Raw genomic sequence first — 57,671 nt, 5'->3', positions numbered from 1 at the left:
GGTATTGGCCAGCGCGACGGCGATCGCCGCGTCGAGGGCGAAGTTGGCCATCGTCGCGTAAACGAGTGCGGTGAGCCCGGATTCACCGGCGCCGTCGGCCCGTGCGGCGCGCTGGAAGGTGTGGAACCCCTTCTCCGTGAGTTCTATGCTGCGCATCGCCACGACGCGGGTCACCGTCATCTTGCGCGGGACCCGTTGACGTCCGGCGATTTTCGCGTCCTTGGGCCGGGGGCGTTCGGTGGCGGCCGGTGCGGTGTGGCCGGTGTTCGGCGCGTCACCGTTGTCGCGGTGTCCGTCCTGGTCGTCGGCCGGCGAGGGGCGCGGTGGCAGCGCCGGTGGTGGTTCGCCGGACGCCATCCGCCGGGTCACGAATTCGGGCACATCCTGCTCACCGTTGTTCCGGGACAGTGGCGGTAGCGGCCGTGTCGGTGGGTGCGACGACGGGGTGTTGGGCGGCGGATATCGGTCGTAGCCGGGATGCCGCCGGGTATCGGGGGTCTCCTCGCCGTCCCACGGACCGGGTTCGGTACCGGAGGGTTCGCGGGAGGCATTCACATAATGATTCTCTCGCACGCCGTCGACGGGCGGACATCGGCCGGGCTGTGATCCGTTGCGTGTCGTCTCACACCGATCGGCGGGTGCCGCCGCGCGCAAGGGTCACACCGGGACGAATCGGACTTCGAACAGGGTGGGCCAGTACTTCCCGGTGATCAGGAAGTGGTCGGTGCCCGGAAGCTGGGCGATGCCGTTGAGCACATCGGCGCCGGCTCGCTCGGTGGGTCGCAGCAGTCCGCCGGCATCGATATCGGCCAGTACCGCGCCGCTGCCGGGATCGATGCGCAGGATGTGATCGGTCGGCCAGACATTCGCGTAGACGGAACCGTCTGCGGCGCAATCCAGTTCGTTCAATCGGGCATTGTGACGGCTGGTCAGCCGGACCGATCCGGTCGCCGCGAAGGTGTTCGGATCGCGGAAAGTGAGGGTGTCGCTGCCGTTGCTCATCACCACACGGTCACCGCGGGTGCACAGGCCCCACCCCTCACCGTCGTAGGACACCCGGCGGCGTTCGGCCAGGGTCTGCGGATCCCGCGCGAAGGCGATTTCGTTCTTCCAGGTGAGCTGCCACACGGTCGCCCCGGCCCGGGTGACGCCCTCGCCGAAATAGTCGTCGGGCAGCGTGGCGCCGGCGGTCGGCGCGCCGGTGGTCAGATCGGTCGCCCGGACCACGGACCGGCCCTCCATGCCGGTGCTCTCGTAGAGGGTGGTGCCGTCGACCTCCAGTCCCTCGGTGAATGCGCCCCGGTCATGGGCCCGCGTGGTGATCACTTCGACCCGCAGACGGGGGGTGTGGTCGTCGCCGGCACAGGCCGTCGTGGACAGCGTTGCGGACGCCGCGATCAGTACAGTCGCGGCCGCCGCACGGCGTTGGCGTTTCATACGGCAAAATGTAGGACGTGAGCGCAGTGTCTGTTTCGGAGTCCGGTGTGCGACCGATCCTGGCGGAGGCGGTCGACCTGGCCCGCCGTGCGCTCCTGGAGTTGCAGCCCACGGGTGTGGGCGAACATCTGGGCGTCACCGGCGAGGACGAGTGTGCGGCCACCCATCGCTTCGCGGCCACGTTGCCGGGATATCGCGGCTGGCAGTGGGCGGTCGTCGTGGCGGCCGCACCCGACGCGGAGTACGCCACGGTCAGCGAGTCGGCATTGCTGCCCGGCCCCGACGCCTTGGTCGCGCCGGAATTCATCCCGTGGGATCAGCGCGTGCGCCCGGGCGACCTGGGCCCCGGCGATCTGCTCGCTCCGCGCGTCGACGACCCGCGCCTGGTGCCGGGATATCTGCAGACCGGTGATCCGGCCGCCGACGAGGTGTGTGAGGACATCGGTCTCGGCCGCCGCCAGGTGCTCAGCCGTGAGGGCCGGGTCGAGGCCGCCGAGCGCTGGTACTCCGAATTCGGGCCCGAAACCGATATGGCCCGCTCGGCCCCCGGCACCTGTGGGGTCTGTGGCTTCTTCGTCCCACTGGCCGGCGCCATGCGCGCCGCCTTCGGCGTGTGCGCCAATGCGATGGGCGCCGACGGCCGCGTGGTCCACGTGGGCTACGGCTGCGGCGCGCATTCCGATACCGAGATGCCGACCGGTGCCGGTTCCCCGCTGTACGAGGCCTACGACGACGCGGCCTTCGAGGTGATCCCCGCCGCGGAGCTGGCCCCGCGCGCGGCCACCGCCGAATCACGGCCGGCGCGGACCACCGCGTCCGAGGCGCCCGCGAACGCCGATACCGCGCCGGACGCGGACGCGGCCACCGCCGTTGCCCCTCCGGTATCCGAGTCGCCGGATATCTCCGCCGAGGTTCCCGCCGACCCCGAAGCCGGGGCCGCCCCCGTCGAGGACGCGCCGACCACGGACGCCGGGACGGCTCCGGCCGGCGCCGCCGCGGATGCCGATGCCCCCGAACAGAATTCACCGGAGGGTGGTGCCGAGACCGCGCCGGACGAGGGAGCCACCGCCGCCGAATCGGAGGCGCCCCAGCCCGGTTCGGAGCCCACCGCCGAGCGGCCGTCGTACGACGATGCCTGGGCGGTCTCCGCGGTGCGGGTGCGACCGGGTGAGTCCGAGGCGACGGACCACTGACGAACGCGACCGGGGGAGCCGTGGGGGTGACACAGGATCCGTTCGGCACCGCCGAGTTGCGTGCGGGAGTGCTCACCGCGTGGCGGAATTCGCCGACGCGGCTGCGCGAGGACGCGGCCACCGAGGCGGATCTGGTCGGGGCCGGATATCGCGATCGACTGCTCACCGAGCTGGCGCAGAACGCCGCCGACGCCGCGGTCAAGGCGGGCGTCGCGGGGCGGATGTCGGTGCGGCTGAGTGGCCGCGCGCTGCATATCGCCAATACCGGTGCGCCATTGGACCTGTCGGGTGTGCACGCGCTCACCGCGCTGCGGGCGTCGGGTAAATCCGGAACGGCGGTCGGCCGGTTCGGGGTGGGCTTCACCGCGGTGTTGTCCGCTGGTGAGGAGATCGAATTCCGTTCCACCACCGGTTCGTTGCGATTCTCCCGCGCTCAGACGCTGGCCGAGTTGCGCGAGCACGGCATCGACATTCCCGCCGCCGAGGACGGTCCGGGCGTACCGGTGCTGCGCCTGGCGTGGTCGGTCGCCGCCGCGCCGGAAGCGGGTTTCGACAGCGAGATCGTGGTGTGGTTGCGCGAGGACATCGACGCCGAGGCATTGCTCGCGTCGATGCGCGCCGAAACGGTCGATCTGCTCGTGGAACTGCCGGGCCTGCATTCCATCCGGATCGGGGACGACGAATCCTGGCGGTCGGTCGACGATTTCGCCGACGGCCTGCAGCAGATCCGCGTCACCGCCCCCTCCGGTGAGGATCATCGCTGGTGGCAGTACACCACCGGGCGGGCGCGGTGGTTGTTGCCACTGCGCGACGGCCGGGCGGTGGCGGCCGGGCCGGATGTGCTGCGCGCGCCGACTCGCACCGACGAGGAACTGTCGCTGCCGGCGCTGATCATCGCCGATATCGCACTGCAGCCGGACCGGCGGCGCCTGATGCCCGGGGCACGAGTCGCCGAATTGGCGCGGGGCTATGCCGATTTCGCGCGCGCGCTGCCCGTCGCCGACCGTCCGATCCTGGTGCCGTCTCCCGGTTTCGCGCGGAGCGAGGCCGACGCGGTACTGCGCGAGGCGCTGGTGGCGCAGCTGCGGGAGCAGCCCTGGCTGCCCGTCGTCGCCACCTCGACGGAGATCATCGACGGTGTCGCGCCCGACGACGCGGTCGCCGCCCCGGTGCGGGCGAGCGTATTCCTCGGTGTCACCGACGAACTCGCGATTCTGCTGGCGGATGTAGTGGGGCCGCTGGTCGTGGCGGAGCTGTCCGGTCGCGCCACCGCCGACCGGCTGGCCGTCCTGGATGTGCATCGCATCGGCCTGGCCCGGATCGCCGAATTGACCGGCGCGGTCCAGCGGCCGCCGCAGTGGTGGTACTCGCTCTACGACGCCCTGGATCCGTTCGTGACCGATCCGCTCGCCGCCGAGGAGTTGGGTGCGCTGGCGGTGCCGCTGTCGGACGGCCGGGTGGTCACCGGACCCCGCACCGTCGTCTTCGACGATCAGCTCGACGATGCCGTGGCCGTGCCCTGGGCCCGGCTGGTCCATCCGGAAGCCGCGCACGATCTACTCGGCCGTCTCGGCGCCCAGCAGGCCGGCGTGGAGGATCTGCTGAACGATCCGGCACTGCGCGCCGAACTGGATCATCGGCCCGACGACGAGGAGCTGCGGGAGTCGGTGCTGGGCCTGGCGGCGCATCTGCCGCCGGACACCACGCTGCCCACCTGGTTGGGCGCGCTCGAACTCCCCGACGACACCGGGGAACTGCGGCCGGCCGACGAATTGCTGCTCCCGGATGCGCCGCTAGCCGAGGTACTGATCGCCGATTCCCCGTTCGGCACCCTCGAGGCCGAAGTGGCACAGCGTTATCCGGCAGCCGCACTGCGGGCGGTCGGCGTCGGCTGGGGTTTCACGGTGGTCACCGAAACCGATCCGACCGGGCCCGATCACGACCTCGACGACGAGGACCGCTGGTGGCAGGGGTTGCCCGAGGATCCACCGGAGTTCGCCGCGGTGCGGGATCTGGACCTGGTCGACGACGAGGCGTGGCCGCGCGCGCTGCGGTTGCTGCTGTCGGAACCGGCCACCCGCCGTCTGCTGGCCGATCGCGACGGCTACACCACCTGGTGGTTGCGGCGGCACGCGCGGATCGGTGGACGACCGCTCGGCGTGTTCCATTCCGGTTCGGATCCGGTGTTCGCCGGTTTGCTGCCGGAGCTGCCGGGCTTCTCCGTCTCGGAGCTACCGGCGCTGGATACCGTGCTGGCCGATCCGGCCGGCATTACCCCTCCATTGGCGATCGCGCTGCTCGAGGCCCTGGCCGATCCGGCGAAAACCCCGTCGCCGGAAGCTGTTTCGCAGACGCATCGCCGGCTCGCGGCGGCCGTGCCGCATCTGGATCTGGACGAGATCGGGGTGCCGGAGCGCGTCCGCGCACTCTCCGGTGCGGTGATCGACCCGGATCGTGCGCTGGTACTCGACCGTCCGTGGCTGGGTCTGGCACTGCCGCCGGACCGGCTGGTCGCCGGGGATATCGAACATGCCGCTGAGCTGGCGACCCTGCTCGATGTGGCCGCGGCATCGGAGGCCGTGCGGGCCGAGGTGCTCGGTGCGGGCCGACGAACCAGCTGGGTCGACGAACCGCTCGGTGTGCTGTTGCGATTGCAGTTCGGACTGCCGCCGCTGTCCGGAGAACTGGTGCTGCACGATCGGCTCGAGGTGCGGCTGTCCGGTGCCTACGAGGCCACCGCGGCCGTGCCGTGGTGGCGCGACGGCGACACCACACACGTGCAGCGCCAGCCCAGCCCGCGCTGACTACTTCGCGTAGGTGGTGATCATCTCCGACAGGACGTCGAGTTGAGCGCGCACCGCGGCGCTGTCGTCGTCGACCAGCCAGCGCAGGACGACGCCGTCGATGACGTTCAGGGTGAATCGGCTCAGCGTCTGCACCGGAATTCGCCATTCGGTTCCGGTGGCGACCCGGGCGTGCTCCAGCACGTCGGCGACGGTGGAGTCGTTGAAAATGTACTGTTCGCGCGCGATCGCGAGTTTCGCCGGGGTCTGCTCGCTTTCGCGTAATGCGTAGGTGGTGGTTTCGTAGGTGAGCAGTTGCCGATGCGGTGTGGATTCGATGTTCAGCCACAGCAGTTCCAGGCTGGCGCGCACCAGATTTTGAAGGGAGTCTTTTCCGCTTCCGACTTCCTGCCAGACTGTTTCATCGGTCTCGACGGAATCTCGCAATTCCATCGACAGCGCTTTGACCAGTTCGGTCATCAACGCATCTTTGTTCTCGAAACAGTAGTGCACCACACCGAGCGAAACTCCGGCCGCTTGCGCGACATCGCGCGTGGTAACTCCGGCCACGCCCTTTTTCTCGGCCAGGCCGATGGCCGCCTCGATAAGGTGGGCTCGCCGTTCTTCGACGCTCAATCGGGAGGACACGGAAGCGAGTTAAGCCGCAAGGACGCGAACAGTCAATTCGCACACTGTAAAGTCGGCGCGGTCCGCGTGGCGGGTGTTCGGCGCGTCTTCGCCGGGATGTCAGAGCCCTTTCTGGGCGCCTTTGTCGCCGCGGCGCGAACCTCGGCGCTGAATCACGAAAATGCCGTAGCCGAGCAGTCCGACCCCGAGCCCCATGAGGCAGATCGGCCGGGCGTCGGCCCAGCTGTCGTTGCACCAGACCACGACCGTCGCCACCAGCCAGACCAGACTGCCGACGGCCAGTACGGGACGCGGATCGGTCAGCCGCGGCGGAATCTCGGGGACATCGGGTGTCACGGAGCCAACGATAGCGGCGGGAACGGGCGAACGGCACTCGGGCGTCACGTATCGTTTGCCTCTGTGACAACGCCTTCCGATATCCGCGCGCTCGCCGGTGAACTGTCCCTGGCGGTCGTGCGATTGACGCGACATCTGCGTGGCCGCCGCAGCGACGCCCAGATTTCGCTCACTCAACTGTCGGCCCTGGCGACCCTGGCCCGGGACGGGGCGATGACTCCCGGCGTGCTCGCGGCCAAGGAGCGGGTGCAGCCGCCCTCGATGACCCGGGTCATCGCCTCGTTGTCGGATCTGAATCTGGTCAATCGCGACCCGCATCCCACCGACGGCCGCCAGGTCATCGTGTCGCTGTCGGATGCCGGTAAGGCGCTGATCCAGGACGAGAACAGCGCCCGGGAGGCGTGGATGTTCGACCAGCTGTCCGGGCTGAGTCCCGACCAGTTGCGGGTGCTCGACGACGCGGTCACGATCATGAAGCAACTGGTCGCCGACTCAGAATAGGCCGACTCGGAATAGGCCGACGCGGAATAGGCCGACGCGGAGTGGATCCGCTGCTCAGGCCATGAAAGCCCGTTCGCTGGGGACGATCTCGCGGCCGAGCGGCATCAGGGAGACGGGGATCAACTTGAGGTTGGCCCAGCCGAACGGGATGCCGATGATCGAGATGAACAGCGGAATACTGGTGGCCAGATGTCCGATCGCCAGCCAGAACCCCGCGAAGATCACCCAGATGATGTTGCCGATCAGCGACGGCGCGCCCGCATCCGGTTTCTGCACCACTTCGCGCCCGAACGGCCACAGCACGTAGGCGCCGATCCGGAACGAGGCGATTCCGAACGGAATGGTGATGATCAGGATGCAGCAGATGATTCCGGCCAGAAAATAGCCGACCGCCAGCCAGAACCCGGCGAAGACCAGCCAGAGCACATTCAGCACGAACCGGATGAGGGTCACATATTCAGCATGCCAGGGTAGGGGGCCACCCACCAGGTACGGCGACAAGTCGGCTCGCGGTCGTGACCTCGACCCGGATCCGGCGGCGCACCGTCCCGATTCAGAAGAACCAGCCGAGCACCGCTCCCCGTTCGCCGCGGAATGCGTGATCCATCTCCGCCAGCACCCGGGAATCCTTGACCTGCAATCGGTTCGCGGCCGCGAACGTGCGAGCGGAATGGGCGCCGAGATAGAGACTGCCGAGCACGTCGATACCGAGTTCCACATCGGGGGTGCGGATGGTCGCCTCGCATTCGGCCCGGCCGTCGCGGGCCCGCAGGGCGAACGTGCCCCCGGCGTCCCGGAACGGATCGATCACGGAGACAACGATATCCAAGTCGGATCGGTAGTCGCGGGCGGACAGCGCGGCGGGGATGTCCATCGGCCGTGCCCACAGCCCGTCGTGGCGACTGGTTGTGCGGACCAGGCGAGAGTCGGTGAGGAGATAGGGGAGGGGGTCGTCGTCGCTGATGGTGGCCGTGACGGTCCGCACCAGATCCAGGCCCAGCAACGCGCGCCACAGGGCGGCGTGCGCCTCGGGGGTGATCGCGCGCAATTCCACCACCTCGGCCGTCAGGTTCCCCGGCTCGGAGTTGTCGTAGCGGTACAGGGCGTAGCCGTCGGGGTGGGTGAGCGCGAACAGGACGTCCTGGCCGCCGCCGGCGACCAGCTGAATCAGCCACGCCGGATGCGGCCGGGCCTGCGCGCCGGGGACGAGCTGCCGCCAGCGATCGTAGATCGCGGGCACGAGGGGGATCGCGTCATCGAGTGAGATCAGTTCCACCCCGCCGGGATCCGGTGCGGTGGGCAGGAATTCGGCGAACCGCCGATCGATGGTCACCCGGTTCTCCACCACACACGGCCCGTACCCGAAGCGGCCGTAGATGGTGGCAGCGCTGGCGGTGAAGATGGTCAGTGGCAGTCCGGCGACCTCCGTACGTTGATGCAATTCGGTGTACATCGCGCGCAGAATCCCGCGCCGGCGATGGGTGGGAGCCACGGCGACGCCCGCTACGCCGCTGACCTCGACGGCGTGCCCGCCGGGCACGGTCAGCGTCATCGTGGTGTCCCTGGTGTGCCCGACCACGCGATCGCCGTCCACGGCCACGATGGCGCGCTCGACCGGGAACAGCCGCAGCCGCTGCTGGGTGACGACGGGATTCTCCTTGGGCGGAACGCCGAACGCGTTCGACAGCAGCAGCCCGATGGCCGGAACATCCTCTTCGGTCGCGGGCCTCAGCGTTATCCCGGATGCGATCGCCATCTGTCGACCATCGCACGACGGCACCACCACGCGCACCGGGATTTCGCCGCCCGGCCGAGCCGGGCCGAATACCGAGGAGAACGCTCACCCCCGGACATGCGCGAGGCCCGCCTCCTCGGGGAAGGCGGGCCTCGTATCGAGAATCAGCGACCGGCGATATCGTCGTAGTCGCGGGCGCCGTAGCCGGTGTAGATCTGGCGCGGGCGGCCGATCTTCAGCGGCTCGCTGTGCATCTCGCGCCAGTGGGCGATCCAGCCGGGCAGCCGGCCCATCGCGAACAGCACGGTGAACATGCGGGTCGGGAAGCCCATGGCCCGGTAGATCACGCCGGTGTAGAAGTCGACGTTCGGGTACAGGCGGCGATCGACGAAGTAGGAGTCGGTCAGGGCCGCCTCTTCCAGCGCCTTGGCGATATCGAGCAGCGGGTCCTGCACGCCCAGTTTGCCGAGGATCTGGTCGGCGGTCTTCTTGACGATGGTCGCGCGCGGGTCGTAGTTGCGGTAGACGCGGTGGCCGAAGCCCATGAGCTTCACCCCGTCTTCCTTGTTCTTGACCTTGCGGATGAACTCCTTGACCGCGGCGTCGACGGTGCCGCCGTTGATGTTGGCCTTGATGCCGTCCAGCATTTCCAGCACGGCCTGGTTGGCGCCGCCGTGCAGCGGGCCCCACAGCGCGTTGATACCGCCGGATACCGAGGTGAACAGGTTGGCGTCGGAGGAGCCGACCAGGCGCACGGTCGAGGTGGAGCAGTTCTGCTCGTGGTCGGCGTGCAGGATCAGCAGCATGTCCAGCGCGGCGGCGACCTCGGGGTCGACCTCGTAGGGCTCGGCCGGGAAGCCGAAGGTCATCCGCAGGAAGTTCTCCACCAGGCTCAGCGAGTTGTCCGGGTAGAGGAACGGCTGGCCGACCGACTTCTTGTAGGAGTAGGCCGCGATGGTGGGCAGCTTGGCCAGCAGGCGGATGGTGGACAGCTCGACCTGTTCGGGATCGCGCGGGTCCAGCGAATCCTGGTAGTAGGCCGACAGCGCGTTGACCGCCGACGACAGCACCGGCATCGGGTGCGCGTTGCGCGGGAAGCCGTCGAAGAACCGCTTCAGATCCTCGTGCAGCAGAGTGTGCCGGCGGATCCGGTCGGTGAAGTCCTCGAGCTGCGCCTGGGTCGGCAGCTCGCCGTAGATGAGCAGGTAGCTGACCTCGATGAAGGTCGAGCTCGCGGCCAGCTGCTCGATCGGGTAGCCGCGGTAGCGCAGGATGCCCGCTTCACCGTCGATGTAGGTGATCGCGGACTTGGTCGGCGCGGTGTTGGTGAAGCCCGGGTCGTAGGTCACGTATCCGGTGCTGGCCAGCAGCTTGCCCAGGTCGATTCCGTCGTTGCCTTCGACGGCCTGGGCGACGGTCATGGCGTATTCGCCGCCAGGGTAGGAAAGTACCGGCTTGGCGTCGCCGTTGGCGTCCGAAGTGATGTTCTCAGCGGGCACGGAAGGATCCCTCTCAGGCTAGAACCGTAGGCGTCGGCGCGGTCGGCGTCCGGCGCACTTGTCTCAACGCTAGCCGCTCGCCGGCAGCGTCGGTTCGTGAGGGTCGCCATCGGCTACCTCACGGTCACTTGTGTGTGATGTGAGTTCGACAGGCTGTTCGTGCTATTGGCCATCGACGCTCTCATTGGGGTTGTCCGGCCGGAATTTCGGCGTGGACGCGGGGAACTCGGTAGCGGACGAAGGCCGGGAAGATCGCCGCGGCGACCACCACGCCGATCACCACGAGCACCCCGCCGCCGGCGGCGGCCGCCGCGGTACCCATGGCCGCAGCGGTGAAACCGTGGGCAACATCACCGATGCGCGGTCCGCCCGCGACCACCACGGTGAAGACGCCCTGCAGCCGCCCGCGCATATCGTCGGTGGCCACCTGCTGCAGCATGCTGCTGCGCAGGGCCGCGGAGAACATGTCGACCGCGCCGCCGAATGCCAAGAAGGCCAAGGCGATCCACAGTCCGGCATCGACACTCAACCGATGTCCGGTGGCGCCGACCGCGACGCCGAACCCGATCATCGCCACGCCCCAGAGCGCGATGCAGACCACCACGGCCAGGCCCTGGCGTCGCACATGACTGAGCCATCCGGAGAAGACGCCGCCCGCGACCGCACCCGCCGACATCGCGGCGAACAGCAGTCCCAGTGCTACACCGCCGGTGACGGGATCGCCGAAGGTGTCGTGGGCCATCTCGGGGAACAGGGCGCGCGGCATGCCGAACACCATCGCGATGATGTCGACCGCGAACGAGGCCAGCAGGATCGGCTGGGTCGCCAGATAACTGAAACCCTCGATCACCGTGCCCAACCCGGCCCGCCGCACCGAACCGGTCGGGGGGATGGCGGGCAGCCGCCACACCGCCCACAAGGTGGCCAGCAGTGCGATCGAGTCGATCAGATAGAGCGTCGACAGGCCGGTGACCGGAATCAGCGCACCCGCCGCCACCGGACCCGCGATGGCGCCGAACTGCATCACGGTCATGTTCAGCGAGTTGGCGGCGGGGAGTAGTTCGCCGGGCAGCAGGCGCGGGATGATCGCGGCGCGGGTCGGCTGGTTCATCGCGAAGAAAGCCTGCTGTACCGAGAACAGTCCGAGGACCAGCCAGACGTTGCCGACCCCGGCCGCGGCCTGCAACCAGAACAGGACCGAGGTCAACCCCGTGCCGGTGCTGGTGATCAGCAGCAGGGTGCGGCGGTCCATCACATCGGCGACCGCGCCGCCCCACAGGCCGAAGACGATCAGCGGCACCAGGCCGAAGACGCCGGCCAGGCCGACATAGCCGGAGCTGCCCGTGATTTGGTAGATCTGCTGCGGCACGGCGACGACCGAGAGCTGGGCGCCGACGACGGTGACGATATTGGTGACCCAGAGCCGCCGGTAGTCGAGATTACGCAGCGGTGCGACGTCGGCGAGGACCTTCACGACGCGGGACCGGCGAGCGCGGGAGAACCGGCTCGGGGCCGTCTTCGGTCAATCATCCCATGAATATAACCGGTGGTGGCCGGTTCGCGACTCGGGAAATCGGCCGCCGCCCTGGGTGCGGGCGGCTCAGGGTTGCAGGCGTTCGACGCGTGCCGCGGCCGTCGCGGCGGCGCCATCGGGCAGCGTCACGCGGATGCGGTTGTGCAGGCGGCTGCGTCGGCCCTGCCAGAATTCGACCTGTTCCGGACGCAGGATGTAACCACCCCAGTTCGCCGGGACCGGAATCTGCGCCACACCTTCGAAACGCGCGGTGACGTCGGACAACGCTCGATCGAGATCCGCCCGCGAGGCCACCGTCCGGGACTGGTGCGAGGCCCATGCGCCGAGCTGTGAATTCCGCGGGCGCGACCGCCAGTACACGGTCGTCACCTCCGAGGAGACCTGGTCCACCCGGCCCCGCACCGTCACCTGCCGACCGAGTTTCGGCCACGCGAAAGTGGCCGACGCATAGGGCACGGCGTGGAGTTGGTCACCCTTCGCGGAGTCGTAATTCGTGTAGAAAGTCACACCCTCGGCCGACAGTCCCTTGCACAGGACGGTACGTGAGGCCGGGCGCGGACCGCCGTCGGTGAGCTCGACGGTGGCCAGCACCATGGCATTGGGTTCGGTGATACCGGCGCTGGTGGCCAGCTCGATCCAATTGCGCAGCAACGGTTCCCAGCCGTCGGCCAGCCAGCTCTCGCTCAGATCGTCATCGCCGCCGTATTCGGCGCGCATAGCGGCGATATCGAGTTCGGCGCGCGTCGCGGCGTCGAGGTGTTCCGGAAAGACTGAGGAATTCGCGGCCGAAAGACCTGTTTCGCCCCCTGTTGAGCCAGGTGAATTCTGCTCCTCGCGCATGATCCAGACGTTACTCCCCAGTACTGGGGGGATAAGGTTGCAGGTGATCGGCCGGAGTGGCATATGGCCGCGCCGACGCCGTATCGAAGATCCGGCCGAACCGGGAAGGCATCACCCCGGCGGAGCCGGGAGTGCACTACAGCGTGGCCGCCCACAGCCCGTGCGGCCCGATTTGCAAGGAGAGTCACAACATGACTACCAGCGCTGCGGCTCCGACTGGTCCGGCCGTGCCCCCCGATTTCGTCAGTGGCCTGGAAGGCGTGGTGGCATTCACCACCGATATCGCCGAGCCCGACAAGGACGGCGGCGCGCTGCGCTACCGGGGTGTGGACATCGAGGACCTGGTCGGCAACCACGTCACCTTCGGTGATGTGTGGGCGTTGCTGGTCGACGGTCGCTTCGGGCAGGGCCTGCCGCCGGCCGAGCCTTTCCCGCTGCCGGTCCACACCGGCGACGTCCGCGTCGACGTGCAGGCGGGTCTGGCCATGCTCGCCCCGATCTGGGGATACGAGCCGTTACTCGATATCGACGACGCCACCGCTCGCGAGAACCTCGCGCGCGCGTCGGTGATGGCGCTGTCCTATGTCGCCCAGTCCGCGCGCGGCATCTATCAGCCCGCCGTGCCGCAGAAGGAGATCGACGAATCCGCCACCATCACCGAACGCTTCATGCGGCGGTGGAAGGGTGATCCGGATCCGCGCCATACCGAGGCCATCGACGCCTACTGGGTCTCGGCCGCCGAGCACGGAATGAACGCCTCCACCTTCACCGCCCGGGTCATCGCCTCGACCGGTGCGGATGTCGCCGCCAGCCTCTCGGGTGCGATCGGCGCGATGTCCGGTCCGCTGCACGGCGGAGCTCCGGCGCGGGTGCTGCCGATGATCGAAGAGGTCGAGAAGACCGGCGACGCACGCGCTCTGGTGAAGGGCATCCTGGATCGCAAGGAGAAGCTGATGGGCTTCGGGCACCGGGTCTACCGGGCCGAGGACCCGCGCGCTCGTGTCCTGCGGGCTACCGCGAAGCGGCTCGACGCGCCGCGCTACGAGGTGGCCGCCGCGCTCGAGCAGGCCGCGCTGGCCGAACTGCGGGAGCGCCGCCCGGACCGTGCCATCGAGACCAATGTCGAATTCTGGGCCGCGGTGATCCTGGACTTCGCCGAGGTGCCGGCGCACATGATGCCGGCGATGTTCACCTGTGGCCGGACCGCGGGCTGGTGTGCGCACATCCTCGAGCAGAAGCAACTGGGCAAACTGGTGCGCCCCGCCGCCATCTACACCGGTCCGGCACCGCGCACGCCGGAGAGCGTACCGGGCTGGGACACCATCGTCCGGTAGTCGTCTCCGGACGGATTCCGAACGAACTCGGACATCACGGGATTCGAGCGCCTTCGCGGTTCCGGCTGCGGAGGCGCTCGACGCGTCTGTCCCGTAGCATCTGCTCGCGTGGGTGGTGCAGGACTGTCACGGCGTCGCATTTTGATCGCGGGAGCGGCAGTGGCGGCCGGATTCACGGCCTCCGGATGTGCTGTGGCAGAGGGGAAATCGCAGGTTACGATCACCGCGGCGGCCCGGATCTCGACGACGCCGGCGCCGAAGCCGGTGGCGGCCACCGCCGCCCCCGTCACCGCCGCGCTACCGCCGCGGCCCGATCCCGTCGCGGTCGCCGCCCGCTACGCCGGACGGCAGCCCACCGGGTGGGGGATGGATCTGCCCGGCATCATCACCACCGTTCCGGCGCAAGGTAAGCAGATGGCGCTGACCTTCGACGCGTGCGGCGGCCCGAACAACGACGAGATCAATACCGAACTGATGGATTATCTCGTCACCCATCGGATTCCGGCGACCCTGTTCCTGAACAAGCGCTGGATCGATGCCGATCCGGCCCGTGCCGCGCGGCTGGCCGCCGATCCGCTGTTCGAACTGGCCAATCACGGCACCCGGCACTGCCCGCTGTCGGTCACCGGCCACGCGGCCTACGGCATCACCGGCACCCGGTCCCCGCAGGAGGCCGTCGACGAGGTGTGGGGCAACCACGAACGGCTGACCCAGCTGCTGGGGCGTCCGCCGCGGTTCTTCCGCGCGGGCACCGCGCACTACGACGATCTCTCGGTGGCCATCGTGCGGGAGCTGGGGGAGCAGCCGGTCGGTTTCAGTATCAACGGCGATGCCGGTGCCACCTATACGGCCGCGCAGGTTCGCACCGCGATGGCGCAGGCGCAGCCGGGCTCCATCTCGATCGCGCATATGCACCGCCCGAAATCCGGTACCGCCGAGGGGATGTCGGTCGTGCTGCCGGTATTGCGTTCGCGCGGTTACGAATTCGTCAAACTGCCCTGAGCGGGCGTCGCGCTCACGGTTCGGCGGAGGCCTCCCAGTCCACGGCCACCGACTCACCCCGGTCCACCGCGAAGAAGGCGACCTCGAGGTGGCGCCCCAGATCGACCAGTTCGATCGCCGGCAGCGGCACCGCCTGCACGATGCGCACCCGCCAGGGATCCGGTTCGTCCCAGGCACGTAATTCCAGGTCCAGTCGCAGCAGCGGATCGTCGCGTCCGGAGTAGTCCGCGGCGATCGGGGTGGCGGCGAGCACGGTGGCATCGGCACGCCTGCCCGAGGACAGGATCTTGGTGATACTGACCCGGGTCGCCTCGGCGGCGCCCGGCACATACAGCACCACCCGGTCCGGATCGCCCGGATCGATCCGGCACCCGATGACATCGCCCGGCCGCATGAATTCCAGATCGGCGTCGCTCACCCGTTGCCGCACCCGCGTCTCATAGGACGGAAGATCGTCCGGCTGTACTCGCACCCAGATCCGGTAGCAGGGATTCTGCGCACCCGTCGCGGGCACCGCACGAGACAGTCGCACACCCAGCACGGTCGCGGTTCCGCTACGCCCCCGGATCAGCAGCTCGTGCCGTTGACCGATCGAGAGTATGCCCGTACGCAGGATGATTCCGCGGGACTCCAAGAATTTCCACAGGCGGGCGCGAAGTGCCGGCGGCCCGCCCCGGCGCGGCCTGTCCGGCCTCGGTGCGCCGACGCCGAGTTCCGGTGCCGCCACGGCGGCGGGCGCCGCCGTGGCGCCCGGGCCGTCCTGCCCTGCCATGCTCATTGCTCAACGGTAACGGGCAGGTATGCACCGGCACGGCGATACGGACGTATACGCGGGTCCCGGCCGACCCGTCCGGCCCGCTCGGGCAATCCGACCCACCCACGTGCGAGACCCACATCACGCTCTAGGCTTGAGGCCATGACCGCTGCCTTTCCGAGCATTCCCGACGATCTGAAGCCCGCCGACGGACGGTTCGGCTGCGGCCCGTCCAAGGTCCGCCCCGAACAGCTGCGCTCCCTGGTCGAGGTCGGCGCCTCCGTGATGGGCACCAGCCACCGTCAGAAGCCGGTCAAGGATGTCGTGGCGCGCGTACGCGGCGGCCTGCGCGACCTGTTCTCCCTGCCGGACGGCTACGAGGTCGTCCTCGGCAACGGCGGCACCACCGCGTTCTGGGATGCCGCGGCCTTCGGCCTGATCCGGGAGCGGTCGCTGCACCTCACCTACGGTGAGTTCTCCGCCAAGTTCGCGACGGTGGCCAAGAACAACCCGTTCATCGGCGATCCGATCGTGGTCTCCACCGATCCCGGCACCGCGCCCGAACCGGTTTCCGACCCGGCCGCCGACGTGATCGCGTGGGCGCACAACGAGACCTCCACCGGTGTGGCGGTTCCGGTGCAGCGTCCGGCGGGCTCCGAGAACGCCCTGGTCGCCATCGACGCCACCTCCGGCGCGGGCGGTCTGCCGGTGAACATCGCCGATGCCGACGTCTACTACTTCGCGCCGCAGAAGTGCTTCGCCGCCGACGGTGGGCTGTGGATCGCGCTGATGAGCCCCAAGGCGCTCGAGCGCGTCGCCGAGATCAAGGATTCGGGCCGCTACACCCCCGAATTCCTGTCGCTGCCGATCGCGGTCGACAACAGCACCAAGGATCAGACCTACAACACCCCGGCACTGGCCACCCTGTTGTTGTTCGCCGACCAGATCGAGTGGATGAACAACAACGGCGGGCTGGACTGGACCGTCAAGCGCACGCTCGATTCCTCGTCGCGGCTGTATTCGTGGGCCGAGTCCAGCTCCTACGCCACGCCGTTCGTGGCCGATCCGGCGCATCGCTCGCAGGTTGTCGGCACCGTCGACTTCGACCCGTCGGTGGATGCCGCGCAGGTGGCAAAGATTCTGCGCGCCAACGGCATCGTCGATACCGAGCCCTACCGCAAGCTGGGCCGCAACCAGCTGCGCGTGGGTATGTTCCCGGCGATCGACCCCGAGGACATCTCGCAGCTCACTCGCAGCATCGACTGGGTGGTGCAGCAGCTCGGCTGAGCGACGCCGAAAAAAGGTTCGAGAGCCGCGGAATTCCTCCGGGAATTCCGCGGCTCTCGCGTCTACGCTGTTGTGGTGTGCGCCAACCGAACTCATGCTGGAAGTTTGCCGGGACTCGGTGCGGCGCGAACGAGAACACAGCAGATTAGCCGTCTCCGCCATGGCGGCGGTAGATTTCAGTGCCGCGTGTCTGCCACACGAATCTCAGAAGTGCACTACTGTTCCAGAACGTGGGCGGTGTCGCGAGCTGGTTGGTGCTCGGCGCAGCTGTGATCGACGCAGCGATAAGGAGGTAACGGTGCGTGAACTTCGAGTGATCGGATTGACGCCCGATTCCGCGCACATCGTGTGCGTCGATGCCGAGACCGGTCAGAAGTACCGGCTCGCCGCCGACGAGAAGCTGCGTGCCGCCGCGCGTGGAGACCTTGCCCGATTCGGCCAGATCGAGATCGAAACGGAGGCGACCATGCGTCCTCGCGATATCCAGGCCCGTATCCGTGCCGGTGCGTCCGTGGAACAGGTCACCGAAGAGTCCGGTATGCCGGCGAGCCGGGTGGAGCGCTTCGCCTACCCGGTCCTGCTCGAGCGGGCGCGCGCCGCCGAACTGGCGCAGAAGGCGCATCCGGTGCGCAAGGACGGTCCCGCGGTGGAGACGCTGATCGAGGTCGTCTCGGCCGCCTTCGCCGAGCGTGGGCACAATATCGACATCGCCGAGTGGGATGCCTGGAAGGACGAGAAGAACTACTGGGTGGCCCAATTGCAGTGGCAGGCGGGTCGTTCGGTGATCGCCGCACATTGGCGCTACCAGCCCGATGCGCACGGTGGTTCGGTCATGCCGCTCGACGACCCGGCCTCGGATCTGATCGATCCCGACTTCGGGCGGGCCCTGCGCGGACTGGCCACCATCCTGCCGGAACCGGCGCCCGAGCCCGGCCCGGTGGTGGATCCCGCCCCCGCCGCACCTGTGCAGACCTCCGCCTCGGTGGAGACGGCGCAGGCGGGCCTCGAGGAGTACTACGAGCAGCGGGCCGCCGTCGGCGGTACCGCGGTCCCGGTCAGCGCCAAGGGTGCGGTGGCCAACCCCTCGGGTGCCGGCGCCGCGCCGAGCACCCCCGCGGTGCCCGCTGCCGCGGCCCCGCCCGCCCCGGCGGCGCCGACCGAACCCGCGCCACCGGCGGCACCGGCCCCGGCGCCCGAGCCCACTCCTGCTCCGGCCCCCACGCCGGCGGAACCGGAGACGGCCCCGGCCGCCAAGTCCGCATCCGGCGGTGCGGGCGGGAAGGCCGAGCCCAAGCCGGCGGCGCAGAAGTCCGCGCGGGCCAAGCGCGGGAAGGCGCCGATGCCGTCGTGGGAGGACGTACTGCTCGGCGTGCGGAGCTCGGGTCACTGAATTTCCGAGAACGGGGTTCCGATACCGGAATTCGATCGGCGATACACCCTTCGCGGCGGAGACTTCAAGTCTCCGCCGCGAATTCGTTTCCGGCCGAGGTCTCCCGGACAGGCGGAATGGCGTCGAACCGTCGGGAAAGCGGCCTTGACACGCGCGGTGGTGCCCGAAGCGTCACTGTTTCTGCTGTTGGGGGAGTAGATTTTTGCTATGCGCCCGATTCGCCTCGGTGCGCTGTGAGCAGGCCGCGGTAGCGGATGTGGTCCGCTTCCTGCGAGTTGCTCGAAAGTAACCACGCTTACCCGTTCGAGCTCGGGAGGTGTCGCAGGTGCCGTCCACTGCCTCGTCGATCTGGTACGTCGACGACCCCGATCCGGCAGCCGTACTGCGTGCGCACCCCGATCCCGACCCCGAGGCCGCGTTCGCGCTGGCCAAACAGCTCAATCCCGATCACGATGTCGTCCCGGCCGCCTCCGGCTCGCTGAAGGTCTGGGCCGGACCGGATCCCGGCACGATGTACATCGGATGTTTTCCCGGCGTCACCGTGGTCTGCACGGTGCAGGCGGCGCGCAGCCATCCGACGACCCTGCCCGAACTGCTGATTCGGCCCCTCGCGTCCGAACACACCTACCTGGTCGCCTATGACGCGCCGCTGGGCTGGGGTGCGTTCGCGCATTGGGAACGCGGGGAATTCCGGCGCGCCTTCAGCGCCACCCGGGTGCACATCGTCGAGGACGAGGGGCTGCCGCTGGTGTGGGAGCGCTCGTACTGGGCCGGTGATCATCCGGTTCGACTCCGCCCCGGAGATTTCCCCGACCCGCAGATCCTGCCGTTCGACGCGCCCGAATTCGCCGATGCCGCCAATGAACAATGGCTCGGATTCGGTTATCGCGACGCCGCTTCCACGGCCATGGTGCGTCCCGACGAGATCGCCGTCTGCGGCTTCAGCCTCTATCCCACAGGCCAGGCCCCGGATACGGTGCCGCCCGAACTCGCGGTGCCCGCGCCGGCGAGTAAGCGCTGGTTCGGCTGGCTGCGCGGGCGTGACCGAGTGCTGTGACCACCACGAGAGCTAGTGCGCGACAGCGACGACCAGCAGGATCAGCCAGCCGAGGAGAACGCCGGCACCGAGCCCGGCCAGGACCCAGCGGGTCACCGGGGTGTGGCGCCAGCGCCAGGCGGTCGGTGCGGTGCCGGCCGCGGCCACCAGGTTCACCGCCACCGCGAGGGTCCAGTGCACATGCGCCAGCGCGACGCCGAAGGAATACACCCCGGCCGCGGTGAGCGCCGCGACGAAGACGGAGACGGCGATGCCCGCCGCCCACGGGGTCGGTTCGCCGGTAGGACCGTCCGGCCGCGCGGTCGGTTGATTCACGACGTCCGCACCCTCTCGTAGAAGGCCATCGCCGCCGCGGTAGCGACATTCAGCGAATCGGTGCCGGGTGTCATCGGAACCCGGGCGCGAATATCGGTGGCGCGCATGGCCGCCTCGGTCAGGCCCGGGCCCTCCGCGCCGAGCAGCAGAGCTACCCGCTCGCCGGTCATCGCGGTCGCCAGATTCACCGCTTCCGGATTCGGCGTCAGGGCGATGATCCGAAAACCCTGTTCACGCAGGGTGTGCAGTCCATCGGGCCAGGTCGGCAGCGCGGCGAACGGCACTCGCAGCGCATGCCCCATCGACACCCGGACCGCGCGCCGGTACAGGGGGTCGGCGCAGCGGTCGCCGAACAGCACCGCGTCGGCGCCGAGCCCGGCGGCGTTGCGGAAGATGGATCCGATGTTCTCGTGGTCGTTGACACCCTCGAGCACCGCGACCGTACGTGCCGTGGACAGGATCTCCTCCGGCAGTAGTTCCGGTGGCCGGTACGCCGCGGCGAGGACCCCGCGATTGAGGTGGAAACCGACGATCTCGGCCATCACCCGCGCGTCCGCGCGGTAGTACGGGATATCCACACCGGCGAGGTCGGGAGCGAGCTGATCGAATCGCCGACCGACTCCGAGCAGCGCGAACGGCTGGAATCGCGAGCTCAGCATGCGTTGGACGACCACCACGCCCTCGGCGATGACCAGGCCTTTTCCGCCGGGCAGATCAGGGCGGCGATCCGCCGAGTTCAGGTCACGGAAGTCCGCGACGCGCGGGTCGCCGGGGTCGGCGATATCGATCACGTAGGCCACGGCCATCTATCCTGCCTTCTCGACCCGGAACCGGCCGATTCAACTGTCGTTCAGAACACGGTTTGGCCGGCAACGCTATGGTGAACTCTTTATTGGTTTATCAACAGAACGATTTGCCCATCGAAACGGAAGAGGACGCATGACCAAGCCGGAAGTCGAGTTCCAGGAAGGCCCCGCGCCCGCCACGCTGGTTATCAAGGATCTGGTCGAGGGTGAGGGAGCCGAGGCGGCGCCCGGTGGCACCGTCGAGGTGCACTACGTGGGTGTCGAATACGACTCCGGCGAGGAATTCGATTCGTCCTGGAATCGCGGCGAATCCATCACCTTCCCGCTGCGCGGCCTGATCGAGGGCTGGCAGGAGGGTATTCCGGGAATGAAGGTCGGCGGCCGCCGGCAGCTGACCATTCCGCCGGAGCTGGCCTACGGCCCCGAGGGCGCCGGCCACCCGCTGTCGGGCAAGACGCTGGTCTTCATCATCGATCTGATCAACGTCGCCTGATCGAGGTGTCGCGTCGGCGTCGTCGCCCGGTCATTGCCGGACGACGTCGACGGGATGCGACAGATTCGTCGCCAGCACCGACTGCTGGGACGTACTGCCGGCCGGTAGCGCGGTCAAGGCCTTACCGGTCTGATCTGTCAGATTCGTCGAAATCTGGCGCATCTGGGTGACGCCGCTCGTCACGGCTTGTAGTGCCGCCTGTAATTGGGTGCTCGCCTGATCGGCGAGCTGCGGGATCTGCCCGGCCAGTGCCGCGCCCTGGTCCAACTGGACCGACGCCGCGGTCAGGCGTCCAGCGGCATTGTGCAGGATGGTCCCGATACCGGTGTCCGGATCGGTACTGCTGCCGGTCAGCTCGGTGACTCCGGCCAGCTGCGCGTCGGCCTTACCGGCGATTCCGCGCAGTGCGTCGAGTGTGCCGATGATGTCGGCTAGTTGCGGGTCGGCGGCGAACGGCAGGGACCGCAGCAGTGGCAGCACCTGATCCAGGCCGGTGCTCAGCGCAGCGGCGCTGGTGCTGATCTGTCCGAGGGTCAGCCCGGTCGCATCGAAGGCCCCGCCCAGCTCGTCGGCCTGGCCGCGGGCCTGTCCGAGTGCGGTGTGCACCTCCCCGAGCTGCGCGCTCAGCGCGCCCGCACCGGATTTCGCGGAATCCAGGAAACCCACCATCTGCTGCGCGCCGCCGCTGAACCGGCCCGCGGCATCGGAGGCCGTGCGGACCCCGGCGTCGAGCAGCTGTGAGGTGAAGGCGGCCTGCTGCATCGAGCCGCGCGCGGAACCCACGGCGGCCAGGGTCTGATCCACACCGGCCGCGGCGATCCGCTGCTTCAACTCGGCGACCGCATCGTCGACCGCGGCCGTATCGGCGCGATCGTTGGTGGACACGGTGATCTGCGCACGATGTGGCCGAGCCGTGGTGAGACTGGCCAGTGACGAACTCAGATCGGGCGGCAGGGTGATCACCGCGGCGTGATCGTCCGCACTGGCACCGGGTTCGGCCACGGTCCAGCGGGCAGTGCCCTCCGACTCCAGCGCTCGCGCGATCCGCGCGCCCGTCGGCCCGGCATCGGTATCGACGATCGCGATATCGTCGGGTGCGTCCTCGCTGTGGGTGAGAATCATCACCCCACCCGATACCGCGCCGGCGACCACGAGGGTCACCGCGGTGAGCACTGTCCAGCGAAAACGTTTACCAGCCACGCTGTTCGACCGTAGTGACGGTGAATGCGCAATCACTGGCGGATATCTGAGGGTTCGGTGAGGGAACGCGGTTGCGGCGGCTCAGTGTTCGTTGCCCGCGGGCCGTACCGGACGATCCGGGAGCTCCAAGACCAGGCGCACCCCGCCGAGGGTGCCGTCGTCGAAATAGGCTCGACCACCGTGTAATTGGGCCTGCTGCGCGACCAGTGCCAGCCCGAGACCGGAACCGCCCTTGGTGGCGTTGGCGCCGCGGATGAAACGGTCGAAGACCTGTTGCCGTTCCGCCGCCGGGATTCCCGCACCGTTGTCGTCGACGGAGATGACAATCCGCCCCCCGGGGCTGCGGTGCGCGGAAACCAGTGCCTGGGTGGCGCCGCCGTGGCGCGCCGAATTGGTCAGCGCGTTGTCGACGGCCAGCCGCAGCCCGGCCGGCAGTCCGCGGGTGACCAGTTCGCGATCGGTGTCGATGCGGACGGTGAGTTCGGGGAAGTGCCGCATGGCGTCGTGCGCGGCGTGGTCCACCAGATCTCCGACGTCGGTTTCCACATGGTCGCGGTCGTCGGTGAGCTCACCGGCGGCCAGGCGTTCCAGCGCCGCCAGGGTCGCCTCCACCCGGCCTTGGCTGCGATGCAGATCGTCGAGGATCTCGGCGCGCTGATGCTCGTCGAGATCCAGTGTGCGCAGTACTTCCAGGTCGGTGCGCATGGCGGTGAGCGGAGTGCGCAGCTCGTGGGCGGAGACGGCGGCGAAATCGCGAGCGGTCTCGAGTGCCGCCGCGGTTTCGGCCTGGGCGTAGTGCACCCGTTCGAGTAGTGAATTCACCGCGTCGGAGAGCTTCTCGGCCTCCCACACGCCGGAGCCGTCCACCCGCACCTCGGCCTTGCTCGTCCCGCTGCGCGCGCTGACCTGCCGGGTGAGGTCGCGGATCGGCCGGACGGCGCTGCCGCCGAAGAGCCAGCCCAGCCCGGCCGCGGCGGCCACCGCGAGACCGGCCGCGAACAACACCCACCGGCGTTGTTCGGACATGGTGTGATAGGCGTCGGTCAGCGGGATCGCGATCGAGACCGTGCGCCCCTCCGGCTGATTCTCGGTGGTGGTGAGCACGCGAAACGGCGTGCCCTCCATCGTGACCGTATGCGAGCCCGGTTCCTCCGCCGGGATCCGGACGCTGGTCGAGGCGATGACCTCGCCGTGATCGCGGACCGTCACGGCCATGTCCTTGTTCGGCGTGACCAGCGAGAGCACCCCGACGGCGATGATCGGCTGCATCAGCACGATGCGGGAGGCGATGGTCAGCTCCTGATCGGCCTGCGCCAGGTTGGTGCGCCCCAGCGCCACCACCGACACCCAGCTGAGCACCGCGGTGATGATGATCGCGCCCAGCGCCGCCGCGCCCGCCACCCGGGTGCGCAGCGAATACGAATGCCGGAGCAGGGGGAACCGGCGGCGAGGGGGCGCTGGAGCCGTTTCCGTCATAGGTGTTCCCGCCGTCCGTGCGCGGCCGCCGACGACGCGACCACGGCGAATTCGAGGATGACGCCGCTCATTTCGGCGTCCGCAGGACGAAGCCGACCCCGCGAATGGTGTGCAGCAGGCGCGGGGTGCCGTCGGACTCCAGTTTGCGGCGCAGATAGCCGACGAAGACATCCACCACATTGGTGTCGGCGGCGAAGTCGTAGCCCCACACCAGCTCCAGCAGCCGTTCCCGGCTCAGAACCACACCGGCGTTGCGGGCCAGTGTGGACAGCAGTTCGAATTCCCTTTTGGTGAGCTCGATTTCGGTGCCGTTCAGCAGGGCGCGATATCCGGCGACATCGATGTGCAGCGGTCCCACCGTGATCGAACCGGGCGCCGCCGCCGGGGCATTATCGGTGCGGCGCAGCAGTGCCCGGATCCGGGCCACCAATTCCTTGAGGACGAACGGTTTCACCAGATAGTCGTCGGCGCCCGACTCGAGTCCGGCGATGCGATCGTCGACCGAGCTGCGCGCCGAGAGCACGCAGATCGGCACCTCGTTGCCCATCGCCCGCAGCGCGGTCACCACGCCGGCGCCGTCGAGCACCGGCATGTTCATATCGAGCACGATCGCATCCGGTGACTGCTCGGCCACACAGCGCAGCGCGGCGGCCCCGTCGCGCGCGATGACCACCCGGAACCCGGACAGCCGCAGCCCACGCTCGACGGAGGACAGCACATCCTCGTCATCGTCGACCACCAGCACCGTCGGGGTATCGCTGCTCGTCACGGTGTGCAGTGTAATTTGGCCGCCGCTCCGTCGCGGCGAGGTTCGCGGCGGCCCGGGCCCATCCGAGTCCCTGAGCGGTGGCTCAGTAGTTGTGGCAGGAATCCGCGACTTCCTGGATGGTCTGACTCATACCGCCCGCTCGCGGATCCTGCTGGGCGCGCTGGGCTTCGTCGGGGTGCTCGGCGAGATACTGCTGGAATTCGGCGCGTCGCTGTTCCACCGGCTGATCGAATTTCGCCTTCAGTTCGGCCTTCTGATCCGGATTGGCGTCGAGGATCGAGGCCAGCTGCGGTGCCTTGTCGTGCAGGGCCGCGTCGACCTGAGCGAAGCTACAGGTCGAATTCAGTAGTGGCGCAGCCAATCCGGTCGGATCGGCGGAGGCGGTCGCGGGGACCAGGAGGGCGGCTCCGGCGGCCAGACCCGCCATGGTCAGGGTGGTTGCGGCGATTCCGCGAATGCGCATGTTCTCTCTCCCTGTACGTCGGCACGTTGCGTGCCCGGAACCGTATCGTCGGAGTCTGGGATACCCATGAACCGATTCTGAGAACACCATGAGCGCAATCGGTGAGCGCGATATCAGGAACCGATACTCGAGCCGTTCGGCGTCGCGGTCGGATCGGTGGCGTCGTCGGGGGCGGGATCGGCGGTCGGATCCGTGCCGGCCAGCAATTGGTCCTCGAGTGCGATCAGGACCGCCGGATCCTCGATGGTCGCCGGCATCTCCCAGCTCTCGCCGGAGGCGATCTGGCGAATCGTGCGGCGCAGGATCTTGCCGGAGCGAGTCTTCGGCAGGGCGCGCACCACCGTCACATCGTGCAGCGTGGCGATGGCACCGATCTGATCGCGGACCCGGGCGACGAGTTCGGTGCGCAGCGTGGCGAGTTCGATCTCCACACCGTTCTTGAGCACCACGTACGCGATGGGGCGCTGCCCCTTGAGCTCGTCCGCCACGCCGATCACCGCGGTCTCGGCGACGGCCGGATGCCCGGATATCGCCGCCTCGATGCCGCCGGCCGAGAGCCGATGGCCGGCCATATTGATCACATCGTCGCTGCGGCCGAGGACGTACAGGTAGCCGTCCTCGTCGAAATATCCGGAGTCGCCGGTCAGATAGTGGCCGGGATAGCCCGACAGATAGGACCGGATGAAGCGTTCGTCGTCGCGCCACAGGGTGGTCAGCGAGCCGGGCGGCAGTGGGAGGCCGATCACGATATTGCCCTCCGAGCCCGTGGGGACCGCATCGCCCTCGTAATCGAGCACCCGCAGCCGATATCCGGGGACGGGCACGGAGGCCGACCCCGGTTTGATCGGCAGTTCCTGCAGTCCCAGCGGATTCGCGCAGACCGGCCAGCCGGTTTCGGTCTGCCACCAGTGGTCGACCACCGGGCAGTCGGGCAATCCGTCGAGCACCGTCTCGCGGGTCCAGTCGTAGGTGGCCGGATCGAGGCGCTCACCGGCGCAGAACAGTGCCCGCAGCGAGGACAGGTCGTGGCGGCGGGCGAGCGCGGCCTCGGGGTCGGCGCGGCGGATGGCGCGCAGGGCGGTCGGCGCGGTGAACATCACGTGCACGCCGTACTGCTCGACCAGCCGCCAGTAGGTGCCCGAATCCGGCGTACCGATCGGTTTGCCTTCGAAGAGGATCGTCGTCGCGCCGACCAGCAGCGGGGCGTAGACGATATAGGAGTGGCCGACCACCCAGCCGATATCGGAGGTGGTCAGCATGACCTGACCACCGGAGACGTCGTAGATGTTGCGCATCGACCATGCCAGGGCGACGGCATGTCCGCCGTTGTCGCGGACCACGCCCTTGGGCTTCCCGGTGGTGCCGGAGGTGTAGAGGATGTAGAGCGGATCGGTGGCCGCCACCGAGACCGGATCGGCCGGTTCGGCGTCGCGGACCATATCCTCCCAGTCCAGCCAGCGGGCGGCGACGGTCGCGGCGGAATCGGGCAGGGTTTCGGTGGCGGGTTGAGGTGCGGCGAACCGGATGGTCGGAAAACCCTCGCGCTGCTTGACCACCACGGTGCGGGGCGCGGCGGTCCGCACCTGATCGAGGGCCTGCAGGACGATCGGCGGATATTCGATTCGCTTGTTCGGCTCCAGTCCGCCGGAGGCGGTCACGATCAGGACCGGTTCCGCGTCGTCGATGCGGGCGGCCAGTTCGTGCGCGGCGAATCCGCCGAAGACCACCGAGTGCACGGCGCCGATCCGCGCGCAGGCCAGCATCGCGATCACCGCCTCGGGGATCATCGGCATATAGATGACGACACGGTCGCCGGTGCGTACGCCCAGTCGCAGCATCGCGCCGGCGAACTGGGCGACCTCGGCCAGGAGTTCGGCGTAGGTGTAGACGAGTGTGGTGCCCGTCATAGCGGAGTCGTATATTAGGGCGGGCTGGTCCGCGCGACCGCCCATTTTGTCGGAAATGGCCGTTTCGGTGGCGGTGGCGGTATCGTCAGCTGTCGAGGGCGGTTCCACTGTGAGATCGCGCACATGACGATCGAGGGCGTTGTAGGAGGTGTTGAGGCGAGCATCGGGAAACCACCGTGCCGTCGGCTTCGCCGTGGTGTCGAGGATCTGGGTGGGCGCAACGTCCCAGCTGATCGCCTCGGCCGCGCTGCGCCAGAAGTCCGAGGGGTCGACCAGGCTGGTCTGGTAGGTGGGCCGGTACTCCTGCTTCGCGTTCAACCGTATGACTCCCTGCCTCGCCTCGATACCCGCCTCGATAGATCTGCCTGATTGTGGCAGACTTCACGCGACGTCCGGGCGGCCGCCGCGACCTTTGAGTTTGGCTGGAACAGCCAGGTCAACGACTGGTGGTTACCAAGAGGTCGCACAAGAAGTTATTGATCCGTTAGAATCGCATGTCACATATTTCGGCCGTCATGGACGCAATTTATCGGCCAGCCGCAGTTCCCGGCCCGTTCTGCTTATCGAGCCGCGCGTGCGATCGTGGAGGCTCGCTGTCGGCGCGTGGCTGGGGCCAGTTTGGAAAGTGAGTTGGAGATGCGTGACGCCGCTAGGCCCGTTGGGAGGCGCTGGGCGCTCGGCAACTGGGACCTGCGCTGGAAGGTCACGGCTGTGCTGGCCGTGCCGCTGCTCGTCGCGGTGGTGCTCGGCGCTTCCAGGATCGCGTCCGAGTTCAGCGACTCGAGCCACCTGAACCAGTCGGTCGACCACGTCGAGGCGATTCCGGCGGTCACCGGTCTGAGTGGTGCGGCCGCGACGGTGGCCGGTGGCCAGATGGCCGCCATCAGCCCCACACAATCGTTGGTCCAGGACGCTGACCTGACCAAGCTGGATGCCGCCATCCAGACCGCGCAGAAGGCCGCGGGCAAGCTGGACGGTGTGCCCGGCGCCCGCGATGCGCTCGAGCAGATGATCAAGGGCGCGCAGACGGTTCGCGCGCAGGGCACCAAGCCCTCGCCGGTCCTCGCCGACGCGATCAATCAGGAAGAGTCGATCCGGCAGAACAGCGTGCGCACGGTCGAGGAGATCGTGTCGCAGGTCTCCGACCCCGGGGTCGAGAACGCCAAGCTGCGCCTGGTCGACGCCCTGAACACCCGCGCGGTGGAGGTTTCCCAGGTCGCCGCGGCCGCCAAGACCCTCACCGGTGACGCCAAGGGTGGTCTGCACGACTTCCAGATCGCGGCCAATACCGAGAAGTACATGCTCGGCCTGCTGGCCAAGCGCTTCCCCGAGGGCGATCCGACCATCGCCGAGCTGAACACCCTGCTCGACAACCGGATCTCGATGACCAGCGGCCCGACGGTCGACGTCGGCCAGCTGCCCATCCTGGACATCCGGCAGTCGCTGGTCGACAGCCTCGCCGACTACACCAAGATCGTCAACGCCTCCACCGGGGATATCACCAAGCAGGTCGACGACCTGGCGAGCACGGCGCGCGCCGGCGCGATCCAGTACGCCATCATCGTTGTCCTGACGATCCTCGCCGCGTTGATCTTCGCCGTCCTCGTCGCCCGGGCGATGATCGTGCCGCTGCGTAAGCTGCGCCTCGCCGCGCTGCGCGTCGCCGAGCACGACCTCGGCTACGAGGTCTCGCGACTGCGCGACGGCGCCAGCCCCGAGGATGTGCCGCTCGAACCCATGCCGGTGCACACCGAGGAAGAGGTCGGCCAGCTCGCTCGTGCCGTCGACGACATCCACGGTCAGGCGCTGCGCTTGGCGGCCGATCAGGCCTCGATGCGTACCCAGGTCAACGACATGTTCGAAACCCTGGCGCGGCGGTCCAAATCGCTGGTCGACCATCAGCTCTCGCTCATCGAGGCGATGGAGTACGACGAGAAGGATCCGCGTCTGCTGGAGAACCTCTTCCGGCTGGACCACCTCGCCGCCCGTATGCGCCGAAACGGCGACAACCTGCTGATTCTCGCCGGTACCCGGCAGCGTCGCACCAAGTCCGCGCCGGTCGAGATCGCCGACGTGCTGCGTGCGGCCATCTCCGAGGTCGAGGACTACGAACGCGTGAAGCTGGGCGCGACCCCGCGCGGCGCCGTCACCGAACCGGCGGCCTCCGACCTGGCGCACCTGTTCGCCGAGCTGCTCGACAACGCGCTGCGCGCCTCGCCGCCGGAGACCGACGTCAAGTTCACCTTCGCGCAGGCCCACGATCAGGGTCTGCTGATCGAGGTCGCCGACCGCGGTATCGGCATGCCGCCCGCGGAGATGGCCGCGATCAACAAGCGGCTGGAATCGACCGCGGAGGTCGGCCGCGACACCGCGCGTCACATGGGTCTGTTCGTGGTCGGCCGGCTCGCCGAGCGCCACGGTCTGAACGTCCGGCTGCGCTCGACCTTCGACACCGCTCGTGATCCGGGTGTCACGGTGACCGTGCATGTGCCCAAGGCGATCATCGTCGCGCCGTCGGGTGGTTCGGTCTCCGTGCCGGCCCAGTCCGGCGAGCAGATGTCGGTTCCCACCCAGCGCCCCGCCGCCCCGTCCGCGGCGTCGTCGATGCAGATGCGCGGCGTCACCCGGACGCCGAGCGGCAACATGATGGTCACGGTGGATCCGGGTGTGAGCGGGCCGATTCCGGTCTCGCCGGCCGCCGATGCCGAGGACGACCGCACGGTGCGGGCCAACGGCACCGCCGCGCCCGCCGGCGGTGCGGCCGCCGGTGGGCTGCCGCAGCGCCAGCCGGGCAATGCCGTCCCGGGTGGGTTGCCGCAGCGCCAGCCCGGTGCCAATGCGCCGTCGGCGCGTCATCCCCTCGCCGACGCCGGCTCCGGTCAGCGCGCCGACGCGACCACCCGGATGTCGGAATCGGGTATGCCGGGGCTGCCGCAGCGCGAGCCGGGCGCCAACGGACCGCAGTCGCCGTCCTCGCAGCCGGGTGCGAACCTGCCACAGCGTGGCGGATCCACTACGCCGCAGCCGACCTCCGGTCTGGCCGCCAATATGCTCAAGCGTCAGCCGGGTGCGGCCGGTCAGCCGCCGCGTCCGGGCCGTCCGACCGGTCTGCCGCAGCGGCCGCCGAGCGGAAGTGGCCTGCCGCAGCGTGATTCCGGTTCGGGACTGCCCCCGCGGGAGCCGGGTGCCGGTGGCCTGCCGCCGCGCGGCGGATCCGGTCTGCCGCAGCGGGGGCCGGGCTCCTCGGCGCCGGGCGGTGCGGACGAACGTCCCGCGCCGAAGCCACCGGCTCGTGAACTCGGCCCCACCGGTCTGCCGCAGCGCACACCGGGGACCAACGGCGCACCGGCCTCCGAGGCCCCCAGCGGTCTGCCGCAGCGGGAATCCGCGAGTGGTGGTCTGCCGCAGCGGGAGTCGGCGAACGGCAACGGCCGGGCGCAGCAAGGATCTGCCGCGGGCGGCCTGCCGCAGCGCACACCCGGATCCAACGGTGCGCCCGGACGTGAATCCGGACCCACCGGACTGCATCGCGAGCCGGGTAACGGTCTGCCGCAGCGGGAGTCCGGTAGTGGCTTGCCGCAGCGTGATTCCGGTAGTGCCCTGCCGCAGCGGGGCGCCGGTAGTGGCTTGCCACAGCGGGAGTCGGGTAGTGGTCTGCCGCAGCGGGAGTCGGGTAACGGCTTGCCGCAGCGGGAGTCCGGTGCCGGCTTGCCGCAGCGTGATTCGGGTGGTGGGTTGCCACGGCGGGAGTCGGGCGACGGCTTGCCGCAGCGTGATTCCGGTAGTGGTCTCCCGCAACGCGGTTCGGCCGCGGGCGGACTGCCGCAGCGGCAGCCCGGCGCGGGCCTGCCGCCGCGCCCGGAACCGACACCGGGGCTGAGCCTGCCCGGACGCGATGCGCCGCAGGGGGACAGCTCCGCGGACGGAACGAGCGCGGACTCCGCCGGCGGTGACGGTCGCGAACGTGGCCGCCACAGCTACAAGTCGAATACGCAGAAGACAGCTTCGTTCTTCCAGACCCGGCTGCAGCCCGCAGCCGACGCCGGGCCCACGCTGGGTGGTACGCCGATCTTCGCCGAGATGATGTCGGCGTGGCTGTCGGACCCGAGCTCGGACCGGTCCCAAGTCGCCGCCTCCTTCGAATCCCCAGGTGACGAAGGCTGGCAGGCTGCCCGGCGGGCGGTGGAAACCTCGTCGGAGAAGCGGACGGCGGCCGGATTGCCTCAGCGCGATCCGGGTAATCGATTGGTCCCCGGTGGTGTCATCGGACGGGCCGATCGGACGACGAACCGCGACCCAGAGTCGATCAGGTCAAGTCTGAGTCGTCACCAGCAGGGCGTCCGGGATGGCCGCGCAATGGGAGCAATGAACCTAACCGGAGATAAAGGAGACCGATGAACCCCGATCTAGGTGGTACGAACCGTCAGCTGGATTGGCTGGTTTCGAACTTCGCCAACGAGGTTCCGGGCGTCGCTCATGCCGTGCTGGTTTCGGCGGACGGCCTGTTGATGGCCGCGAGCGCGCAATTGCCCGTTGACCGAGCCGAGCAGCTGTCGGCTGTGACCGCAGGTCTGGCCAGCCTCTCTGTCGGCGTTTCGAACCTGTTCGAAGGCGGCACGGTGCTGCAGTCGGTGGTCGAGATGGAACACGGATACCTACTGCTCATGGCAGTCGGTGACGGTTCCTACCTGGCCGTGCTGACGAACACGTCGTGCGATATCGGCCAGGTGGGATACGAGATGGCTCTGCTGGTCGAGCGCGTGGGCCAGACAGTTCAGGCCACACCTCGCGTCACGATGGGTTCCTGATGGTGGGATGGACATAGACAACCAGCACGTGGGGAGCGCCGAGCCAAGCCTCGTCCGTCCGTACTCGCTGACTGCCGGTCGTACCCGGCCGACGGTGGAGTTGGCCTTGGAGGCACTTGTCGCATCGCATCCGGTCGCTTTCGAGCGGCAGTTCGAACTGACCAACATCGAGACGTCAATCGTGGAGTTGTGCAGAGAATCGCCATCGGTAGCGGAACTGGCCGCCCGACTGGGTATTCCGATCGGGGTGGCACGTGTGCTTGTCGCCGACCTGATCGAGGCGGGACATGTGCGAGTTTCGGCGACTTTGAAAGACGATTCGAGCGACGATGAACGTCGCGAGCTGATCGAAAGGGTTCTCAGTGGACTCCGGCGTATTTGATTCGACGGCCCAGGTCGATACCCGCAACGCCAAGCCGACCTCCGCGAAGATCGTGGTGGCAGGTGGCTTCGGTGTGGGTAAGACGACCTTGGTCGGTGCCGTATCGGAAATTGTTCCGCTACGCACCGAGGCTTTGGTGACCAACGCCAGTGTGGGCGTGGACAGCCTGGCAGCCGTGCCGACGAAGGCCACCACCACGGTGGCCATGGACTTCGGCAGGATCAGCCTCGCCGACGATTTGGTGCTTTATCTGTTCGGCACACCCGGCCAGTACCGCTTCTGGTTCATGTGGGACGACCTGATTCGTGGCGCCATCGGGGCGGTAGTGCTGATCGACACCAGACGGCTCGAGGACAGCTTCGCTGCCGTCGACTACTTCGAAGCTCGCGGCCTGCCGTTCCTGGTGGCCATCAACGAGTTCGACGACGCACCGCGGTACCCCCTGGAGGACATCCGCCAGGCGCTGGCCGTTCCGGCGGATGTGCCGATCATGTCGATCGACGCACGCCGGCGCGAGCCGGTGAAGCAGGCGCTGGTCTCGGTCACCGAGTACGCGCTGCGCAAAGTGGTTCAGGGTTACTGATACATCGACGACCGGCCGCACTGCGAGGCGGTCGGGTCGGCGCGTGGTTCCGCCACGACCGCGGATCTCCATGCCCGGCGTGGTTACGCTCGGGGCGTGAAGATCGCGGCGCGTGAGTTTTTCGATGGTGTGCTCGATCCCGGTTCGTATCGCAGCTGGGATCGAGAACCGATCGAGGTCTCGGCCTCGCCGGCGTATCGTTCGGAACTGGCCGCTGCCGCCGAGCGCAGCGGCACCGACGAGTCGGTGCTGACCGGTGAGGGAATGTTGCGTGGCCGCCGGGTCGCGGTCGTCGCCTGTGAATTCGGATTTCTCGCCGGATCGATCGGTGTGGCCGCCGCCGAGCGGATCATCACGGCCATCGAGCGCGCCACCGAATCGGGACTTCCGCTCCTGGCCTCACCCACCTCCGGCGGTACCCGCATGCAAGAGGGCACCGTCGCCTTCGTGCAGATGGTGAAGATCGCCGGTGCGCTGGCCGCGCACAAATCGGCTGGTCACCCCTACCTGGTGTATCTGCGCAATCCGACGATGGGCGGGGTGTTCGCGTCCTGGGGTTCGCTGGGGCACATGACCTTCGCCGAACCCGGGGCGTTGATCGGCTTCCTCGGTCCGCGGGTGTACGAGGCGCTCTACGATCGGCCGTTTCCCGAGGGTGTGCAGACCGCGGAGAATCTGTACCGCAACGGGGTCATCGACGGTGTGGTTCCGGTACGGGTGTTCCGGCGCATCGCCCATCGGGTCCTGAATGTGACGGTATCCGCTGCGTACCAAGCGGTTTCGGATGATCGCCGGCGCGGCGGCTCGGCGGGGCCCGGCTCCGGGGCCGCGGGGCCGGCGCCTGTTTCCGCCGGGGGCACGGCCGATGACGTGGCGGCCTGGCGATCGGTTCTCATCTCTCGTGATCCCGCTCGTCCGGGCATTCGGGAACTCCTGCGGCAGGTCACCGACCGGGTACCGCTCAGCGGCACCGGTCAGGGCGAATCCGACCGCACCGTGGTGCACGCCCTGGCCCGCCTACGCGGTGAACCGTGCGTGATTTTCGGGCACGACCGCGCCGGTCGGACCGGTGAGAACACCATGGGCCCGGCCGCATTACGCGAAGCGCGCCGCAGTATGCATCTCGCCGCGGAACTGCGTCTGCCGCTGGTGCTGGTGATCGATACCGTCGGCGCGGCGCTGTCCCGTGAGGCGGAGGAACGCGGTCTCGCTCCCGAAATCGCCCGCTGCCTGGCCGATCTCGTCACTCTGGACACCCCGACGGTGTCGGTGCTGCTGGGGCAGGGCAGCGGCGGCGGGGCTTTGGCGCTGTTGCCCGCGGACCGGGTGCTGGCGGCCACCCATGCCTGGCTGGCTCCACTTCCGCCGGAGGGCGCCAGTGCCATCGTCTTCCGCGACACCGCGCATGCTCCGGAACTCGCCGCGGCCCAGCGAATTCGGGCCGAGGATCTGCTGGCCGACGGGATCGTGGACCGGATCGTCCCCGAGAACCCCGACGCGGCCGTCGAGCCCATCGATTTCTCGCGCCGTATGGTCGCCGCGATCGCCGGCGAGCTGGCGGACCTCCGAAGGGAATCCGCCGCCTCGCTGCGAGCCGGGCGCCGGATGCGTTATCGGCGCCTGGGGGTTCCCGGCTGATCCACAGCCGGGAGTCAGGGCACCAGCAGATACCACTCCGCGAACGGCCCCTGTATCGGCCACGTATCCGCCATGATCTTGGCCGGGCCCATCCCGATCCACAGGTCCACCGTCACCGTCTCGCCCGGTGCCGCGTCGGTGCGTACGTAGACATCCTGGGCCCGCGCGCCGGCCGAACCGACCCAGCCCAGCATCACGTGATTACCGCAGGGGCCTCGCTGGTAGCCCATCGGTGTGACGTGCGCGAGCACATGTCCGGGCGCGCGGGGTGCGGCTTCCACGGCCACCCCGATCGTGCCCGCGCAGAAATTGGCGTCGCCGAAGGTGTACAACGTGGTCCCGAACGGCGCCCACTGGGGCAGCGGGTCGGCCTGTGCCGCGGTCGCTCCCATTCCGCAGGCCAGCACGGCGGCCACTGCCGACACCAGTAATCTCGCCACGGTTCGTCGCGCTGTCATCTGTCGGTGTCCTTCCCGCACGAGGACTCGGCCGTCGACTCGGCCCAGCCGACGGTAACGGTATCCAATCCTGTTGACCGACAGCGTTTTACATCTTCTCGTGGCTGGAAAGCCGTCCGCTCCGGCGTCGCGGCCGGAACGCGGGCCCGCCACGGCGGGATCGTCGGCAACCGCGGGTCGCGGACGCCGGCGCGCCGACCCCCGGCCCGCGATCGCCGGTGGCCGGAGACGCCGGTGTCGGCATGCTCACCTGCGAACACGCAGGTGGCTGTCGTTGACGGGTCGGCCGAGCGCTTCTACGGTCGGAGTGGTGACCTTTCGCAGCGAGAGCGGCCCAGTCCCGTCGGTGATCCTCAATGACGGTCATCTGATCCCCCGGCTGGGGTTCGGCGTGTTCCAGGTGCCGGAGGGGGAGACGGCCGAGGCTGTGACGTCGGCCCTGGCAGCGGGGTATCGCAGTATCGACACGGCGGCGGCCTACGGGAACGAGGCCGAGGTCGGTCGGGCGATCGCGGAATCCGGGCTCGCGCGCGACGAGGTGTTCGTCACCACCAAGCTGTGGAACTCCGATCAGGGCTACGACTCCACGCTGCGGGCGTTCGACGCGAGTATGGACAAGCTCGGGCTCGAGTATCTGGACCTGTATCTGATCCACTGGCCGGTCGCGGCGGCCGACCGGTACGTCGACACCTTCCGCGCGTTCCAGTCGCTGAAGGCGGCGGGCCGGATCGGGTCGATCGGTGTCTCGAACTTCCAGATCGAACATCTGCGGCGGCTGATCGCGGAGACCGGCGAGGTGCCCGTGGTCAACCAGATCGAGCTGCATCCGGCGCTCGCGCAGACGACGCTGCGCGCGTTCCACGCCGAGCACGGGATCGCCACCGAGGCGTGGAGCCCGCTGGGGCAGGGCGCCGAACTGAAGGATCCCACCGTCGGCGCCATCGCCGAGCAGATCGGCCGCACGCCCGCGCAGGTGCTGATCCGCTGGCATCTGCAGCTGGGCAATATCGTGATCCCGAAGTCGGTGCACGCTGATCGCATCCGGGAGAATTTCGATGTCTTCGGGTTCGAACTGGACGCTGACCAGATGACGACGATCAGCGCACTCGACACCGGAACCCGGGTCGGCCCCGACCCCGACACCTTCGCGATGGGCCTCGACTGAGGCATAGGGCCGGAGTGTGAGCCCCGGACCGAGTCACTCGGGCACGGAGTGTCCGATCCCGAGGTGGCGCGTGAGCTCCACGGCGGCGGCCCGGCCCGCGCGATTGGCACCGATGGTGCTGGCCGATGGGCCGTATCCGATCAGGTGAATGCGCGGGTCGGCGGCGACCTCGGTCGCGAGCCGGCCCGTCATCGTGATGCCGCCGCCGGGCCCGCGCAGGCGCAGCGGCGCCAGGTGATCGAGGGCGCTGCGGAAACCGGTCGCCCACAGGATCACCTGAGCCGGCCGGAAGGTGCCGTCGGCCCAGCGCACACCCTCCGGCTCGATCCGCGCGAACAACGGATGCCAGGTCAGGGCGCCGCGGGCGCGAGCGGCGCGGATCCGGTCGTCGACCGGCAGCCCGGTGACCGACACCACCGACCGCGGCGGCAGTCCGCGCCGGACCCGGTCTTCGACCATGGCTACCGCCCGCCGGCCGTCCTCGGGGCCGAAGGGCCCCTCGCGCCAGCGTGGCTCGGTCCGTGACACCCAGGTGGTGCTGGTGACCTGTGAGATCTCGTCCAGGAGCTGGACGGCCGAGATGCCCGCGCCGACGACCACGACATGTTTGCCGGCGAACTCGGCGGCGCTGTGGTAGTCGTGGGCGTGCAGCTGCCGGCCCGCGAAGGTCTCCGCGCCCGGATAGTACGGAATGAACGGTTTCTCCCAGGTTCCGGTCGCATTGATCAGTCCGCGGGTGCGTACCGTGGTGATCGGGCCGGGTGCTGCCGCCGGCCGGCTCTCGTTCACGGAATCCGCTGTGCCCGAATGCTTTTCGGAGATCTCGGTCTCGACGTGCAAGAGTCCGTCGACCTGGGCGCCGGGGCAGGTCGCGGTACTGGCCCGGTCGCAGACCACCCGGACCGAAACCGGTCGCCGCACCCTCAGTTCGGACCTCTTCTCGTACAGATCGAAGTAATGCGGCACCGCCGTGGCCGCGGGCACGGAATCCGAACCGGGCGGCAGGGTTTCGGTGAACGACATCCCGGGCAGGTCGTGGACCCGGTTCACCGTGCTCAATGTCAATGAGGGCCAGCGGAACTGCCAGGCGCCACCCGGACCCGGAGAGTGGTCGACGATCAGGAAATCGCGTTCCGGTGTGAGGCCCAGTCGCCGCAGGTGATAACCGACCGACAGTCCGGCCTGGCCGGCGCCGATCACCACAATCTCGAAATCGGGTTCGGTCACCGCCGTCACAGTACGCGTCGGGTGCGCTGCGGCAACGGTCCGCCACATACAGTGAAAGGGTCGATACCGACCGGCGGGTGTGGTGAGACACGCCCACGGTCTCGAGAACCGCGCGAATGGGGAGAGGTCAGATGCTGGCAGTGAGCCGGGATGGTGACGTGGTCACCATCGAATTGCAGCGCCCGCAGCGCCGCAACGCCCTCAACGACGAGTTGGTGGCGGCGTTGCGCGATGCGGTCGTGTCCGCGGCGGCGGATGCGCGGGTGATCGTGCTGACCGGTCAGGGACCGATCTTCAGCGCGGGCGCCGATCTGTCGGGGGTGTACTCACAGGATTTCCTCGCCGGACTGGTCGACCTGCTGCGGACGATCGAAACGGTGCCGGTGCCGGTCATCGCCGCGATCAACGGCGGTGCGCTGGGGGCCGGGGTGCAGTTGGCCCTGGCGTCGGACCTGCGGGTGATGAGTCCCGATTCCTATATCGCCGTCCCGGCCGCGAAGCTGGGCATCTCGGTGGATCGCTGGACGGTGCGCCGGCTCGCCGCCCTGATCGGCGGTGGTCCCGCCCGTACCGTGCTGATGGGTGCGGAGTCGGTATCGGCCTCGGACGCATACGCTTTCGGCTTCGCGAACCGGATCGGGACGCTGGCCGACGCGCAGGAATGGGCGAAGTCGATCGCCGAACTCGCACCGCTGTCGCTGCGGCATCTGAAATTGGTGTTCAACGACGACGGCACTCGCGGTGAGGACACTCCCGAACAGCGGGCTGCCCTGGAGGCGGCCTGGCGCAGCGCCGACGCCGAAGAGGCGCGGCTGGCGCGGGAGCAGAAGCGCGCGGCGAAGTTCGTGGGCCGCTGATGGCCGGCAGAGGTTTCGCCAGGGGTACCGCCGCGACGGTACGGCGCACGGCGGTGGCCGCTGCCGGGTTGGTCGGACTGCGCTGGGTGGCGCGGGCGGCATGGCGGATTCCCGTCGAGATGGGCGCGTCCGCCGCCGCCGTCGCACCGCTGGCCGCCGGGTCGGCCAGCTATCGCAACCGGCAGTTCCACAACACCGAGCCCAGTACGCAGATCGCGCCCGGTTCCGGGTTGTCGCTGCTGCTGTCGGCGCTGACCCGGCGTGATGTGGGCCGGCCGCCGGCGGATATCCCGCTGGCGACCGCCAGTCATCCGGAACAGGCGGCCGAGCTGGCCGTGACCTGGTTCGGCCACGCCACGGCCCTGCTCGAGGTGGACGGCTTCCGCGTCCTCACCGATCCGGTCTGGAGTGAGCGGGTCTCGCCGTCGCCGCTGGTCGGGCCGGCTCGCCTGCATCCGGTGCCGGCGCCGCTGTCGGAGCTGCCGCCCGTCGACGCGGTGGTCATCTCGCACGACCACTACGACCACCTCGATCGCGAGACCGTGCGGGCGCTCGTGGCGAGTCAGGACGCGCCTTTCGTGGTGCCCATCGGGATCGGCGCACATCTGCGGAAGTGGCAGGTGCCCGACGCGCGCATCATCGAATTGGACTGGGGCACTTCGACGTCGATCACCCGGGCCGATGGCGGCGAACTGACCGTCACCTGCACCGAGGCGCGGCACTTCTCCGGCCGCGGCCTGACCCGCAACACCACACTGTGGGCATCGTGGGTGTTCGCGGGGCCGCGCCGGCGGGCCTACTTCGGTGGCGACACCGGCTACACCAAGGCGTTCGCGGAGATCGGCGCCACCTACGGCCCGTTCGATCTGACGCTGCTGCCGATCGGCGCCTACGACGTGCACTGGCCGGATGTGCACATGAACCCCGAGGAGGCCGTGCGCGCCCACGCCGATGTATGCGTCGGCGACGCGCGGTACGGGATGCTGGTGCCCATCCACTGGGCCACCTTCAATCTGGCCTTCCACGGTTGGTCGGAACCTGTCCGTCGACTGGTTACCGCTGCCCGCGCGGCGGGTACTCCGGTCACAGTGCCCCTCCCGGGCGAGCGGATTGATACAAATGCGGCATCACCGCAGGTCTCGTGGTGGGAGGATGTGCGCTAGGAACACAATCGACGAGTGGAGGAGTGGGCTTCATGAGCTTGATGGATACGCTCAAGGGCTTGATGGGCAAGGGGCGCGATGTCGCCTCCGAGAATGCCGAGAAGATCCACGGTGCCGTCGACAAGGCTGGTGGCTTCATCAACGAGAAGACCGGCGGAAAGTACTCCGATCACATCGGCAAGGGCACCGACGCCATCAAGAAGAGCATCCCGGAGCAGGACGGCGGCACCACCCCGACGCCCGAACCGCCGCAGACTCCGCAGACCCCACCGGCCACGCCGCCGCAGGCGCCGCAGCCGCCGGAGGGCTGAGCGGGACACAGGCGAAGTCACTCGCCGAGCGACGACGGGTCCCATCGGAGGTTTCGCTCCTCCGGCGGGGCCCGTTCTCCCTCTACACTGCGGATATGGCGGCGCGCCGCGATTTCGGGGGCATCGAGGTCGGTCTGACCAACCTCGACAAGGTCCTGTATCCGGCGACCGGCACCACCAAGGGGGAGGTGGTCGAGTACTTCACCACCATCGCCCCGGCCCTGCTGCCCCATATCGCCGATCGCCCGGTGACGCGCAAGCGGTGGCCCAACGGTGTGGGCGAATCATCGTTCTTCGAGAAGAATCTGGCAGCGCACGCACCGAAGTGGATCGCACGCCGATCGATCGAACATTCCGGTCGTCGGGTGCAGTATCCGGTCATCGATTCGGTGGCCGGGCTGGCCTGGCTGGGACAGCAGGCGGCGCTGGAAATACATGTGCCGCAATGGCGTTTCGCCGGTGCGTCGCCGGGTCCGGTGACCCGCCTGGTCTTCGATCTGGATCCCGGCCCCGGAGTGGAACTCGCCGATTGCGCGTCGGTGGCCCTGTGGATTCGCGACACCGTGCGCGATGCCGGACTCGACGCCTACCCGGTCACCAGTGGAAGTAAGGGAATACACGTCTACGTGCCGCTGGACCGGGTGCTCGGTCCCGGCGGGGCGTCGACGGTCGCCAAACAGCTGGCCACCGGCCTGGAACAGCTACATCCCAAGCTGGTGACGGCGACGATGGCGAAGGCGGCACGGCCGGGCAAGATCTTTCTGGACTGGAGTCAGAACAACCCGTCGAAAACCACCATCGCGCCGTATTCACTGCGTGGCCGGGACCATCCGACGGTGGCCGCGCCGCGCAGCTGGGACGAGATCGCGGATCGGAAGAATCTGCGCCAGTTGCGTTTCGACGAGGTGATCGAGCGCTGGCGGGCCGATGGTGACCTGCTCGCGGGGCTCGATCCCGCCGCGGGGAACGAGTCCGATGCGCCGGATCCGTTGCAGACCTATCGGTCGATGCGCGATCCGGGCCGGACACCCGAACCGGTGCCGAAAGGGCCGCCCGCGGCCGGACCGGGGAATCGCTACGTGGTGCAGGAACATCATGCGCGGCGGCTGCACTGGGATGTGCGCCTCGAACGCGACGGTGTGCTGGTGTCGTGGGCGGTGCCGAAGGGGCCGCCGACCTCGCCGTCGGAGAACCGGCTGGCCGTGCACACCGAGGATCATCCGCTGGAGTATCTCGATTTCCACGGCTCCATTCCGCGCGGTGAGTACGGCGCCGGCCGGATGACGGTCTGGGATTCCGGTACCTATGAGACCGAGAAATGGCGTGACGACGAGGTCATCGTGCGATTTCACGGCGAACGTCTCACGGGCCGATACGCATTCATCCGCACCGGCGGCACACAGTGGCTGATGCATCTGATGAAGTCGCAGGCGGCCGAGACGGACGAGGCATCCGAATCCGGCGGCGATGCCTCGGTAGAGCCGGTCCGCGGTGCGGGCAGTGGTCGTCTGAGAGGTTCGGCCGACCTGCCGCGTGGATTGTCACCGATGCTGGCGACCCCCGGTGATGTCGCGAAACTCGGTGCGCGCGATTGGGTTTTCGAGACCAAGTGGGACGGATTCCGGGTCATCACCGAAATCGATGACGGGACCGTGGTGGTGCGCAGCCGCGCGGGCAATACGGTGACCGATCGCTATCCGCGGCTGGCCTCGCTCGGCCGTGAACTCCGCGGCCATCGGGTCGTACTCGACGGCGAGGCGGTGGTCTTCGACGAGCGGGGAGTCGCGAATCTGGCGCTGCTGCAGTCGAATGCGGCGCAGGCCGTACTCGTCGCCTTCGATGTGCTGTATCTGGACGGCACCTCACTGCTTCGCAAACGTTACGCCGATCGACGGCGGGTGCTGGAGGCATTGGCCGCCCGCGCACCGTCACTCCTGGTGCCGCCGCGACTGGAAGGCGGGGGCGCCGAGGCGCTGGCCTACAGTCGCGAACACGAACTCGAGGGGGTGGTGGCCAAGCGTAAGGATTCGGTGTATCTGCCCGGCCGGCGCGGGCAGACCTGGATCAAGACTCGCAACTGGCGCACGCAGGAGGTGATCGTCGGCGGCTGGCGGCGCAGTGCCGCACGGGAATTCGCGTCGCTACTGGTCGGCGTTCGGCACGAGGGCGAGCTGTACTACATCGGCCGCGTCGGCACCGGATTCAGTGATCGGGCGATGGCCGAACTCACCCCGCGCCTGCGTCGGCTGCGGCGCGAAACCAGCCCGTTCGTCAACGAGCTCACCGCTGACGAACGCAAGGACGCGGTCTGGGCGACGCCGAAACTGACGGGCACAGTGCGGTACATGAACTGGACCGACTCCGGACGGTTGTGGCATCCGGCGTGGTTGGGGGAGGACGGCGAGGCGCCCGGCGAACAGGCGCCATCAGCGCGACGCCGACCCTGATCCGAGACCGGCCGAGCGTGGCGCCCGGCGACCCCGGTCGGGAGGTCGCCGGGCGCCGAGTACCCGGGCGGGCCGAGGGAATCAGTAGGCGTAGACCTCGTTCCACTTGGTGGTTCCGGGCGCCGCGGCGAGTGTGTTGACGAGATCGATCGCGGCGATGACCAGTGTCGGTCCGCCGACGACCACGGTGCCGATGATGGCGCCGACGCTGGCGCCGGTGATGAATCCGGGAATCGCGCCGATACCGCCGGCCGCGGCCCCGACCACCAGGCCGATACCCGCGCCGATCGCGGTGCCGATGAATCCGCCGATGGCCGTGGCGATCCCGAATTGGGTCGCGAAGGCATTCATCGCGTCCTGGTTCTCCCGCATGGAAGCCACCGGTGCCGCCCGCACCGGGCGGGCCGCGGCGGCATCCTTCACCACAGTCAGATCCAGCACCCGCGCATCGTTGCGAACCTGGTGTGGCAGGGGATATTCCAGTCCGTCCTGCCGGATGGACAACGGGAGAGTGATCAGGGGGTGGCCCGTCGCGTCGGTGACATCGACGGTCCGTCCGTCGGCGCCGACGCGGAAGAAGCCGCCGTCGAGTGTGGTCTCGACGGTGTTGCCGACCAACTTCGACTCGTAACGCACCTGCGGTGCGCTGGAATCGGCATGGGCGGTGCCGGCCCCGAGGGCGACGGCGACCACTGCCGGCAGAACGACGGCAGCGAACTTGCGCAGAATCATTCCGTTTCCAATCTTCATCAGGAAGAAAAACCGTGCAGCCGAAAACGACGCGCGCAGAACCGATACCCCCGACATGTCACACCACAAGTGCGCGTAGAGCCGTAGCCCGGCTAACTCACGGATGTAACCGTACCTTCACTGAGTGGCAAAGGGTAGCGAATTCGAGCGCCTGACTTGGTAATTCGCAAAGGAAATATGTTTGCCCGTTTTCGGCGTAGATCGCCGGATGTTCGCCGCCAGTCGAATACGGTCGAATTACAGCAGCACGATGGTGATCAGGACGGCCCCCGCGCACACCATCACGGCAATCGCGAGCGCGACGAAATCGGCTCGGCTCGGACCGGCCGGATGAGCGGTCAGCTCACCGGTTCCACCGCGTGCGGTGATGGCCTCACCCAACTCGCCGGCCCGCCGGGTGGCGACCGCCATGGCGGCGGTGAGGATGTCCACCAGCGGATTCGCGGATCCGCGTGCCATGCCACCGTCCTTGGGGCGCAGGCGACGAGCGGCGCGCAGAATGCGGATCTCGTCCAGGAGCAGTGGCAGGCCGCGCAGGGTCAGCGCCACCACGACCGCCCATTCGTCGACCGGAATCCGCAGGGCCCGCAACGGCGCGCCCAGCTTCGCCAGCGCGGGGGCGATCTCGCTCATCGGCGTGGTCCAGGCGATCAGGAACGAGGTCGTGAGCAGCACCAGCGCGAACAGCGTGACCTGGAGATAGCGCAGTACCCCGTCGACGCCGGTCGGCACCGTGATCAGGCCGCCGAGCACGATGAGCGCCCAGAACCACCACGGCAGCCGCGGCAGTGTGCCCAGCGGCAGCCGCGCCAGGAGCGCGATCACCACCAGGAAGGCGACCATCACGCCGAGCACCGGCCAGGCCGGCCAGAACATCAGCACCAGGCTGATCAGGAAGGCCGCGATCATCTTCGTCCCGGCCCACAGCCGATGAATCGGGCTGTCGACCGGTACCACCCGCAGGAGCACCATGCTCATCGCGCACCCCCCAGCGCATCGCCGTGCCGGTGACCGTGCGCGCGGCGCCGAGTGCCGGAGGGGTCGGTGGTCGTCGCCGGATCATCGGCGAGCACCGCCGCGGGCTGGGCTTCCAGGATCCGCCCCGACTGCAGGTGGACGGTGCGATCGCAGACACTTTCCATATCCGCCACATCGTGGGAGATGACGATCAGGGTCAGGCCCGAATCACGGAGCCGGGCAAGGAGTTCCACCACCTCGGCGCGGCCCTGCGGATCGAGTCCGGCCAGCGGCTCGTCGAGCACCACCACCTGCGGGCGGCTGGCCACGATCGCCGCGAGGACCACCCGCTTGGCCTGACCGCCGGACAGCTCCTCGATCGATCGCGAAGCCATCGCTCGATCCAGTCCGACCTCGTCGAGCGCGCGCCCCACCGCGCCGGAGCCGGTGCCGTGGCCACCCCAATCCTCGATCTCGGCGCCGACGGTCTGGCGTTGCAGTTGCAGCCGGGAATGCTGGAAGGCCAGTTCGACATCGCCGATGCGCTTGTGCACCGGACGCGCACCACTGTGGTCGCGCAGTCTGCAGCTGCCCGTGGTCGGCACCACCAGTCCGGCCATGATCCAGGCCAGGGTCGATTTCCCGGAGCCGTTGCCGCCGACGACGAGCAATGTCTCACCGCGATAGACGGTCAGGTCCACACCGCGCAGGGCGGGCGCGGCCCACGGTGTGCCGCGGTTGTAGGTGTGGCGTACGTCGCGCATCTCCAGCAGCGGCTCACCGATCGGCCGGCTGCGCTTGCTGTGCGCCGGTCGTGGCCAACTCGGCAGGCGATCGACCTGGCGGCCGCCGGACAGGTGGATGACCCGATCCGCTGCCGCGGCATCGGCCTCGTGGTGGGTGACCAGCACGACCGCCATGCGGTGCCGGGCCGGCAATCCGGCCAGCAGCGCGACCAGTTCGCGGCGGCCGTCGGGATCGATCATCGAGGTGGCCTCGTCGGCGACCAGGAGTGCCGGATCGCGGGCCAGCGCCGCCGCGACCGCCAGCCGCTGTTGCTGGCCGCCGGACAGAGTGGCGGTCTCCGCGTCGCCGAGCCCATCGAGCCCGACCTCGCACAGCAGTGCGTCGATATCCACCGCGCGGGCGGACTCGGCCGGTAGCCCCCACACCACGTCGTCGGCGACCAGGACGCCCAGGGTCTGACTCTCCGGTCGCTGCAGTACCAGTGCGGTGCCGCCGCTCACGCCCAGTCCGGCCGAGCCCGGGCGTTCGACGGTGCCGCCGGTGGGCGGGCGTCCGGCGAGCAGCCGGGTCAGCGTCGATTTGCCGGATCCGTTGTGTCCGACCACCGCCACGAATTCCCCGATCTCGACGGTCAGATCGATGTCGGTCAACGCGTTGTCGCGCGCACCCGGATACCGGAACGAGGCTGCGCGCAACCGCACCGGCAGCGGGGCGACCGGCCGGTTGTCGTCCGGGGCGTCCAGCTTGTCCCGGCCCGGCAGCCATTCCAGCCGGTCGAGTACCGAGCCGAGGACGAACCAGGAGAACACCGCGGTCAGGACCACCCCCGCGAGGACGCCCACCCCGATGTAGAGCCACCACCAGCTCAGCACGCTGTCGGTGATCGAGACGACCGCCCGGCCGAGCGATTCCAGCTGCGGCTGCCGCGACAGCAGATGCTCGATGCCCTGGGCGATATTGCGGATGTTGTCGAAGACCAGCCGCCGCGAGGCGGCGAACAGGAACAGCATGCCCACCGAGAACGCGGCCCAGCACAGACCGGCCAGCGTCGATACGCACAACACCGTGAACAGACCGCGGTGCCGGCGTTTGACCGTGCCGATGATTCCGCCGATCGTGGCCGCGCTGACCACGGTGGAGGCCGGTACCAACCCGGCCGCCACGAAGCTCACCAGCGTGGCCGCCACGGTCGCGCCGAGGATGGCCCGCAGGCGATACCGCTGGGCCAGCAATCCCATCGGCACCGCGGCGACGAGATTGAGGGCGGCGGCATACGGGACGACCGAACCGATGGTCACCAGTCCGACGGTCACCCCACCGAGAACCGCCGCGGTGGCGAGTTCGACGGGGCGCAGCGGGCCGTGGTGGATACGCGGCTCGGCGCCGGCGGTTGATGGCGCGGTCACGGCTCAAGTCTGCCAGTACCGGCGACGGGCGGGCCCCCGCTCACGGTGTGGTGATCGGGTCGGGGGTATCGGTGAGGTAGTCGTCGGGCCGCAAGGTTCGGGTGCGCAATCGGTACGCGGTGACGGTGCCCGGCCAGTTGTTGGTGATGCGGCCGGCGGCATTGCGATACCAGCTCGAACAGGCGGTCCACGGTGTGCGGAGCAAACGGCGCTGGGTGTGCGCGTCGAAGGCGGCGGCGGTCTCCGCCTTGACCTCCAGCCGGGAACCGGGATGCTCGCTCAGATAGCGCACCGCCTGGCGGATGTAGCGGGCCTGACATTCGATCATGTAAACGATCGAGCCGATACCCAGATTGGTGTTGGGTCCGTACATGAGGAACAGATTCGGGAACCCCGGCACCGCCATTCCGAGGTAGGCGCGGGCTCCCTCGTCCCAGACCTTCTCCAGTTCCAGCCCGCCGCGGCCGAAGATCCGTATCGGCCAGAGGAATTCGCTGCCCTTGAAACCGGTGCCGTAGATGATCACATCGGCCGGGTGCACGGTCCCGTCGGAGGTGCGGATCCCGTCCGGCACCACCTCGGCGATGTGGTCGGTGACCACGTCCACATTCGGCCGTGTCAGCGCCGGGTAGTACTCGTTGGAGAACAGCACCCGCTTGCAGAGCACCGGATAGTCGGGGGTCAGCTTCTCGCGCAATCGGGGATCGGGCACATCCTGGCGCAGCGCGCGGGTGCCGAGCCAGGTCGCGATCCGCCGGATCGGCGGTATGGCGGCCAGTCCCAGTGCGAAGAACTCCAGGAAGCACCACACCCACAGTCGCTGGGCCAGGCGCAGCCCGGGCACGTACCGGAACAGCGCGTGATGCACCGGGTGGTAGGCGCGGTCGGTGCGGCTCACCACCCACGCCGCCGTGCGCTGGAACAGGGTCAGCCGCTCCACGACAGGGGCGATGGCCGGTACGAATTGAATTGCGCTGGCGCCGGTTCCGATCACCGCGACCCGCCTACCGGTCAGGTCCACCGCGTGATCCCATCGCGCCGAGTGGAACGACGGCCCGGTGAAGCTGTCGATCCCCGCGATATCCGGCATCCGCGGTCGGGAAAGCTGGCCGACCGCGCAGATCAGCACATCGGCGGTCCGGATCGTCCCGTCCGCGGTGCGGACCGTCCATCGTTCGGCGGATTCGTCGAATCGGGCCTCGGTGACCTCGGCATCGAACTCGATCCGGTCGAGCAGCCGGTATTTCGTGGCCACCGTGTGCAGATAACCCAGGATGTCGGCCTGGCCGGAGTAGCGATGCGGCCAATCCGGCTTCGGCTCGTAGGAGAACGAGTACAGCGGCGAGGGGACGTCGCAGGCGGCGCCGGGATAGGTGTTCTCCCGCCACACCCCGCCCAGGTCGTGCGCCCGCTCCAAGATGGTGATGTCGTCGAAACCATTGCGCCGCAACTCGATTGCCGCGCCGAGACCGCCGAATCCGGCTCCGACGACGATCACCGAAGGCATGGTCGCGGACATGCGCGCGCTCCTCGAATCGAGAACAGTATCTTCACTGTAGGCGCGCGCGGCCCGCCGGGATGCCCGATCAGCAGGGCTGAATCGGGATTCGTCCGCCCATCGGCACCGGGCGCAGGATCGAGGTCAGTCGTCGCCCGTCGACCGCGTGCAGGACCACCGACGGATCGGGTGCGTAATCGATCGGAACCTCGCCGGGGGTGTGGACCTCCCATTCCCCGCCGATCGCCGAGGCCACGCTCGGGGCCACCACCAGTGGCCGCCCGCCGAAGAGGGTGACGCCCATGGCGTGCATATGTCCGGCGAGGACGCCGAGGATGCGATCGTCGACGGCGACGGTGCGCTCGAGGCGCTCGGGATCCGCCAGCCGGATCGGATCGACGACCGTGGAATACATCGGCATCGGCGGATGATGAAGCGCCACCAGTATCGAGCTGTCGGCGGGCGTGCGGGCGAGCAACCGGTCCAGCCAGGCGTAGGTGTGCTCGCCCAGCGCGCCGCCGCCGGAACCGGGGACGGTGGAGTCCAGCAGCGCCACGGTCAGGTCGCCGAGCTCGACGGCCTGGTTGACCGGCCCGTCGGTCGCGGGTTCGTCCAGCAGGCCGCGGCGCAGATTCGCGCGGTCGTCGTGGTTGCCCGGCAGGACGTACAGCGGGATATCGGTGCAGAGGACCTTCTGGGCCTGCTCGTACTGGGCCGCGGTGCCGGATTCGGTGAGGTCGCCGGTCACGAGAATGGCGTCGGGTCGTCGCGGTAATCGATCCAGGTAGCCGAGAACCGTGGCGACACGTTCGGCGTTGTGCGGTGTCAGATCGAAGTGGGTGTCGCTGATCTGTGCCAACAGCATCATGGCGTCCGCTTTCTCGTGGGATCGCACCATTGCGCCCGTACCGGGTAGCGGCCTGCGCGAACCTGCGTGAATCCCTGCGGCGTCGGCCCCGGGCCGTTCGCATCGGTCGCCTGCGGTGTGCCGTTCGCGGCACACACTCATCCAGCCTAGAAGGCCCGCGGTCCGTAGTCTCCATGATGCTCGCCACGGATTATGTCGATGAGCTATGAATATTGATGAGCTATGAATATTTCCGATTACGCTCCGGCGTCGCGTTGCCGCGCGCGCACGCGTTCGTACGCCTCGGTCAGTCGTGTCGAGGCCAGCGCCTTGTGCGGGTCCGGGCGTGGAATGTTCAGGTGGATTTCGCGGAGCTCGGCCATGAGATCGGCGGTCAGCTCGGGCGAATCGGCGAGCAGTTGCGCGCGGATCGCCAGTTCGGGAGTGGTTTCGCGGTACCGCACGCCCCACTGTCCCAACGCCACCATGATCGGCACGGTGTCGATGGCCGCGGCGGTGAGCCGATAGGCGGCCTTCTGTCCTCGCGCCGCGTCGTCGCGGGTGAGCAATCCGGAGGAGACCAGCCGCCGGAGGCGATCCGCCAGGATGTTGGAGGCGATGCCTTCGTCATTGCGGGAGAGAAGCTCGCGGAAATGTCGACGCCCGCCGAAGACGATGTCGCGCAACACGATGATCGTCCACTGATCGCCGAGTACTTCGACGGCGGCGTTGATCGCGCAGCCCGATCGAGGGCTCCGGAACATCTCTCACCTCCAGAGTGATTGCAAAACGCAACTCCACTACTCTATGCTCCGTGTAGCGATTGTGAAATGCAACCACTTAGGGAGATCCATGTCGCGTCACCCCAGAGTCCGAGTCGACCTGCTCAACGTTTCGCTGGATGGTTACGCCGCCGGCAACACCATCACTCTCGACGAGCCGATCGGGGGCGCGGGCGAGTTGTTCGGGGCATTCGACGGCAGGGTCATCGCCGGCATCCACAACGCGGACGCGCCGATCACGGCTGATCGCACATTCACCAGCGTCTGGGGACAAGGTGTCGGCGTGGAGATCATGGGGCGCGGCAAGTTCGGGCCGCAGCGCGGTCCCTGGCCCTCGGATGGTTGGCGTGGCTGGTGGGGCGACGAACCGCCGTTCCGTACCCCTGTCGTGGTTCTCACCCACCACGCCCATGAACCGATCAGCTTCGAGAACGGGACCTCATTCCACTTCCTCGACGCCGATGCCGCCGGGGCGCTCGATTACGCGCGGGAACTCGCCGCCGGCGGCGACATCCGCATCGGTGGTGGGCCGTCGACCGTGCGCCAATTCCTCGAATCGGACCTCATCGACTTCATGCACCTGGCCATCGTGCCCGTGGTGGTAGGCAGTGGAACCCCGCTGTGGGACGGGCTCGGCAAGATCCACGAGCGATTCGACATCGAATCCGTGGCAACGCCGAACGGGGTTGTGCATCAGTTCTGGAACCGCCGTGGACGCAGCGGCGAATAACGGACGAATCGGGACGCCGCATCAGGACCCGATCTCCTCGACAGCACCGAGAAGGAAGTAGCAATGACTGTCCGGGTGGACCTCAACATCTCCCTCGACGGATTCGCCACCACAACGGATCAGACGCCCGAAAACCCGATGGGCGAGGACTGGTCACGGTTGGTCGGCGCCTACACCGCGACGCGCACGTTTCGCGAAAGAGTCCTCCACGACACCTCGGGCGAAGGCACCACCGGGGTCGACGACCGATACGCGCAGGCGTACTTCGCCGAGGTCGGCGCGGAAATCATGGGTGCGGGAATGTTCGGGTTGCACAACTTCCCCGACGATCCCGAGTGGAAAGGCTGGTGGGGGGACGAACCGCCATTCCATGTCCCGGTTTTCGTGCTGACCCACACCGCGCCGCGGCCATCCATCGAGATGGCCGGTGGTACGACCTTCCATTTCCTCACCGCGACCCCCGAAGAGGCGCTCGATCGCGCGCGTGCCGCCGCCGGAGACAAGGACATTCGCGTCGGCGGTGGCGTAACCGTCGTGCGTGAATTCCTCGAAGCCGGGCTCATCGATCAACTGCACGTCGCCGTCGCGCCCATCCTCCTCGGCCGTGGCGCACGTCTGTGGGATGACCTGCGCGGTCTGGAGTCGCGCTATGACGTCGAGGCCGAGACCGCCGAGAGCGGTACGACGCACCTGACCTTCCGTAGGTGACCACGGAATCGGAGTCGGCAAGCCGCTGTGAGTAGCGGTTCAGGCACCCGCGCCGGGTGGTTGCCTTCCGAAGATCTGGTCGAGTCGCTCTGCGGTGGGCATGACAGCGCGGAAGTAGGCGTCGTGGTTGTTGGAGGGATCGGCGGGCATGCTCGCTACGGTGGTAGTGACCGCTGACACAGTTCGAAACTGGTTGCTATAACAAGAGTTCGGTGTGGGCTCTCAGACGCGTGCGTGCCGTGTTCCGAGCTCTCGGACTCGGCGCGCGAGGACGCGGGCGTGGTTGACGAATCCGTCATGGTTCATGGGTTGGATGGTGTAGCCGGCGGGGTCCTGGTGGATGTAGTAGCGGCCGTCGCCGGGGAAGTCCATCCACACGAAGCCCTGCACGCCGTCGGTGCGATTGTCGAGGAATCTGCCCGGGTAGCACAGGACTTCGCCCCAGCCGGTGCGGGGGCGGGCGAGGAATGTGTTCATGCTTTCCCGGAGCGTGGGCCGCCGTTGCCAGCCGAGGGACTCGGGCTCGAGGTCGAGTTCGGACTTGAGCCCGCCCAGTTCGTGGCGGCCCGCCGGAACTTCGGGGAGCATGCCCGCGAGCAGGCCCAAAGCTTGCACGTGCGTGCACAGGCTGACCGAAACATCGCCGCTCACACCGGGTTCCGGGTCGGGGTCCTGGATGGCGACCGCTGCACTGGACGGGCCGAAACCGGCGTAACCGCGCAGCTGGGTAACGGGGTTGTCGGGGTCGGGGCCGAGGCGGCCGTGCACATGCAACCGGACCTGCGGCTCGGTGAGCGTGCCGATGAGCCGGGCGAAGTCGTCGTCCACGCGCGGGCGCAGGCTGTCGATGGCTTCGCGCCGCTGACGAGTCAGATCCGCTTCATCGGTGGCGCGCAACGCATTCCAGGTCGGGTACGGCAGGCGGTCGCGTTCCATCGCGAACAGTGCCGCTTCGTACTGCGCACTGGTCAACTGCCAGTGGATCACCGATACTCTCCCGGCGCTCTGCCACGATCGGGGTTCGCCGGCCGGGCCGGTCGTTCCTGCGACGGATCGTCCCCGATCACGCCGTAGGCGGGCAATACCTTGCGCCCGTCCTCGATCCATTCCTCGAGATGCTGCCCGCGCAGATACTCCGCGGACTGACGGTCCTTGTCCTCCTCGGACTTGCCCTTGCCGCCCATCCCGGGTGACATACCCGGCGTACCGGCGGTGCCCGCCTGCCCCGGTGCGCGCATTCCCCCCGAGGAGGCGGCCGCGGGTGCCGCGACCGGGCCACCGGGTATCGACGACCCGAGTCCCGGACGCGCCGCGCCACCACCCGAACCGGACAGGCCACCACCCAGCCCCGAGCCGTGGGAACCGCCGCCCAGTCCGGATCCGGAGGCGCCGCCACCCAGCCCGGATCCGGAGGTGCTGCCACCCGGCCCGCTCGGATCGAATCCCGCGGCGGTAGTGGAGGCGGAGTCCGGTGTGTTCGAACCTGCTGTGCTGGAAGGGTTCTGACTGCTTCCGGGAGTGGTCGAACTCGGCTGTGTTTCCTGAGACCGACCGCCATCGGTCCCGGTGTTCGGATCGGAGCCCGGATTCACATCGCCGGGCTTCGGATTCTGGTCGCCACCACCGGAATTCGAGGGGCCCGGCCCCGGGGAAACCGGTCCCGGGCCCACCGGGCCCACCGGGCCGACCGGGTTGGCGGCCGGATAGACCGTAGGAAGCACCGGCACTGCCTGGTCTCCACCACGAATTCCGGGTGAGTACACGTTCCGCAGCACCTGCAGAGCCGCCTGCCGCGCCTCTTCCTTCTGTGAATCCTTGTCCTGCTGCTCGGCGAGGATCGGCAGCTGTGGCCCCGTCGGAGCCGCCGCCGGACCCAACGTGGGCGATCCCGGAGGCAGAATCGGCCCGGTGCCGCTGGGCGCCATCGCCTGCAACAGCGGGGTCAACATCCGGAAAGTCTCGTCGCTACCACGCTGAGCGAAAGCGATCTTCATCGCGACCATCGACGCCGACTTGCCGATATCGCCGACAGAGTCGAGAACACGCCCGAACGTCTGAGCCGCCTTCTGACCGGCGATTCCCTCCCAGCCGTTCCCGATCGCGTCCTGGACGACCTTCTTGCGCGCCGTATCCGCGCCATCGGCCATACCCGACCCGATATTGCTCCACGCTTCCGAAACCGCGTGCACGACATCGGGTTTGATCTGATAAGTCAGATCGCGAATCTGCTCCAGCGTCAAATGTTCGAAGTCGTCTCCGCCGGTGATGGACTGCGGGTCGACATCAACACGAAGCTGATCGGCCAGAACATTGATCTGCTGCTGCAACGCAAGCTGATCACCATCCCAAGCCTGCGTATTGGAACCCGACACCATCCCCGCGTAGAAGCTGTTGCTCATCGCATCGAGCCGGCGCAGGAAGTCGCCACTACCTTGATCCAGGTAGCTCGAGGGTTCCGGAGGGGGAGTCACGGTTGTGCCCTCTGGATGCCTTCCGCTGCGAAATCAACGGGAAGGTGATCTGTCGACTTCGAGTTCGCCTGCTGAACTTCGTGCGAGAGAGCCTGCCGTACCGTTGGCCGCGCACCGGTACGTCGCCCCACTTTCGATCGCATGACTGGGCCCCCTCCTGCTCGCCGCTGCATGGGGGACGCGCTGAATCCCCCTGCTTCGGAGACTTTATCGCAGGTGTTCGCGCCGTGCCCAGCCGATCCGTGCGTAGGTGCACTCCGGTTCGACCGTGATCACGTCTGCGATTCGAACCACCATCGACGGCACGACGGCGCCGTCGAAGTGAGCAACGCTCGGAACGACAACGGCATCGACACGATGTGTCTCGGCAATGTTCCGGAGGTGCAACCCAAGGTCATTGCCGGCGCTCGTCGACGTGACGATCGTCCGCAGGTGGTATCCGAGTCGCTCCGCCAGAGCGCGGATCCGAATCTCATCCCGCGGCTGATGTGCACCGGACACCTCTCGCCGCAGGAAGCCGATCGCGTCGATACTCATAGCGCATCGTCGAGATTGCCGGCGAACTCGCCTGCCTGGTCGAACCGACAGTCGAAGCCGAACTTCACGTGCCGAACAGCAGCGGAGCGGGGTGTGAAACCCCCTCGGGTTTTGTGCGGCCCGACAATCGCATGCAGTCTGGTCAGCACTCGCTCATGATCCAGCTCCGCCTCGGTCCGGGCAGGCCACTGGGAACCGAGTTCTCGACAGTAGCTTTCGAATACCAACCGTCGATGGAGTGCGGCAACGGTCAACCCGTCCGCGCGTGGCGGCAACCAACAGCCGAGGCCTATGAGGATGCCGCAGACGGTGACCATCATCGCTGTCGTTATCGCGAACATGTTCAGTCCATCTCATCCCGTGCGGACAGGGCTGCTCCCGCGGCGAGCCGAGCCCGGCAGTCCGGAAGGCAGTCGCGGTGGGTATTCCACAGGCGGCGAGCGCAGTCGGGTTCCAGCTGACTGGGTTCCCAGGTGCAATCGTCCGCCGGAACCGACTGCACAACGATCGGATCCCCTGCACCGGCTCGCCACAGCCGAGGCGGCGCGGTGGTCACCAGATCGAAACCGGCGCTGACGAATTCGTCCGGGCTATCGATGTGTGTCGCGTCGACCACGATGATCGCGGCAGCTCCCATGCTCGCAGCGATGTCCAGGGCGTACCCGACTGGATCGCGGGTGCCCTGCGGAGGCCGAACGGTATAGATCCATCGATATCCGAGATGGTGTGCGTAGCATTGGATGTCGAGTGCGTGCGCGGCCGTGTCGATGCCGGACAGTTCCGTCCGCACCAAACCGACGGCCTTCGGCCTGGAGGCCGATGGCACAGCACCGGACTTGTCTGTCAGCGATTCGATCATGTCAATCCTCCCCGTCTCGATCGCTCTCGCCGCCATCGCGGATCGATGCGACGGTCCCGCTCTTCGAAGTGCGCCTCGGCCACAACACGATCGCGGTGTAGACGCCCGCTGCCAGCCCAAGGCAAAGCAATAGCAAGCCGATCATGGAATCACCCACAATCGCTCACATGGCAGTCGCGCACAGCTCGGGTCTGGAGCAGTGAATTCGACTGCCGCGCAACCGCCGTACCGCTGCCAGTGGTGCGCGAACCGTCGTGCCGCCGATTCGCATGCCACAAACGTCAGCGGATTCCGGCAGGACGAGGTGAGATAGATGGACACCATGAGATCCGGCTCTGCGGGAAGAGGCGAGAGCGGCTGGCTCGCGGTGCTTTCCGAAAACCTCATCGAGCCTCACCCGCGTCCCGGGCGGTGAAAGTCGACCGATCATCGACAACGCGCGTACCGGACCATGGGCACCGTTCGCCCTCCCGGACGTGATGTGCGGCGATCTTTCCGTCGACCAGTGGAATCAGCCCGGAACACAGCCACGACGGGCAGGCCACGCCGACCAAACACTGTGCATCCGGGGAGAAGCTGCCGATCCCACACTGGGACAACAGGATCCACGGAGTATCGGTGCTCGGCACCTTGCTACCACCTCCTCGTGAGTGGGCGCTGCCGGCAGTGTGGCAACGACAGTTGTTTTGTGGCGGTGTGGGCGCTGGTGGTCGTGGAGACGCGATGGGCATGGCGGACCTCACCTGTACCGTGCCAGTGCACGGAATCGTTTGGGGCAGAACGGAATCAGGAACAATCAGCTGGCGAAGGGCGATCGCCTTCAACTGCGTGCAACCCAGCGCTACGCGATCGCTGGGTCCCGCAAAGTGGAGCTGTGGTCGGACTGTCGAACAGCTACAGCACAGCACCTCACCCTGGACCTACGCACGCGGTTTTGAATATTCAAATCATTTGACTCAATTCCCCACGACCAGATTCAGATCTGCGGCATGCTTTGCTCAGGTTCGCGAATGATCTCGTTCAGTCCGGAGGAGAAGTCGCATGTCAGGGAGTCAATCCGCAACGTTGCTCCGCCGTCAGCTCGGGAGATTTCTTCGCGAGCGCCGCCTGGAGGCCGGGCTGACCATCGCGCAGGCCGCGCACGAGGTTCAGCTCAGCACTGCGGCATTACAACGGATGGAGACCGGTCGACCTCAGAAGCTTCGCAAGCAGGATGTCCGCGAACTGTGCGAGCTGTACGACGTGGACAGCGATGAGACAGGTCGGGCTATCGGCCTCGCTGCGAAGGCCGCGGACAACCCGGACATCACGGCGCTAGGTGGCATGTTCAGCAACGCCTTCAACATGTACGTCGGAATGGAAGCGGCGGCGCGGAGCCTGGTTTCATACCAGGCCGTGGTGCCGGGGTTGCTCCAGACCACCGATTACGCGCGGGCTCTCATCGGCTCTTATCCCGGCTACGTACAGGAGGAAGTCGACCGCCGGGTCGAGGTCCGCTTGAAGCGGCAGAAGATCCTGACCAGGAAGGCGAATCCTGTTCGACTGGAGGTTCTGCTGAGTGAATCCGCCCTACGACAGGTTGTCGGCACACATCGTGTGATGAGCGCCCAGCTACGAGAACTGGCCGAGGCGGGCAAGCGGCCGAATGTCACGATACGAGTCCATCCATACCGCGCCGGATTTCCCTGGGGGATCGTGCCGAGCCAGTTCGTCATCATCGAATTCGGAACGAACGCCACCGGTGAGGCCGTGGAACCGCCTGTGGTCTACCTCGATGGGGGGATGAGCAGCGATATCTACCTCGAAAACGAAGACGACGTGCGGAAGTACCATGAACTGGTCGAGATCATCCGGCACACCGCGCTGGACGAGACGAGCACGCGAAACCTGCTACGGCAGGTGGCAAGGGAGCACGACGGTGAGTGTTGATTTATCGGGTGAGCAGTGGCGTAAGAGCAGCTACAGCGAATCCAATTCTCAATGTGTAGAGGTCGCTTGGCTCACCAATGGCACTGTTGGTGTTCGTGATTCGAAGAATCCGGGCGGACCGGCGCTGGTCTTCGCGCCAGATGAGTGGGATGCATTCAACGCGGGTCTGAAGGCAGGACGGCTCCGCGAGCTGTAATGCGCTGCTGGACTTGCATGGTACTTGCCACTGAGGAGTTCTGAGGGGTGAGTGCCGACATCAGACCCGAAATTTGCCCACCCAGCGGATGGTGACCAACGCCGCTGAGACGGCGGCGAAGACCGCGGTGTCCGGACTGAACATCTACCAGGAAGAACTCGTCGCTGCTCGACAGCGCTGAATCGTTTACCATCCCTAGGGCGGGGGGTCGCCGGGACCGTCCCGGGACGGGAGACCCGATGCGGCGAGCGATAACTCTTGGGGCGGCGGCTACTCTCACAGCAGGGGTCCTGGCCGCCTGCTCGTCCGGCGAGTCGGGGACAGCGACGACGGTTGCTTCACACACGGTCGCGGCGACAACCACAGCCCAGGTAGCAACTTCCGCGCAGGTATCGTCATGGAAACCTTGTGAAATACCGGATTCCGACATCTCAGCGGTCGGACTAAACCCGGCGACCAAGCAAGAAGATGGTCCCGGAGAAGTGAAGTTCCCCGGGGTGGATATCTGTGCATGGCTCGGGCAGAAGTCGAACTGGTACCAGCTGAACGTCTACTCGGATCACTCGCATAGCTACGACGAGGTTGTACACAACACCAGGCTGTATAAGGATCCGGAGCCGATTACCGTTGACGGTCGCCCTGGTACCCGATTGGTCAGCGCCACCTCCGATCACGACTGCACTATCGCTGTCGACGCCAAGAACCCTGTGCAGTTCCAGGTGTCGGCGAAGCTCAGCGCTGAGCAACCAGGGGATGCCTGCGCCGAGGCCACCAGGATCGCAACAGCTCTAGCCAAGCATGTTCCGAACTAGCGAGGGAACTATGTCCGAACTCAGCACTATCCAGCAGCTCGCAGCGGAGGTAGACGGCGGAAACTTGCGGCTGAAGGTTCGTCGGGACAAGCTCGATGAGGCGATCAAAGGCCTTCAGGACCTCATCGATCGTATCGACACGATGGGGCAAAACTTGAAAGACGTCGAGTACGTCACAGGTTTCGGCGGTTTCCAGATGGGACTGGACCTCGCCACCAAGTTCACCACCAAGGGAAGCGGCGAGGACGGGATCAAACAGCGGGCCACCGAGGTTCAGAAAGAGCTCAAGGCGGCTCAAGAACTCATCCTCAAAGCTGCTCGAGCCTACGCCGAGACCGATTCCGAATACGCCGATGTACTGAGCCGAACTGAAGTTTAGTTCCTTCTTTTCGGGTGGAAGCATAGTCTGCGCCGCCTGAAAGCGCGTCATCCCTGTGTTCCGTAATGAAACATGCAGTGACACGACCTATTTGGTGGCCAGCGCACAGAGCCTCCGATTCGCGCATCGACTTCAGCGGATCGAAGCAGTCGCAAGGGCTATCGGACTCCTCCACTGCGCGCAGCACTGTCACCAGCGGAGTGCGGCTCGGCATGTCGCTCTTCCTCCGCCGTCGGTTGCTGCTGGGGTGATAGCGGCCGCGCGG

54 protein-coding genes (1 of these 54 only partly in view) are annotated in these 57,671 nt (G+C 67.8%); 25 read left to right on the top strand and 29 right to left on the bottom strand.

All coding sequences use genetic code 11. The features are described from left to right. Both LKD76_RS28615 and LKD76_RS28610 read right to left on the bottom strand, forming a co-directional pair. Positions 1–555, bottom strand: partial view of an MFS transporter gene (locus LKD76_RS28615; RefSeq protein WP_227984493.1) — the start only. 1,224 nt of this gene lie to the left of the window's left edge; 555 of the gene's 1,779 nt are visible here — the first part of the coding sequence; the start codon lies at positions 553–555; its stop codon lies beyond the left edge, outside the window. A gap of 102 nt (positions 556–657) precedes the next feature. Further along, positions 658–1,437, bottom strand: coding sequence for a glutaminyl-peptide cyclotransferase (locus tag LKD76_RS28610; protein WP_227984492.1), 780 nt, complete (start codon positions 1,435–1,437; stop codon positions 658–660). Between the two features lie 17 nt (positions 1,438–1,454). Between LKD76_RS28610 and LKD76_RS28605 the strand changes: the two genes are divergently transcribed. Both LKD76_RS28605 and LKD76_RS28600 read left to right on the top strand, forming a co-directional pair. Continuing rightward, positions 1,455–2,630 carry a DUF3027 domain-containing protein gene (locus tag LKD76_RS28605; RefSeq protein ID WP_227984491.1) on the top strand — a complete coding sequence of 392 codons (1,176 nt, stop codon included), beginning with the start codon at positions 1,455–1,457 and terminating at the stop codon, positions 2,628–2,630. A 68-nt stretch (positions 2,631–2,698) separates the two neighbouring features. Continuing rightward, the gene (locus LKD76_RS28600; protein ID WP_227985444.1) at positions 2,699–5,434 is read left to right on the top strand and encodes a sacsin N-terminal ATP-binding-like domain-containing protein; all 2,736 of its coding nucleotides are present in this window, start codon (positions 2,699–2,701) and stop codon (positions 5,432–5,434) included. On the opposite strand, the gene LKD76_RS28595 is transcribed toward LKD76_RS28600, so the two are convergent. Both LKD76_RS28595 and LKD76_RS28590 read right to left on the bottom strand, forming a co-directional pair. Beyond that, entirely contained in the window at positions 5,435–6,061 is a 627-nt protein-coding gene (locus LKD76_RS28595; RefSeq protein WP_227984490.1) for a TetR/AcrR family transcriptional regulator, read from the bottom strand. It lies immediately after the preceding gene. Positions 6,062–6,160: 99 nt separating this feature from the next. Next, positions 6,161–6,397: a DUF2530 domain-containing protein gene (locus tag LKD76_RS28590; protein ID WP_227984489.1), complete on the bottom strand. Its 237-nt coding sequence runs from the start codon at positions 6,395–6,397 to the stop codon at positions 6,161–6,163. A 63-nt stretch (positions 6,398–6,460) separates the two neighbouring features. Between LKD76_RS28590 and LKD76_RS28585 the strand changes: the two genes are divergently transcribed. Further along, positions 6,461–6,898 carry a MarR family winged helix-turn-helix transcriptional regulator gene (locus LKD76_RS28585; RefSeq protein ID WP_227984488.1) on the top strand — a complete coding sequence of 146 codons (438 nt, stop codon included), beginning with the start codon at positions 6,461–6,463 and terminating at the stop codon, positions 6,896–6,898. Between the two features lie 54 nt (positions 6,899–6,952). Here the strand turns inward: LKD76_RS28585 and LKD76_RS28580 are convergent, their stop codons facing one another. From LKD76_RS28580 to pdxH, 5 genes are all read right to left on the bottom strand, one after another. Then, complete coding sequence (locus LKD76_RS28580; RefSeq protein ID WP_227985443.1) at positions 6,953–7,342, bottom strand: YccF domain-containing protein; 390 nt, start codon at positions 7,340–7,342, stop codon at positions 6,953–6,955. A 109-nt stretch (positions 7,343–7,451) separates the two neighbouring features. Beyond that, a complete protein-coding gene (locus LKD76_RS28575; RefSeq protein ID WP_227984487.1) occupies positions 7,452–8,654 on the bottom strand; it encodes a GNAT family N-acetyltransferase in 1,203 nt (400 codons plus the stop codon). A gap of 143 nt (positions 8,655–8,797) precedes the next feature. Beyond that, complete coding sequence (locus LKD76_RS28570; protein ID WP_227984486.1) at positions 8,798–10,132, bottom strand: citrate synthase; 1,335 nt, start codon at positions 10,130–10,132, stop codon at positions 8,798–8,800. 181 nt (positions 10,133–10,313) lie between these two features. Then, positions 10,314–11,606: an MFS transporter gene (locus LKD76_RS28565; RefSeq protein ID WP_227984485.1), complete on the bottom strand. Its 1,293-nt coding sequence runs from the start codon at positions 11,604–11,606 to the stop codon at positions 10,314–10,316. Between the two features lie 126 nt (positions 11,607–11,732). Then, positions 11,733–12,383 carry a pyridoxamine 5'-phosphate oxidase gene (gene pdxH / locus LKD76_RS28560; protein ID WP_227985442.1) on the bottom strand — a complete coding sequence of 217 codons (651 nt, stop codon included), beginning with the start codon at positions 12,381–12,383 and terminating at the stop codon, positions 11,733–11,735. 314 nt (positions 12,384–12,697) lie between these two features. On the opposite strand from pdxH, the gene LKD76_RS28555 reads away from it, so the two are divergent. Beyond that, complete coding sequence (locus LKD76_RS28555; protein WP_227984484.1) at positions 12,698–13,840, top strand: citrate synthase 2; 1,143 nt, start codon at positions 12,698–12,700, stop codon at positions 13,838–13,840. A gap of 192 nt (positions 13,841–14,032) precedes the next feature. Then, on the top strand, positions 14,033–14,842 hold the full coding sequence (locus tag LKD76_RS28550) for a polysaccharide deacetylase family protein (RefSeq protein ID WP_227984483.1): 810 nt from the start codon (positions 14,033–14,035) through the stop codon (positions 14,840–14,842). Between the two features lie 13 nt (positions 14,843–14,855). Here LKD76_RS28550 and LKD76_RS28545 read toward each other — a convergent pair whose 3' ends face one another. Next, entirely contained in the window at positions 14,856–15,620 is a 765-nt protein-coding gene (locus tag LKD76_RS28545; protein ID WP_227984482.1) for a hypothetical protein, read from the bottom strand. A 138-nt stretch (positions 15,621–15,758) separates the two neighbouring features. Between LKD76_RS28545 and serC the strand changes: the two genes are divergently transcribed. The 3 genes from serC (at position 15,759) to LKD76_RS28530 (ending at position 19,330) form a co-directional block, all read left to right on the top strand. After that, a complete protein-coding gene (gene serC / locus LKD76_RS28540) occupies positions 15,759–16,883 on the top strand; it encodes a phosphoserine transaminase (protein WP_227984481.1) in 1,125 nt (374 codons plus the stop codon). A 298-nt stretch (positions 16,884–17,181) separates the two neighbouring features. After that, a complete protein-coding gene (gene sepH / locus LKD76_RS28535; RefSeq protein ID WP_227984480.1) occupies positions 17,182–18,273 on the top strand; it encodes a septation protein SepH in 1,092 nt (363 codons plus the stop codon). A 325-nt stretch (positions 18,274–18,598) separates the two neighbouring features. Then, the gene (locus tag LKD76_RS28530; protein WP_227984479.1) at positions 18,599–19,330 is read left to right on the top strand and encodes a DUF6928 family protein; all 732 of its coding nucleotides are present in this window, start codon (positions 18,599–18,601) and stop codon (positions 19,328–19,330) included. Between the two features lie 12 nt (positions 19,331–19,342). Here the strand turns inward: LKD76_RS28530 and LKD76_RS28525 are convergent, their stop codons facing one another. Further along, complete coding sequence (locus LKD76_RS28525; RefSeq protein ID WP_227984478.1) at positions 19,343–19,645, bottom strand: DUF2537 domain-containing protein; 303 nt, start codon at positions 19,643–19,645, stop codon at positions 19,343–19,345. Then, positions 19,642–20,445 carry a TrmH family RNA methyltransferase gene (locus tag LKD76_RS28520; protein ID WP_227985441.1) on the bottom strand — a complete coding sequence of 268 codons (804 nt, stop codon included), beginning with the start codon at positions 20,443–20,445 and terminating at the stop codon, positions 19,642–19,644. Before LKD76_RS28520 ends, LKD76_RS28525 begins: the two co-directional genes overlap by 4 nt. Positions 20,446–20,584: 139 nt before the next feature. On the opposite strand from LKD76_RS28520, the gene LKD76_RS28515 reads away from it, so the two are divergent. Next, positions 20,585–20,944, top strand: a complete 360-nt coding sequence (locus tag LKD76_RS28515) for an FKBP-type peptidyl-prolyl cis-trans isomerase (RefSeq protein ID WP_227984477.1) — start codon at positions 20,585–20,587, stop codon at positions 20,942–20,944. Between the two features lie 30 nt (positions 20,945–20,974). Here LKD76_RS28515 and LKD76_RS28510 read toward each other — a convergent pair whose 3' ends face one another. From LKD76_RS28510 to LKD76_RS28490, 5 genes are all read right to left on the bottom strand, one after another. Continuing rightward, complete coding sequence (locus tag LKD76_RS28510) at positions 20,975–22,144, bottom strand: YhgE/Pip domain-containing protein (protein WP_227984476.1); 1,170 nt, start codon at positions 22,142–22,144, stop codon at positions 20,975–20,977. Between the two features lie 81 nt (positions 22,145–22,225). After that, the gene (locus tag LKD76_RS28505) at positions 22,226–23,620 is read right to left on the bottom strand and encodes a sensor histidine kinase (RefSeq protein WP_227984475.1); all 1,395 of its coding nucleotides are present in this window, start codon (positions 23,618–23,620) and stop codon (positions 22,226–22,228) included. A gap of 67 nt (positions 23,621–23,687) precedes the next feature. Further along, positions 23,688–24,389 (bottom strand): response regulator transcription factor, encoded by a 702-nt coding sequence (locus tag LKD76_RS28500; protein WP_372465943.1) that lies wholly within the window; start codon positions 24,387–24,389, stop codon positions 23,688–23,690. A gap of 82 nt (positions 24,390–24,471) precedes the next feature. Continuing rightward, positions 24,472–24,852: a hemophore-related protein gene (locus tag LKD76_RS28495; protein WP_227984474.1), complete on the bottom strand. Its 381-nt coding sequence runs from the start codon at positions 24,850–24,852 to the stop codon at positions 24,472–24,474. A 113-nt stretch (positions 24,853–24,965) separates the two neighbouring features. Next, entirely contained in the window at positions 24,966–27,077 is a 2,112-nt protein-coding gene (locus LKD76_RS28490) for an AMP-binding protein (RefSeq protein ID WP_227984473.1), read from the bottom strand. A gap of 318 nt (positions 27,078–27,395) precedes the next feature. Here LKD76_RS28490 and LKD76_RS28485 point away from each other — a divergent pair, with 318 nt between their 5' ends. The 5 genes from LKD76_RS28485 to LKD76_RS28465 all read left to right on the top strand — a co-directional run bounded on the left by LKD76_RS28485 (position 27,396) and on the right by LKD76_RS28465 (position 34,170). Beyond that, the gene (locus LKD76_RS28485; RefSeq protein ID WP_227984472.1) at positions 27,396–31,157 is read left to right on the top strand and encodes a sensor histidine kinase; all 3,762 of its coding nucleotides are present in this window, start codon (positions 27,396–27,398) and stop codon (positions 31,155–31,157) included. After that, the gene (locus LKD76_RS28480) at positions 31,154–31,567 is read left to right on the top strand and encodes a roadblock/LC7 domain-containing protein (RefSeq protein WP_011207200.1); all 414 of its coding nucleotides are present in this window, start codon (positions 31,154–31,156) and stop codon (positions 31,565–31,567) included. Before LKD76_RS28485 ends, LKD76_RS28480 begins: the two co-directional genes overlap by 4 nt. Positions 31,568–31,574: 7 nt before the next feature. Next, the gene (locus tag LKD76_RS28475) at positions 31,575–31,949 is read left to right on the top strand and encodes a DUF742 domain-containing protein (RefSeq protein WP_227984471.1); all 375 of its coding nucleotides are present in this window, start codon (positions 31,575–31,577) and stop codon (positions 31,947–31,949) included. Then, positions 31,930–32,532: a GTP-binding protein gene (locus LKD76_RS28470; protein ID WP_174372252.1), complete on the top strand. Its 603-nt coding sequence runs from the start codon at positions 31,930–31,932 to the stop codon at positions 32,530–32,532. Before LKD76_RS28475 ends, LKD76_RS28470 begins: the two co-directional genes overlap by 20 nt. A 96-nt stretch (positions 32,533–32,628) precedes the next feature. After that, on the top strand, positions 32,629–34,170 hold the full coding sequence (locus tag LKD76_RS28465) for a carboxyl transferase domain-containing protein (RefSeq protein WP_227984470.1): 1,542 nt from the start codon (positions 32,629–32,631) through the stop codon (positions 34,168–34,170). Between the two features lie 14 nt (positions 34,171–34,184). Here LKD76_RS28465 and LKD76_RS28460 read toward each other — a convergent pair whose 3' ends face one another. Beyond that, on the bottom strand, positions 34,185–34,628 hold the full coding sequence (locus tag LKD76_RS28460; RefSeq protein WP_227984469.1) for a hypothetical protein: 444 nt from the start codon (positions 34,626–34,628) through the stop codon (positions 34,185–34,187). A 310-nt stretch (positions 34,629–34,938) separates the two neighbouring features. Here LKD76_RS28460 and LKD76_RS28455 point away from each other — a divergent pair, with 310 nt between their 5' ends. Continuing rightward, complete coding sequence (locus tag LKD76_RS28455) at positions 34,939–35,793, top strand: aldo/keto reductase (RefSeq protein WP_227984468.1); 855 nt, start codon at positions 34,939–34,941, stop codon at positions 35,791–35,793. A gap of 33 nt (positions 35,794–35,826) precedes the next feature. Here the strand turns inward: LKD76_RS28455 and LKD76_RS28450 are convergent, their stop codons facing one another. Beyond that, a complete protein-coding gene (locus LKD76_RS28450; protein ID WP_227984467.1) occupies positions 35,827–37,068 on the bottom strand; it encodes an NAD(P)-binding domain-containing protein in 1,242 nt (413 codons plus the stop codon). An 83-nt stretch (positions 37,069–37,151) separates the two neighbouring features. Here LKD76_RS28450 and LKD76_RS28445 point away from each other — a divergent pair, with 83 nt between their 5' ends. The 4 genes from LKD76_RS28445 to LKD76_RS28430 all read left to right on the top strand — a co-directional run bounded on the left by LKD76_RS28445 (position 37,152) and on the right by LKD76_RS28430 (position 41,798). Then, positions 37,152–37,877 (top strand): enoyl-CoA hydratase, encoded by a 726-nt coding sequence (locus LKD76_RS28445; protein WP_227984466.1) that lies wholly within the window; start codon positions 37,152–37,154, stop codon positions 37,875–37,877. Continuing rightward, entirely contained in the window at positions 37,877–39,040 is a 1,164-nt protein-coding gene (locus tag LKD76_RS28440; RefSeq protein ID WP_372465942.1) for an MBL fold metallo-hydrolase, read from the top strand. The genes LKD76_RS28445 and LKD76_RS28440 overlap by 1 nt, the downstream gene beginning before the upstream one ends. Before the next feature lie 32 nt (positions 39,041–39,072). Continuing rightward, positions 39,073–39,351 carry an antitoxin gene (locus tag LKD76_RS28435; RefSeq protein WP_227984465.1) on the top strand — a complete coding sequence of 93 codons (279 nt, stop codon included), beginning with the start codon at positions 39,073–39,075 and terminating at the stop codon, positions 39,349–39,351. A gap of 95 nt (positions 39,352–39,446) precedes the next feature. After that, positions 39,447–41,798, top strand: a complete 2,352-nt coding sequence (locus LKD76_RS28430) for an ATP-dependent DNA ligase (protein WP_227984464.1) — start codon at positions 39,447–39,449, stop codon at positions 41,796–41,798. Between the two features lie 81 nt (positions 41,799–41,879). Here LKD76_RS28430 and LKD76_RS28425 read toward each other — a convergent pair whose 3' ends face one another. The 6 genes from LKD76_RS28425 to LKD76_RS28400 all read right to left on the bottom strand — a co-directional run bounded on the left by LKD76_RS28425 (position 41,880) and on the right by LKD76_RS28400 (position 48,767). Next, complete coding sequence (locus LKD76_RS28425) at positions 41,880–42,530, bottom strand: DUF8020 domain-containing protein (RefSeq protein WP_227984463.1); 651 nt, start codon at positions 42,528–42,530, stop codon at positions 41,880–41,882. Between the two features lie 255 nt (positions 42,531–42,785). Then, entirely contained in the window at positions 42,786–43,526 is a 741-nt protein-coding gene (locus LKD76_RS28420; protein WP_227984462.1) for an energy-coupling factor transporter transmembrane component T family protein, read from the bottom strand. Then, positions 43,523–45,658 (bottom strand): ABC transporter ATP-binding protein, encoded by a 2,136-nt coding sequence (locus LKD76_RS28415; protein ID WP_227984461.1) that lies wholly within the window; start codon positions 45,656–45,658, stop codon positions 43,523–43,525. Before LKD76_RS28415 ends, LKD76_RS28420 begins: the two co-directional genes overlap by 4 nt. 40 nt (positions 45,659–45,698) lie before the next feature. Continuing rightward, entirely contained in the window at positions 45,699–47,177 is a 1,479-nt protein-coding gene (locus tag LKD76_RS28410) for a flavin-containing monooxygenase (protein ID WP_227984460.1), read from the bottom strand. A 67-nt stretch (positions 47,178–47,244) separates the two neighbouring features. Next, positions 47,245–48,024 carry a metallophosphoesterase gene (locus LKD76_RS28405; protein WP_227984459.1) on the bottom strand — a complete coding sequence of 260 codons (780 nt, stop codon included), beginning with the start codon at positions 48,022–48,024 and terminating at the stop codon, positions 47,245–47,247. A gap of 236 nt (positions 48,025–48,260) precedes the next feature. Then, entirely contained in the window at positions 48,261–48,767 is a 507-nt protein-coding gene (locus LKD76_RS28400) for a winged helix-turn-helix transcriptional regulator (protein ID WP_227984458.1), read from the bottom strand. A gap of 88 nt (positions 48,768–48,855) precedes the next feature. Between LKD76_RS28400 and LKD76_RS28395 the strand changes: the two genes are divergently transcribed. Further along, positions 48,856–49,515, top strand: a complete 660-nt coding sequence (locus tag LKD76_RS28395; protein ID WP_227984457.1) for a dihydrofolate reductase family protein — start codon at positions 48,856–48,858, stop codon at positions 49,513–49,515. Positions 49,516–49,578: 63 nt separating this feature from the next. Next, a complete protein-coding gene (locus LKD76_RS28390) occupies positions 49,579–50,223 on the top strand; it encodes a dihydrofolate reductase family protein (RefSeq protein WP_227984456.1) in 645 nt (214 codons plus the stop codon). 222 nt (positions 50,224–50,445) lie between these two features. On the opposite strand, the gene LKD76_RS28385 is transcribed toward LKD76_RS28390, so the two are convergent. From LKD76_RS28385 to LKD76_RS28370, 4 genes are all read right to left on the bottom strand, one after another. Then, entirely contained in the window at positions 50,446–51,159 is a 714-nt protein-coding gene (locus LKD76_RS28385; protein WP_227984455.1) for an ESX secretion-associated protein EspG, read from the bottom strand. A 47-nt stretch (positions 51,160–51,206) separates the two neighbouring features. Then, entirely contained in the window at positions 51,207–52,694 is a 1,488-nt protein-coding gene (locus tag LKD76_RS28380; protein ID WP_227984454.1) for a hypothetical protein, read from the bottom strand. Positions 52,695–53,227: 533 nt separating this feature from the next. Beyond that, positions 53,228–53,572: a hypothetical protein gene (locus tag LKD76_RS28375; protein WP_227984453.1), complete on the bottom strand. Its 345-nt coding sequence runs from the start codon at positions 53,570–53,572 to the stop codon at positions 53,228–53,230. A 2-nt stretch (positions 53,573–53,574) separates the two neighbouring features. After that, positions 53,575–54,090, bottom strand: a complete 516-nt coding sequence (locus tag LKD76_RS28370) for a hypothetical protein (protein WP_227984452.1) — start codon at positions 54,088–54,090, stop codon at positions 53,575–53,577. 1,041 nt (positions 54,091–55,131) lie between these two features. Between LKD76_RS28370 and LKD76_RS28365 the strand changes: the two genes are divergently transcribed. The 4 genes from LKD76_RS28365 to LKD76_RS28350 all read left to right on the top strand — a co-directional run bounded on the left by LKD76_RS28365 (position 55,132) and on the right by LKD76_RS28350 (position 57,406). Beyond that, on the top strand, positions 55,132–56,019 hold the full coding sequence (locus LKD76_RS28365; RefSeq protein WP_227984451.1) for a helix-turn-helix domain-containing protein: 888 nt from the start codon (positions 55,132–55,134) through the stop codon (positions 56,017–56,019). After that, positions 56,009–56,215: a DUF397 domain-containing protein gene (locus LKD76_RS28360; RefSeq protein WP_227984450.1), complete on the top strand. Its 207-nt coding sequence runs from the start codon at positions 56,009–56,011 to the stop codon at positions 56,213–56,215. Before LKD76_RS28365 ends, LKD76_RS28360 begins: the two co-directional genes overlap by 11 nt. A 239-nt stretch (positions 56,216–56,454) precedes the next feature. After that, positions 56,455–57,027 carry a DUF3558 domain-containing protein gene (locus LKD76_RS32400; protein ID WP_227984449.1) on the top strand — a complete coding sequence of 191 codons (573 nt, stop codon included), beginning with the start codon at positions 56,455–56,457 and terminating at the stop codon, positions 57,025–57,027. Positions 57,028–57,037: 10 nt separating this feature from the next. After that, a complete protein-coding gene (locus LKD76_RS28350; RefSeq protein WP_227984448.1) occupies positions 57,038–57,406 on the top strand; it encodes a hypothetical protein in 369 nt (122 codons plus the stop codon). Positions 57,407–57,671: the final 265 nt, after the last annotated feature.

It is taken from the genome of Nocardia spumae (assembly GCF_020733635.1).
Lineage (GTDB): Bacteria > Actinomycetota > Actinomycetes > Mycobacteriales > Mycobacteriaceae > Nocardia > Nocardia spumae.
Note: the sequence above shows the minus strand (reverse complement) of the source record. Positions and strands in the feature narration are given on the sequence as shown.

Excerpts from the sequence above, each read along its gene's own strand:
- LKD76_RS28370 (WP_227984452.1), bottom strand. The coding sequence starts at position 54,090 with ATGATCGAATCGCTGACAGACAAGTCCGGTGCTGTGCCATCGGCCTCC.
- LKD76_RS28350 (WP_227984448.1), top strand. The coding sequence starts at position 57,038 with ATGTCCGAACTCAGCACTATCCAGCAGCTCGCAGCGGAGGTAGACGGC.
- LKD76_RS28460 (WP_227984469.1), bottom strand. The coding sequence starts at position 34,628 with ATGACAGCGCGACGAACCGTGGCGAGATTACTGGTGTCGGCAGTGGCC.
- LKD76_RS28425 (WP_227984463.1), bottom strand. The coding sequence starts at position 42,530 with ATGATTCTGCGCAAGTTCGCTGCCGTCGTTCTGCCGGCAGTGGTCGCC.
- LKD76_RS28610 (WP_227984492.1), bottom strand. The coding sequence starts at position 1,437 with ATGAAACGCCAACGCCGTGCGGCGGCCGCGACTGTACTGATCGCGGCG.
- LKD76_RS28445 (WP_227984466.1), top strand. The coding sequence starts at position 37,152 with ATGCTGGCAGTGAGCCGGGATGGTGACGTGGTCACCATCGAATTGCAG.
- LKD76_RS28390 (WP_227984456.1), top strand. The coding sequence starts at position 49,579 with ATGACTGTCCGGGTGGACCTCAACATCTCCCTCGACGGATTCGCCACC.
- LKD76_RS28575 (WP_227984487.1), bottom strand. The coding sequence starts at position 8,654 with ATGGCGATCGCATCCGGGATAACGCTGAGGCCCGCGACCGAAGAGGAT.
- pdxH (WP_227985442.1), bottom strand. The coding sequence starts at position 12,383 with ATGCGCGCCGAATACGGCGGCGATGACGATCTGAGCGAGAGCTGGCTG.
- LKD76_RS28400 (WP_227984458.1), bottom strand. The coding sequence starts at position 48,767 with ATGTTCCGGAGCCCTCGATCGGGCTGCGCGATCAACGCCGCCGTCGAA.
- LKD76_RS28515 (WP_227984477.1), top strand. The coding sequence starts at position 20,585 with ATGACCAAGCCGGAAGTCGAGTTCCAGGAAGGCCCCGCGCCCGCCACG.
- LKD76_RS28450 (WP_227984467.1), bottom strand. The coding sequence starts at position 37,068 with ATGTGGCGGACCGTTGCCGCAGCGCACCCGACGCGTACTGTGACGGCG.
- LKD76_RS28410 (WP_227984460.1), bottom strand. The coding sequence starts at position 47,177 with ATGTCCGCGACCATGCCTTCGGTGATCGTCGTCGGAGCCGGATTCGGC.
- LKD76_RS28430 (WP_227984464.1), top strand. The coding sequence starts at position 39,447 with ATGGCGGCGCGCCGCGATTTCGGGGGCATCGAGGTCGGTCTGACCAAC.
- LKD76_RS28480 (WP_011207200.1), top strand. The coding sequence starts at position 31,154 with ATGAACCCCGATCTAGGTGGTACGAACCGTCAGCTGGATTGGCTGGTT.
- LKD76_RS32400 (WP_227984449.1), top strand. The coding sequence starts at position 56,455 with ATGCGGCGAGCGATAACTCTTGGGGCGGCGGCTACTCTCACAGCAGGG.
- LKD76_RS28505 (WP_227984475.1), bottom strand. The coding sequence starts at position 23,620 with ATGACGGAAACGGCTCCAGCGCCCCCTCGCCGCCGGTTCCCCCTGCTC.
- LKD76_RS28405 (WP_227984459.1), bottom strand. The coding sequence starts at position 48,024 with ATGATGCTGTTGGCACAGATCAGCGACACCCACTTCGATCTGACACCG.
- LKD76_RS28365 (WP_227984451.1), top strand. The coding sequence starts at position 55,132 with ATGTCAGGGAGTCAATCCGCAACGTTGCTCCGCCGTCAGCTCGGGAGA.
- LKD76_RS28475 (WP_227984471.1), top strand. The coding sequence starts at position 31,575 with ATGGACATAGACAACCAGCACGTGGGGAGCGCCGAGCCAAGCCTCGTC.
- LKD76_RS28495 (WP_227984474.1), bottom strand. The coding sequence starts at position 24,852 with ATGCGCATTCGCGGAATCGCCGCAACCACCCTGACCATGGCGGGTCTG.
- LKD76_RS28385 (WP_227984455.1), bottom strand. The coding sequence starts at position 51,159 with ATGGAACGCGACCGCCTGCCGTACCCGACCTGGAATGCGTTGCGCGCC.
- LKD76_RS28485 (WP_227984472.1), top strand. The coding sequence starts at position 27,396 with ATGCGTGACGCCGCTAGGCCCGTTGGGAGGCGCTGGGCGCTCGGCAAC.
- LKD76_RS28395 (WP_227984457.1), top strand. The coding sequence starts at position 48,856 with ATGTCGCGTCACCCCAGAGTCCGAGTCGACCTGCTCAACGTTTCGCTG.
- LKD76_RS28420 (WP_227984462.1), bottom strand. The coding sequence starts at position 43,526 with ATGAGCATGGTGCTCCTGCGGGTGGTACCGGTCGACAGCCCGATTCAT.
- LKD76_RS28375 (WP_227984453.1), bottom strand. The coding sequence starts at position 53,572 with ATGTTCGCGATAACGACAGCGATGATGGTCACCGTCTGCGGCATCCTC.
- LKD76_RS28440 (WP_372465942.1), top strand. The coding sequence starts at position 37,877 with ATGGCCGGCAGAGGTTTCGCCAGGGGTACCGCCGCGACGGTACGGCGC.
- LKD76_RS28435 (WP_227984465.1), top strand. The coding sequence starts at position 39,073 with ATGAGCTTGATGGATACGCTCAAGGGCTTGATGGGCAAGGGGCGCGAT.
- LKD76_RS28545 (WP_227984482.1), bottom strand. The coding sequence starts at position 15,620 with ATGAGCATGGCAGGGCAGGACGGCCCGGGCGCCACGGCGGCGCCCGCC.
- LKD76_RS28555 (WP_227984484.1), top strand. The coding sequence starts at position 12,698 with ATGACTACCAGCGCTGCGGCTCCGACTGGTCCGGCCGTGCCCCCCGAT.
- serC (WP_227984481.1), top strand. The coding sequence starts at position 15,759 with ATGACCGCTGCCTTTCCGAGCATTCCCGACGATCTGAAGCCCGCCGAC.